We start from the raw sequence: 42,931 nt of genomic DNA, 5'->3' as shown, positions 1-42,931 counted from the left end.
GGCCTCCCCGGGCGCGGGCGGCATCCTCCTCAAAAAACCCGGCCCGCCCCCCCCCCGCCCGGGCCCGGGCGCCCGCCCCCACGGCCGGGTACGGCCGGGATCACACGTTCGGGGGCACCCCATCGATGGGTCGTCCCAGCACTCCGGGGCGCTGCTGCCGGGGCAACGGACCGCCCGGCGGGCGGTAGTCGACGCCGAGGGCGTCGAGCCGGGCGTAATGCGTGGCCATTCGGCGCTCGAAGGCGGCGAAGTCCCGCTCGGAGGAGGCGGGCAGCGGCGACCAGGCGACCTCCGCGAACGCCGCGAGGCGCGGGAAGACCTGGTAGTCGACGCGGGCCCGGTTCTGCATCACCTCGGTCCAGACATTGGCCTGGGTGCCCAGGATGTGACGGGCCGCCTCCTCGGAGAGGCCCGCCGGTACGGGCTCGAAGCGGTAGACGTCCTCCAGGGTGCGGACGAAGCCGATGGGCATCGGCTCGTCGGGGCCGCCGTCCTGACGGTGGTCCAGGTACACGTGCTGCTCCGGGCACATGACGACGTCGTGGCCGGCCTCGGCGGCGGCGATGCCTCCGCCGTAGCCCCGCCAGGACGACACGGCGGCGCCCGCCGGGAGGCCGCCCTCCAGGATCTCGTCCCAGCCGATCAGCCGGCGTCCGCGCGCGGTGAGCCAGGTGTCGAAGTGCCGGATGATCCAGGACTGCAGCTCGTCCTCGTTGGCCAGGCCGAATTCGTCGATCCGGGCCTGGGCGACCGGCGACTCCTTCCACTGGTCCTTGCGGCACTCGTCGCCGCCGATGTGGATGAACGGCGAGGTGGCGGCGGGGAAGAGGTCCAGCACCTCTTCGAGGACGCCCTCGAAGAAGCGCAGGGTGTTGTCGGTGGGGGCGAGTACGTTCGCGTTGATGCCCCAGGTGTCCCAGACGGACAGGGCGGTGGTGTCGACGACGTCCGCGTTGCCCAGTTCGGGGTACGCGGCGATGGCGGCCTGCGAGTGGCCGGGGATGTCGATCTCGGGGACGACCCGGATGTGCCGCTCGGCGGCGTACGCGACGATCTCGCGGATGTCGTCCTGCGTGTAGTACCCGCCGTGCGGGGTCTCGTCCCACAGCTCGGAGGCCCGGTGGCCGTGCTTGGTGCGGGAGCGCCAGGAGCCGATCTCGGTGAGCCGGGGGAAGCGCTTGATCTCGATGCGCCAGCCCTGGTCGTCGGTGAGGTGGAAGTGGAAGACGTTCAGTTTGTGCGCGGCGAGGAGGTCGAGATAGCGCAGCACGTCGTCCTTGGGCAGGAAGTGCCGTGCCACGTCGAGCATCATGCCTCGCCAGGGGAAGCGGGGGGCGTCCTCGATGTCCGCGAAGGGGATCGCGCGCTGTGTGCCGGGGCTGACGGGTGCGCGGCGGAATGCCTCGGGGCCCAGGAGCTGACGGAGGGTCTGCGCGCCCCAGAAGACTCCGGCGGGGCTGCCTCCGGTGATCTCGACGCCGGTGCCGGCCTTGGTGCTCAGCCGGTAGCCCTCCGGTTCCAGTGCCGGATCCATGCCCAGCCGGACGGTGTCGGTGGCGTGTTCGCCGCCCGGGGCGAGCGGCAGTCCGAAGGCGGCGCCGAGCGTGGTGCGCAGCCAGCGTTCGGTGTTCTCGGTGCCGGGCGCCGCCGTGATGGTGGTGGACGGGCCGAACAGGAAGCCGCAGCGCCCTTCACCGGCGGCGCGCACGGGTGCCGGGATCAGGTCGGGTGCCGGGATCGGGTCGGAGGTCGGGCCGGAGATCGGGCCGGGGGTCGGGGCCGTGTCCATGTCCATGGCGTCAGTCCTTTACCGCTCCGCCGAGTCCCGAGACCAGGCGGCGCTGTACGAGTACGAAGAAGACCAGTACGGGAATGGTCATCACCGTCGAGGCTGCCATGATCCCTCCCCAGTCGTTCTCATCGGGTTTGAAGAAGACCAGCAGCGCCATGGGGAGCGTCGACTGGGAGGTGTCGCTGATGATGAACGACTTCGCGAACAGGAAGTCGTTCCAGGTGGAGATGAACGAGAAGACGCTGGTCGCCACCAGGCCGGGGAAGACCAGCGGGAAGAGGATCTGCCACAGAAATCGGGTGCGGCTCGCGCCGTCGATGTAGGCGGCCTCCTCCAGTGCCTCCGGGACGGCCTTGACGAAGCCGCGCAGCATCCAGATCGCGAACGGCAGCGAGAAGGCCAGGTGCGGCAGGATCAGCGAGCCGAGCGTGTTCAGCTGGCCGAAGTCCCGCATCAGGAAGAACAGCGGGATGGTCAGGGCCTCGACCGGCACCATCTGCGCGACCAGGAACATGATCAGCAGCGTGGTCCGGAAGCGGAACCTGAACCGGGTCACGGCCGTCGCCGCCAGGAAGGCGATCAGCGCGGAGGCGATGACGACCGTGCCGGCGACGAGCAGGCTGTTGAGGAAGTACCGCCCGAAGTCGTTCTGTTCGAAGACCCGGCGGAACGAGTCCAGGGACGGCGACAGCGTCCACGGGCGGGGGTCGGTGGACTGGATCTCGCCTGCCGGTTTGAGCGCGGAGAGCACCATCCAGTAGAGCGGGAAGGCGACCGCGGCGGCGATCAGCAGGGCCGCGGCCTCGGCGGCCGGCCGGCCGGGCCTGCGGACGCGCAGCATGTTCCGTGCGCTCACAGTTCCTCCCCCTGGCGCCGCACCAGGCGCAGATAGACGAGCGTGACGGCCAGCAGGATCACCAGCATCACGACGCCGATCGCCGAGCCGAGGCTGTACTGCGAGGACGCGAACGCCTTCTGGTACGCGTACACGTTGAGCACCAGGTTCTGGCCGGCGATGCCGCCGCCGCTCGTCATGACGTAGATCTGGGTGAAGACCTTGAAGTCCCAGATGACCGACTGGATGGTGACGACGACGAGGATCGGCCGCAGCATCGGGGCCATGACCGACCGCCAGATCCGCCACTGCGAGGCGCCGTCCAGCGCTGCCGCCTCCAGCACCTCGGTGGGGATCGCCCGGATGCCGGCGTACACGGTCACCATCACGAATGGGAACGAGCACCACAGGACTTCCAGCAGCACGAGGGCGAATGCGCTGTAGCGCCCGTACGTCCAGGAGAAGTCGCCGAGCCCCAGCACCCGGTTGACCGGGCCGAAGTCCGGGTCGAAGAGGAATACCCAGACGGTGGACCCGGTGATCGCCGGGGTCGCCCAGGCACCGAGCGCGGCCATCATCAGGGCGAGCCGCGGCAGGGCCCGGATCCGGGTCAGCAGGACGGCGAGCGCGCAGCCCACGAGCAGGGTGGCCAGTACGCAGGTGGCGGCGAAGACCACGGTCGCCAGCAGTACCTGCCAGAACTGGCCGTCGCCGAAGAGGGTCGCGTAGTTCCCGAACCCCTGGAAGGTGGTCGGTTCACCGCCGCTGACCTGGGCCTGGGTGTACTCCAGGAAGGAGATCAGGCCGAGTTGGTAGATGGGGTAGACGAGCAGCCCGCCGAGCAGGACGAGTGCGGGCAGCAGGTAGAGCCAGGGGGTCCAGCCGGAGCGGCGCGCGGGCGAGGCCGGGCGGCGCCGGAGCGGGCGCGGGGCCGCGCCGCCCGCTCCGGACGTGCCGGGCGCTTTGTACGCCGTGGTGTTCGCGGTCATGGTCAGCCCGCGTCGGCGAACGCGGCGTCCATCTTCTTCGCCGCGTCGTCCGCGGCCCCGGCGACGTCCTTACGGCCGCTGACGATCTCCTGGAACATCGTCGGCAGGATCAGCGAGGAGTCGATCTGGCCCCAGCCCGGCGAGGCCGGGACGAACTTGGCGCCCGCGCCGAGGGTCTTGACGAACGGTTCGACGAACGGCTCCTTCTTCGCGGCCGCGTCCCGTACGTCGGTGTACGTCGGCAGGAAGCCCATCGCGTCGAACATCCTGGTCTGGGTCTGCTTGCCGGTCAGGGACTTCATCAGGTCCACGGCGAGGGTGCGGTGCGGGCTGCTCTTCAGTACGCCGATGTTGTTCCCGCCCGCGAACGCGGGGGCGACGGAGCCCTCGGCGACGCCGGGCAGCGGCACCACCGCGTACTTGCCCTTCACCGAGCCCGCCTCGACGGCCGTGTGGCTGAAGTCGCCGCCGATCGCCATGGCGGCCTTGCCGGCGGCGAAGGCGGTGACGGTCGCGTTGCCGCCCATGGCCGCGCACTTGGCGGCCGGGCAGTTGTCGTCGCCGAACAGCGAGGTGTATGCCTCGATGCCCTTGCGGGCCTTGTCGCTGTTGATGGCCGCCTTGTACGTGCCGCCGTTCTCGTCGGCGAGTTCGCCGCCGGCCGCCCAGATGAACGGCATCGCACCGTAGGTGTACGCGCCGCCGACCGCGAGCCCGTACAGGTCCGGCTTCTTCCTGTGGATCTTCTTGGCGGTGGAGATCAGCTCGGCCTGGGTCTTGGGAGCCTCGATCCCCAGCTCCTCGAAGACGTCCGTGCGGTAGTACAGCGCCCGTACGCCGACGAAGAGCGGGGCTCCGTAGACCTTGCCGCCGACCGTCACGGACTGCTCGGCGGTCGGGTCGGTGTCCTTGGCCTCGTCCCAGGCGGCGAACTCGGCGCTCACGTCGGCGAGTCCGCCGTCCTTGACGTATCCGGCGGTGTCGGTGTTGCCGTACTCGATGAGGTCCGGGGCGCTCTTGGGGTCGTTGAACGCCGCCTTGATGCGCTGGGCACGGGTGTCGACCGGTATGTACTCGACCTCGACCTCCGCACCCTTGTGGGCCTTCTCGAAGTCGGCGACCGCCGCGTCGACGACCTGTTCCTTGGGTTTGTTGCCGACCTCCTGGAAGAGCCAGACACGCAGCGTGCCGGTCTTCTCGTCCCCCTCGGCTCCGGTGTCGGAGGTCTGCGGCGCACAGGCGGTGGCGGTGAGACCCGCCAGCACAAGCGCCGCGGCCGGGGCGGCAATTCGGGCAGACAGCTTCATCCGGGAACCCCTACCGGTTGGCGTTGCGACATACGCAACGGGCGTTTCGTTGTGCACAACTGGCAGGAGAGTAGGTGCGCACGCAGACGCCGACAAGTGGTCTCTACCACTCTGTGACCCGGCGAAGCAGCCCGTGCAACGCGAAGGGCCCCCGGGGCGCGCGTTGAGCGCGCCCCGGGGGCCCGAAGCAATGTCGCCGGACGGCTCCGGACTACTTCTTGTCCTTGCCGCCCTTGCCCTTGTCCTTGTCGCCACCGGCGCCCATGGACTCGTAGATCTCCTTGCACATGGGACAGACCGGGTACTTCTTGGGGTCGCGCCCCGGCACCCAGACCTTCCCGCACAGTGCGACCACGGGGGTGCCCTCCAGGGCACTCGCCATGATCTTGTCCTTCTGGACGTAATGGGCGTAGCGCTCGTGGTCGCCGTCGCCGTTCGACACCTGCGGCGTCGGTTCCACGAGGGTTCCGGTACCTGCCCCGCGCTCGGGCTCAAGAGTGCTCATAACCGCCAAGGGTACCGACCGCCCGGAGCTTCAGTTCAGCGAAGGGTCGTCCGGATACGTGGCGATCATCGCCAGTTCGCTGCGCTGACGGCGCAGGACCGCGCGCCAGAGGTGCTCCGGGCGCGGTGAGGAGACGTCCCCGGGTTCGGACTCGACCACGTACCAGGCGCCCTCGGTCAGTTCGGTCTCCAGCTGTCCGGGGCCCCAGCCCGCGTACCCGGCGAAGATCCGCAGCGAGCCGAGCGCCGCGGCCAGCAGCTCCGGCGGCGCCTCCAGGTCCACCAGGCCGATCGCCCCGTACACCCGGCGCCAGCCGAGCGGACCCTCGTCGCCGGGGATCACGGCCACGCCGAGCGCCGAGTCGAGCGAGACCGGACCGCCCTGGAACACCACGTCCGGCTCACCGGTCAGGCCGGCCCAGGGCGTGAGGATGTCACCGACGCCGACCGGGGTCGGGCGGTTGAGGACCACGCCGAGTGAGCCCTCCTCGTCGTGGTCGAGGAGGAGCACCACCGCGCGGTCGAAATTCGGGTCCGCGAGCGCGGGTGTGGCCACGAGCAGTCGCCCTGTGAGCGAGGACACCTCGGTCATGGCAGAAATGATCCCGCATCTTCGGCCGCCGCGGGGACCAAGTGGGCCGCCCGGTCACCGGCCGGGCCGGAGCGCAGCTCAGGGCGCACGGATGCACGGGGAGCGCGCAATCCGGAGGGTCTTGCGGACGGTAACCCTCCGCAAGACCCGGGGAGCAGAGCGTGTTGTGGCGGATTCATGACGTTCGTACACCCCCGGTTCTCTTACGGAATGGGGGTGGTCGGCCATTACTCTTTCGTTTGGCCCCCTGCCCGACCACTCCGGAACGCGAGATTCATGACCGGCACAGACGATGTCCTGCTTGTCCACGGCGGAACCCCGCTGGAGGGCGAGATCCGCGTCAGAGGCGCCAAGAACCTGGTACCGAAGGCGATGGTCGCCGCGCTGCTCGGCAGCGGGCCCAGCCGGCTGCGCAATGTGCCCGACATCCGCGACGTGCGGGTGGTCCGAGGGCTCCTCCAGCTGCACGGCGTGACGGTCCGGCCCGGTGACGAACCGGGTGAGCTGCTCCTGGACCCGACCCATGTGGAGAGCGCCAACGTCGCCGACATCGACGCCCACGCGGGCTCCTCGCGCATCCCGATCCTGTTCTGCGGCCCCCTGCTGCACCGGCTCGGCCACGCGTTCATCCCGGGGCTCGGCGGCTGCGACATCGGCGGCCGGCCGATCGACTTCCACTTCGACGTGCTGCGGCAGTTCGGCGCGACCATCGAGAAGCGGGCGGACGGGCAGTACCTGGAGGCCCCGCAGCGGCTGCGCGGCACGAAGATCCGGCTGCCGTACCCGTCGGTGGGCTCCACCGAGCAGGTGCTGCTGACGGCCGTGCTGGCCGAGGGCGTCACCGAGCTGTCCAACGCGGCCGTGGAGCCGGAGATCGAGGACCTCATCTGCGTACTGCAGAAGATGGGCGCGATCATCTCGATGGACACCGACCGGACGATCCGGATCACCGGTGTCGACCGGCTGGACGGTTACACCCACCGGGCCATCCCGGACCGCCTGGAGGCGGCCTCCTGGGCGTCCGCGGCGCTGGCCACCGAGGGCAACATCTACGTAAGGGGCGCACAGCAGCGCTCGATGATGACGTTCCTCAACACCTTCCGCCGGGTCGGCGGCGCCTTCGAGATCGACGACGAGGGCATCCGCTTCTGGCACCCGGGCGGCGCGCTGAACGCCATCGCCCTGGAGACGGACGTGCACCCCGGCTTCCAGACCGACTGGCAGCAGCCGCTGGTGGTGGCCCTGACGCAGGCCACGGGTCTGTCCATCGTCCACGAGACGGTGTACGAGTCCCGGCTCGGCTTCACCTCGGCGCTCAACCAGATGGGCGCGCACATCCAGCTCTACCGCGAGTGCCTGGGCGGCTCCGACTGCCGCTTCGGCCAGCGCAACTTCCTGCACTCGGCGGTCGTGTCCGGGCCGACCCGGCTGCAGGGCGCGGACCTGGTCATCCCGGACCTGCGCGGCGGGTTCTCCTACCTGATCGCCGCGCTGGCGGCGCAGGGCACCTCGCGGGTGCACGGCATCGACCTGATCAACCGCGGCTACGAGAACTTCATGGAGAAGCTGGAGAAGCTGGGCGCGAAGGTGGAGCTGCCTGGCGGGGCGCTGGTCTGAGACCTGGCGCCGCAACGGCTGCTGACGGGGGTTCGGGGCGCTGCCCCGGGCCCCCGTTCCCCGTTTCCGGCCCCTTTTCCCCCGTCGGCCGGGGCCCGGGGGCTCGATACCGGGCCGCAGAGGCACAGAACGGGGCCTCTCGGGCCGGTACACCGAAGGGCGGTCACCCTGGTGGGGTGACCGCCCTTCGTCGCGCCTGTGGGGCTTACTTGCCCTTGGCGGCTTCCTTGAGCTTGGAGCCCGCGGAGACCTTCACGCTGTAGCCGGCCGGGATGTTGATCGGGTCGCCGGTCTGCGGGTTACGAGCGGTGCGAGCGGCACGGTGGGTGCGCTCGAAGGTCAGGAAGCCGGGGATGGTGACCTTCTCGTCGCCCTTGGCGACGATCTCACCGACGGTCTCGGCGAGGGCGGCCAGAACGGCGTCGGCGTCCTTGCGAGTCACCTCGGCGCGGTCGGCCAGGGCGGCCACCAGCTCACTGCGGTTCATGTTGTTACTCCCGTGTTCTTCTTGCCTGTGAGGCGTGAGATCGAAGCCGATGCTGCCAGGGCCCTCGGACAGTCCCCGGACCCGGGTCTGTCGTCAGACCCTCGCGCCCGATTACGCATCCTGCCCCCACCTGCGGCGGTAACGCCAATCCGGCACCCTCCGGAGTCACACGAAAAGCGCCACTGCCTCTTCGTGGTGACGTTCCGTCGACTCCCCGAAAGCGTTCCGCAGCGAATGCGGGGCTTGGCGGGACGTGCCGCCCGCCCACCCTAAAGGGGCGTTTGGGGCGTCGCGACCCGCGACGCGCCGTAGGCCGGGCCGACGTGAGCCGGACCGGCGTGGGGCGCCACGTGCGGCGCCGGCCTCGGCGGGGGCCGCGCCGGGCCGTACCGGGGGATCCGGGTCAGCCGAGGTCGCCCGAGGCCGGGCCGGTACCGGCGGCCGCCCTCGCGGCGTGCCGGACGGCGCCGGCGACCGCGCCCGCGACCCGGTCGTTGAAGACCGACGGGATGATGTAGTTCGCGTTCAGCTCGTCCTCGGCGACCACGTCGGCGAGGGCGCCCGCCGCGGCGAGCATCATCTCCGTGTTGACGGTGCGGGACTGGGCGTCCAGCAGACCGCGGAAGACACCCGGGAAGACCAGCACGTTGTTGATCTGGTTCGGGAAGTCGGAGCGCCCGGTGGCGACAACTGCCGCCGTCTGGCGAGCGATTGCCGGGTCGACCTCGGGGTCCGGGTTCGCGAGCGCGAACACGATCGCGCCCTCGGCCATGGCCGCGACGTCGTCGCCGTCCAGCACGTTCGGGGCGGAGACGCCGATGAAGACGTCGGCGCCCACGACCGCCTGCTTGAGGGTGCCGGTGACGGACTCCGGGTTGGTGTTGTCGGCGATCCAGCGCAGCGGCGAGTCGGCGTCGGCGGAGACGAGGTCCTCGCGGCCGGCGTGCACCACGCCGTGGATGTCGGCGACGACGGCGTGCTTGACGCCCGCGGCGATGAGGAGCTTCAGGATGGCCGTACCGGCCGCTCCGGCGCCGGACATGACGACGCGTACGTCCCCGATGCCCTTGCCCACCACGCGAAGCGCGTTGGTCAGCGCGGCCAGCACGACGATCGCGGTGCCGTGCTGGTCGTCGTGGAAGACCGGGATGTCCAGGGCCTCGCGCAGCCGCGCCTCGATCTCGAAGCAGCGGGGGGCGGAGATGTCCTCCAGGTTGATGCCCGCGAAGCCGGGGGCGATCGCCTTGACGATCTCGACGATGGCGTCGCTGTCCTGGGTGTCCAGGCAGATCGGCCAGGCGTCGATGTCGGCGAACCGCTTGAAGAGGGCCGCCTTGCCCTCCATGACCGGCATGGCGGCCATCGGGCCGATGTTGCCGAGGCCGAGCACGGCGGAGCCGTCCGTCACGACCGCAACGGTGTTGCGCTTGATGGTGAGGCGGCGGGCGTCCTCGGGGTTCTCGGCGATCGCCATGCAGACCCGGGCCACGCCCGGGGTGTAGATCATCGAGAGGTCGTCACGGTTGCGGATGGGATGCTTGGACGCCATCTCGATCTTGCCGCCGAGGTGCATCAGGAACGTACGGTCGGAGACCTTGCCGAGGACGACGCCCTCGATGCCGCGCAGGCCCTCGACGATCTCGTCGGCGTGCGAGGTGGAGGTGGCCGCGATGGTGACGTCGATCCGCAGCTTCTCGTGACCGGAGGCGGTCACGTCGAGGCCGGTGACCGAACCGCCGGAGGACTCCACGGCCGTGGTGAGCTGGGAGACCGCTGTGCCGCTCGCGGGCACCTCCAGCCTGACCGTCATCGAGTACGAGACGCTGGGCGCCGTTGCCATGGCCGAGTCCTTCGCTTTCCTTAGCTTCTTTGCCGCGCGACCGGGGCGCTCGCCTCGGACACGCTTCCCGATCGTCGCACCTACTGGCCGGTAGCCGGTAATGACTGCCACTCTTCGGAAAGTAGTTTCCACCATACGAGATATGACGGTCTCGGCGGAAGCCCCCGGCCGGTCCCGGCCGGATCCGCCTCCGGTCGCCCGGCTCCGGTCGGCCGAGCGCGATCGTCCGGCCCCGGAAACAAGAACAGACCCGCGCCACCGGAAGGTGACGCGGGTCTGTCTTTTGGGTCAAGCGGCACCGACCCGCCATGCTCGCCTCGCGGCAAGTGGTCGCTCGTAGCGACGAAGGTTGGGCCCGGGGGCTTGGATCGAGCCGGTGCCGACACCAGGCTAACAAAGACCCCGAAGAAGTGATTCCCCACAGCACAGGTTGACCCGAAAAACAGGCGATCAGTCCCTCAGCAGATCCGGGACGCCGTCCTCGTCCGGCAGGTCCCGCTCCCCCGAGACCACCGTGAGCTGCTGCGTCGCACGCGTCAACGCCACGTACAGCACCCGCAGGCCCGCCGGGGACTCGTCCGCGATCTCCGCGGGCGAGACGACCACCGTGGCGTCGTACTCCAGGCCCTTCGCCTCCAGGCTGCCCAGGGCCACCACTCGCTCGCCCAGTTCGGCGAGCCAGGCGCGGGCCTGTGCCCGGCGGTTCATCGCGACGACCACGCCCACCGTGCCGTCGACCTCGCCGAGCAGCCGCCGCGCCTCCTCGCGGACCGAGGCGGCCAGATCACCGTCCCGTACCGTCTCGAAGCGCGGCTTCACCCCGGTGGAGCGGACCGCGGACGGGGACTCCATCCCGGGCATCGCCAGCGCCAGGACCTTGGAGGCCAGCTCGGCGATCTCCGCCGGGTTGCGGTAGTTGACCGTGAGGGTGAAGCGGCGGCGCGGCCGGTTGCCGAGCGCCTCGTCGCGCGCCCGGGCGGCCTCGTCCGGGTCGGACCAGGAGGACTGCGCCGGGTCGCCGACGATCGTCCAGGTGGCGTGCCTGCCGCGGCGGCCGACCATCCGCCACTGCATGGGCGTCAGGTCCTGTGCCTCGTCGACGATGACGTGCGCGTACTCCGTACGCTCCGCCGCCAGCCGCTCGGCGCGCTCGCGCTGGGTCTCCTCACGCTGCGGCATCAGCTCCTCCAGCCCGGAGAGCTGGTCCAGCGGGTCGAGCTCGCGCTTCTTCTTCGGCCGGTGCGGTGTGCCCAGCAGCGTGTGGAGCTCGTCGAGGATGGCCACGTCGTGCACGGACAGCGGCCCGTTCCCCGCGCTGTCGAGCCGCTTCAGGGAGCGGGCGAAACGGCGCACCTCGCCCTGGTTGAGGACCCGGCGGGCCCAGCGGCCGAGCCGCTTCTCGTCGGCCATCGCGGCGAGCACCCCGCGCGGGGTCAGCTCGGGCCACCAGGCGTTCAGGAAGTCGAGGAAGTCCGTCTCGGTGGAGACGTCCTCGTCGAAGGAGGAGCGCAGTTCGGCGGCGAGTTCGGGGTCGGTGTAGCGGCCCCGGCCCGAGGACTTGTTCCACAGGGCGTCCAGCAGCAGCCTGCGGGCGCGCGGGCGCAGCAGGTTGACCGGTGCGGTGCCGCCGAGCACGGACTGCCGGATGCGGTGGAGTTCGTCGGCGTTCAGCTCGACGCGGGCGCCGAACGCGACGACCCGCAGCCGGGTGGGGGTCGCCGGGGCGGCGTCGGTCTCCGCGTCCCCGTCGCCGAAGGACAGCTGGCCGTCCCGGTCCGCCGCCCTGCGGGACGTGCCGGGCTGCTCCAGAGCGCCCCGGGACGCCTTGCGCAGCACCTGGAGCATCCGCGAGGAACCCTTGATCCGGGCGACGGCGGGCTCGTCGTAGGTGGTGGCGCCCTCGACGCCGGCCGCCTCGTCGGAGAGCGAGCCGACGGCGCGGATCGCGACCTGCCCCTCCTCGCCCAGCGAGGGCAGCACGCCTTCGGTGTACGCGACCAGGAGCGGGGTCGGCGATACGACGAGGATGCCGCCCGCGTAACGCCGCCGGTCCTGGTAGAGGAGGTACGCGGCGCGGTGCAGGGCGACGGCCGTCTTGCCGGTGCCGGGACCGCCCGAGACCTCGGTGACCGAGGCGGCGGGGGCCCGGATCACCAGGTCCTGTTCGGCCTGGATGGAGGAGACGATGTCCCGCATGGTGTGGCTGCGGGCCTGTCCGAGCGCCGCCATCAGGGCGCCGTCACCGATCACCGGCAGCTTGGCGCCGTCCAGGTACGCGGTCAGCTCCGGACGCATCAGGTCGTCCTCGACCCCGAGGACCTTGCGGCCCTTGGAGCGGATGACCCGGCGGCGTACGACCCTGCCGGGCTCCTTGGGCGTCGACCGGTAGAACGGTGCGGCGGCCGGCGCGCGCCAGTCGATGACCAGCGGCGCGTAGTCGGAGTCGAGGACCCCGATCCGGCCGATGTGGAGCGTCTCCGCGATCTCGGCCGAACTGTCGTCGCGTACCGCGTCCTCGGCCGGTTCGACGGAGGTGTACGCGCCGTCCGGGCCGCGTACACCGTCCTTGCCGAGCAGCAGGTCGATCCTTCCGAAGAGGAAGTCCTCGAACTCGCTGTTCAGCCGGTTGAGGTGGATTCCGGCCCGGAACACCTGGGCGTCGCGCTCGGCGAGCGCCCCCGGAGTGCCGACCTGGCCGCGCTTGACGGCGTCATTCATGAGAAATTCCGCCTCGTGGATCTTCTCTTCAAGGCGGTGATAAACACGGTCGAGATGTTCCTGCTCGACACCGATTTCCCGGTCCCGCAACGAATCGACAGCGGCATCCTGCGCGGCCACCGAGGCCCCCTTCTGACGTGCATTGGGCAGCCGTCAACCTTATGCGAAGGGTGACCCGCCGCGCACCTGCCGCGCGTCTCGAAATGGTCTGCCGGGGATCTCGGTCAGGCATCGACCTCGACCAGCCGCCTGCCGTCGAACGTGCGCACCTCGAAATGGTCGATCTCGCCCCGCCCCATGGCCGCGCCGCCGGAGACATAGAGCGGGTGGTTCGCGCCCGGGTACGGGGAGTCCTCGATGCCGTATCCCCACTCCGGTACGGACCAGGAGGTGACGATCTCCTCCTCGCCGGTCCTCGACACCGCGATGAGGCGGCATTTCTGCGGGCCCGTCACGTTTCTGAGCTCCAGCACGGCGCTGGTGCCCCAGGGCCTCTGCGCCATGCCGACCGTGGCGGAGACGCGGCTGCGGGGGTCGGTGGCCCGCACCTTGTCCGGCATGCGGCGGAAGGCGGCGCCCTCGGCCGAGCCGTCGGAGCCGGTGGGGTCGGCGGAGCCGGTGGGATCGGTGGGGTACGGCCGGGCCGCCCGCGTCGTCGGGCCGTCGTCGCCGCCCGCCAGGACCGCGACCACCGGGCCGCCGATGATCAGCGCGACCGCTGCCGCCACCAGAACCGTGGAGCGGCGCCTGCGCCGGGCCCGCCCGGCGCTCACCTCGTCGACCAGCCGTTCCAGCACTCGGGGGCCGGGCTGCCCCGGTACGTACCGGGGCACGGGGGCGCCCGGGGACTCGGCGACCCGCGCGAGCACGGGTTCCAGGCCGGCGAGCTCGTCGATCCGGTCGGCACACAGGCCGCAGCCGGCCAGGTGCGCCTCGAAGGCGGACACCTCGGCGTCGTCGAGAACACCGAGGAGGTACGCACCGGCGGCGTCGTGCCCGGTCGGGTCGGCGGGGACGCGGGGGCCGGAAGGGGTGGAGGGGTTGCGGGGGCCGACCGGGCTGCGAGGGGCGGAGGGTGGGCCGGAGGGGATGCGTGGGCCGGTCGGCCTGAGTCCGAAGGGCTCCCACTCGTGGTCGTCGTTCATGCCGTGATCCCCCTCTCCTCCAGTGCGAGCTTCATCGAGCGGAGCGCGTAGAAGACCCGTGACCGTACCGTCCCGCTCGGAATGCCCAGCACCTCGGCCGCCTCGTTGACCGTGCGGCCCTTGAAGTAGGTCTCGACCAGGGCCTCCCGGTGCGCGGTGGTCAGATCGTCGAGCGCCTCGGACAGCGTCATCAGCCACAGCGCCTTCTCCATCTCGTCCTCCGCGGGCACTGCCTCCAGCGGCGACGGATCGACCTCGGGCGGCCGGGCCCGCCTGCTGCGGTGACCGTCGATGACGATGCGCCGGGCGACCGTCACCAGCCAGGGCCGGACCGATCCGGTCGCGCCGCCCAGCCGCCCGGCGTTCTTCCAGGCGCGGATGAGCGTCTCCTGCACCACGTCCTCGGCGCGCTGCCGGTCACCGGCGACCAGGCGGAGCACGTACGCGAACAGGGGCCCGGCATGCTCGCGGTAGAGCGCCCGCATCAGCTCCTCGTCCGGGGCGGCGGAAGGCGACGGGGAGGAGAGCGAGGGAGCGGACATGGAGGAGGGCGTGGCGGGGTCCGGGGGCGGAGCAGGCGACGGCGGCTGCTCGCCGCGATGTCGAGCCCTGTGCGGACGATCACCGGCCACGGCCGCATCCTTGCGCACCCGAACCTCCCGGTCGAGACCCTGTGGAGCTCCTAGGTCATCGAATACGGGGCCGGACCGCGATCCGTTCAAACCGACCGCAGGGTTCTTTCCGGCCGGCCGCAGGAATCCTGCGGACCGGCCGCGGGAGCCCTCTTCCCGCCCCGGGCCCGGCACCCTGCGCCCGCCGTCCTCCGGCCCTGTGTCATCCGCCCTGCGCCCGCCGTCCTCCGGCCCTGTGTCCCCCGCCCTGTGCCCTGCGCCCGCCGTCCTCCGGCCCTGTGTCCCCCGCCCTGCGCCCGCCGTCCTCCGTCCCTGCGCCCTCGCTACGGAACAGCCGCGTCCGGCACTGCCACGCCCGCCGCCCGGCGCCGGTGCCGGGCCACCCGCTCGCGGTTCCCGCAGACCTCGCCGGAGCACCAGCGGCGCCGGCGGCCGCGCGAGGTGTCCAGGTAGAGGCGGCGGCAGTTGTCGGCCTCGCAGCGGCGCAGCCCGGCCCGCGCCACGGGGTCGGTGAGGAGTTCCACGGCGTCGCGGGCGACGGCGGCCAGCAGTGCCCCGCACTCGGGATCGGCGCTCAGCGCCCTTACCAGCTTGCCGCCGCTGCCGCGCACGGCCCGCAGGCCCGGTGGCGCCTCGGCGGCGAGCGCGTTGACCCGTTCCAGGGCGCTCCCGGCGCCACGGCCGCCGAGTTCGGCCGTCAGCAGCCGTTCGACGCCGGTCCGCAACTGCCGGAAGCGCGCCACCCAGCTCTCGTCCACGGCGTCGAGGTGGGTTCCGTTCGGTACGAGTCCGGCGGCGAGCAGCCAGTCGGCCAGCCGCTCGGCGCAGTCGAGCAGTTCACACGCGCCGGTGGTTCCGACACCGGTGGCCACCAGGTCCAGACAGGGCCGACCTGAGTCGAACCGCCAGTCGCACGAGCTCTTGCCGGCCGCCATGCGCATGTCACCGCCTCGGGGTCACCGGTGGGGTCTCCCCCAGGGTGCCCCTCGCGGCGCCGGCCCGGAACCCCTGCCGCCCCACGGGTCGTCGCGCGGGGGCCGTACGGTGTCCGGATGAACGACGATCCCGAGACCACCACCCTCTCGGCCGGCCCGCTCCTGCTCCGGCGATGGCTGGCCGAGGACGTCCCGGCGCTGATCGAGGCGTACCGCGATCCCGCGATGCGCACCATGCTGCGGTCCCAGGTCACGGACGAGGCGACGGCGGAGCAGTGGCTGCGGGTGCGGCACGAGGGGTGGGCGTCCGGCGGTTACTTCAGCTTCGCGGTGGTGGACCGCGATCGCGGGAGTGAACCGGTCGGCAATGTGGCGCTCAAGTTCCCCGCACCGGGCTCCGACAACGCGGAGGTCGGCTACTGGACGGCCGCCCCCGCCCGCGGCCGCGGGATCGCACCACTGGCGCTAGGGGCCCTCGGCGACTGGGCGTTCGAGACGTTCGCCCAGGACGCGCTGACGCGGCTCGACCTGCTGCACCAGGTGGGCAACGAGGCGTCCTGCCGGGTCGCGGAGAAGAGCGGGTACGGCTTCGCGGAGGTGCTTCCGGCGCGGTCGCCGTGGCCGCTGGACGGGCACCGGCACGCGCGGCTGCGCCCCGGGGAGCTCTGACGGCCGACCGCCTCCGGCCGGTCGCTCAGCCCGCGGGCGGACCGTCGTGCAGGATCCGCTGGAACAGGCGGTGGTCGCGCCATTCGCCGTTGATGTGGAGGTAGCGCGGGGCCATCCCGAACTGCTCGAAGCCGCACTTGGCGAGCACCCGCTGCGAGGCGATGTTGTCCAGCACCGTCCCCGCCTCGACCCGGTGCAGGCGCAGCTCGTCCCTGGCCAGCTCGCAGATCCGCGCCACGGCGGCCGTGGCCCGACCGCGGCCCGCGTGCTCGACGTCGACCCAGTAACCGAGCGTCCCGCTGCGGAACGGCCCGAGCACGATGCCGTTCAGGTTGAACGCGCCGATCGCGCGGTCCTCCTCGTCGGCGAGCACCCAGGACATCACCCGTCCCGCGTCGCGGTCCGCGAGCAGCGCGGCCAGCCGCTCCCGCTGCCCCTGCTCGGTGTAGAAGGAGTCGGGCCGCACGGGCTCCCAGGGCTGCATGTACGCGCGGCTGCGGGTCAGTGCGACGGCCAGGGAGGCGGCGTCGCCCGGGGTGACGGGACGGAGTCGTACCTCCGCATCGAGCCGGTGAATGTCATGGGTCATCCCTGCACGCTATCCCGGCACCATTCCGACCCCACGCCAGCCTCGCGCCAGCCATGCGCCCCATTCACGCCCCCTCGCGCCCCCTTACTCCTGGGCGTGCTCCCGGTCCGCCGAAGCCGCCAGCCGGTCAAAGGTACGGATCAGCTCCGCGCGTCTGTCCTCCTTGTACGCCGGCCCGGGCTCCAGTCCGTCGATGGTCCGCTCCCACACGTCCATGAACGTCTTCTTCCACTTCTCGACCACCGCGGGCTCCGGCACGCCCGCGCCGACGTACCCCTGCTCCGCTATCAGGCACAGCAGCTCGACGTTGCACGGCACGGCGACGCCGTCGTAATCGTCGGGCTCCAGACCGGCCGGGTCGCCGGCCATCGCGTCCTCGATCTCCGAGACGAGCCGTCCGGTGATGCCCGACAGATGATCCGCGGCCGTGTCACTGTCGAAATTCCCGCTGCCCCAGGTACCCACAGGGCCCCCTCCCACTGGTCTTTCCTGCCTGCGTCCGTTGTAACAAACGGCACTGACAACGGACCCCGCCGGAGAAACCGGCACCGCGGTCAAGGCTGTGCCGGACCGCCATCCGCCCCGCTGACCGCCCCGCCGTCCGCCGCCGCCACCGGGTCCAACGCCAGCCGGTAGCCGCGCTTGACGACCGTCTGGATGAGGCGGGGCGCGCCCAGTGCCGTACGCAGCCGCGCCATGGCCGTCTCCACCGCGTGCTCGTCCGTGCCGCCACCGGGCAGCGCCCGCAACAGATCGGCGCGGGCCACCACCCAGCCCGGCCGGCGGGCCAGGACGTGCAGCAGCGCCATCCCGGCGGGCGGCACCGGGCGCGGCTCGCCGTCGACGATCACGGCATGGCCCCGGATCTCGACCCGGTGCCCGGCGACCGGCAACGCCGGGGCCCTGGCGGGGAGTTCCTCGCAGATCAGCTGGACGAGCGGGGCGATCCGGAACCGTTCCGGCTGGACGGTGCCGATGCCCCGGGCCTGCAACGGCAGGGCGGTGACCGGTCCGACGCAGGCCACGAGGACGTCTTCGCGCAGCGCGCTCAGGAGTTCCGGGAGCAGCCCGCGTTTCTCGGCCCGGCCGAGCAGTGAGACGGCGGCCGGGGCGCTGGTGAAGGTGAGGGCGTCCAGGCCGCGGGCGAGTGTGGTGTCGAGCAACCGGTCGAGCGGGGCGATGTCCTCGGGGTCCGTCCAGCGATAGACGGGTACGGCGATGACCTCGGCGCCGCCGGCGCGCAGCGACTCGATGAAGCCGGGGAGGGGTTCGCCGTGCAGTTGGAGGGCGATGCGGCGGCCCGCCACGCCCTCGTCCAGGAGCCGTTCCAGGACCTCGGCCATGGACTCGGAGGCGGGTGACCACGTCTCGGTCAGCCCGGCGGCCCGGACGGCGCCCTTGACCTTGGGTCCGCGGGCCAGCAGTTCGGCGCCGCCCAGGGTCGTCAGCAGCCGCTCGCCCAGGCCCCGGTCCGCGGCGGCCTCGATCCAGCCGCGGAAGCCGACCGCGGTGGTGGCGACGACCACATCGGGGGCGGACTCGACGACCGAGCGGGTGGCGGCGAGGAGTTCGCCGTCGTCGGCGAGCGCCACGATCCGCAGGGCGGGTGCGTGCAGGACCGTGGCGCCGCGTCGTTCCAGCAGCGCGCCGAACTCCTCCGCGCGCCGTGCGGCGGTGACCCCGACGGTGAAGCCCGTGAGGGGCCCGTGCTGTTCGTCCTGGTGCATGTGGTCTTCCCGGCTCTCGTCCCGCTGCTGCCCGATGATGCCGAGGGGCGAGCCTGCCAATGATGCGTGACAGGGCTGGTTCACCCGTATTTCCCGCCTGTTACGTCACCCGACACCGGGCGGCCATACCGGCGCCCGACCCGGCGAAGGTATACCCCGGGCACACCGCCCCCGCTCAGCCGGACTCCAGCATCAGGGCCGCGTCGGGCCCGGGAAGCCAGCTGTCGCCCGGGCGCACCATCCAGCCCTCCTCGGCGCCCAGCCGGGCCGCCGCTTCGCGCAGGGCGTCCAGGCCGGGATGGCGCAGCCCCTTGCGCCAGACCAGCAGGAGCGGCGAGAGCGGCACGGGCCGTACCAGCGGGCGCACCACGGTGCCGGGCATCGGAGGGAAGTCGACCACGGCGAGCACCGGGTTCCGGTCCTTGGCCATGACCCGCTGGAATTCGGCCACGCCTATCGCGAGCGGGACGGGCGGCGCCAGTTCGATGCCCCACTCGGCGAAGAGCAGCCGGGCGAAGTCCGTCCACTCCTTCGTGCGCGGGTTCCCGTCGCCCGCGTAGACGGTCTCCCCGGCCAGGTCGCCGAGCGCGACGGTCTCGCGCGCGGCGAGCGGGTGGCCGTCGGGGAGCAGCACGGCCATCGGCTCGTACCGCACCGGCTGCATGCCCAGCCGGGCCCGTACCGCGGGGTCGAGTCCGGCGGCGCGGCCGAAGGAGACATCGAGCCGCCCGGCGAGGATCTCGTCCGCCGCCCAGGTCAGGCCGCTCTCGAAGCGGGCCATCAGCTCGCACGCCGGGGCCAGTTCGCGGGCGCGGGCGAGCACCCGGGCGGCCGCCATGCCGTCGGTGTTGAGGTCGACGAAGAGCGGCCGGGCCGCCGGGTCGGCGAAGGCCGCGGTGAGCTCGGCGTGCGCGTCCAGCACCCGTCGCGCGTACGGCAGCAGCCGCTCGCCGTCGGCGGTGAGGGCGACCTGCCGGGTGGTCCGTACGAACAGCTCCGCGCCCAGCTCGCGCTCCAGCCGGCGGATGTCGCGGCTCAGCGCCTGCTGGGCGATGTAGAGCCGGGCGGCGGCGCGGGTGAAGTGCAGCTCCTCGGCGACCGCGACGAAGGCCCGGAGCAGCCGGGGGTCGGTGTGGGTACCGGCGGAACGCGTCCAGGCACTGGGATCGTCTTCGGAGGAGGCCACACCAGAATTTACAACACAGATGCGTCAATCGGTACGGAGTAGGTGTTGGACCCCGGACACCGTGCGCCCCGACGCTTGATCCATGCCGTACGAGAGAACCCCCGCCGACCGCCCCATACTCGCCGTCTCCGGTGACCGGCTGGTCATCGCCCCGCGCACCGCGCCCGCCCGGCGGGCGTCCACCAACCCGTACCGCAGGCTGCTCGCCACCCCGGGCGCCCGCGCCTTCACCGCGGGCAATCTCATCGCCCGGCTGCCGATGGGGATGTTCAGCGTCAGCGCGGTCATCATGATCGCCGGTTCGCGCGACTCGTACGCCCTGGCCGGGGCCGTCACCGCGACCGGCCTCGCCGCCACGGCGGTGGTCGCCCCCTGGACGGCCCGGCTCGTCGACCGGTACGGGCAGGCCAGGATCGCGGTGCCCGCCACCGCGATCGCCGCGCTCGGCTCGCTCGCCCTGCTGCTCTGCGTGCACTACGACGCCCCGGCCTGGACCCTCTTCGCCTCCTACGCCGCCACCGCCACCACCCCCAACACGGGCGGGATGTCCCGGGCCCGCTGGGCCCATCTGCACCGGGGCGACCCGGCCGCCCTGCACACCGCGAACTCCTTCGAACAGGCCGCCGACGAACTCTGCTTCATGCTCGGCCCGGCGCTGGCCGCACTGCTGTGCGCGGCGCTCTTCCCGGAGGCCGGAACACTTGTCGGGGCGGTCCTGCTGATGACCGGCGTACTGATCTTCGCCGCCCAGCGCGCCACCGAACCCCCCGTGTCCCCCCGCACCCATGCGGGCACCCCGCTCCGCACCCCGGGCATGCCCGCGCTGCTCGCCGCCTTCCTCGCCACCGGCGCGGTCTTCGGCTCGATGGAGGTCGTCACGATCGCCCACGCCGGGGGCGCGATCCTGGCACTCCAGGCGGCCGGCTCATGCGCGGCCGGGCTGCTGTACGGATCGCTGCGCCCGGCCGCGGACATCCGGCGCCGGCTGCTCGGCTGCCTGGCCGGAATGACGGCCCTGATGTCCCTCCCGCTCCTCGCCGCCTCCTCGACCGATTCCTTGCTCGCGCTCGCCGGCGCACTCCTGCTGGCCGGCGCGGCGACGGCCCCGACCATGGTGACCGGGATGACCCTGGTGCAACGCCTCACCCCAGAGGGCCAGTTGAACGAGGGCATGACGCTGGCGGTGACCGCACTGCTGGGCGGAATCGCGGCGGGCTCGGCGACCGGCGGCTGGATGGTCGAGCACACGGGACAGGTGACGGGGTACGCCGTACCGGTCTGCGCGGCGGCCCTGGCGCTGGCCGTCGCGGCGGCCGGGGTCCGGGTTCCCCGGGGACGGTGACCGGCGTGCGCGGGAGTCGGCCCCTGGTGGTGGATCACCGCGAGCGCCATGCGGTCGACCCTCAGACGACGTCGAATTCGTTGCCCTCGGGGTCCTGCATGGCGGCGGCGTAGAGCCCCATGTCCGGCTCGTCCTTGATCCGCAGCACGGTGGCACCGGCTTTGCCCAGCCGTTCCACCGCGGCCTTGACCCGATGTGTGCGGACGTCCAGCGGGACGTCACGGCCCCCACCGACCTTCAGGTCGAAGTGCCACCGGTTCTTGGCGGCCTTCGGCTCCGGAACCTGCTGGAACCACACCCTCGGTCCACGTCCCGCGGGATCGACGATCGACTCCGGGACATCCCCGGCACCGGCCGGCAACTCCGCCTCGGGCACCCCCATCGCCGCCCAGTGGGCACGCCACGTGGCATGGCCGCCCGGCGGGGGCTCAGGCACGTAGCCCAGGGCCCCGGCCCAGAAAGTCACCATTGCCTGCGGATCGGAGCAGTCGATCGTCAGCTGCACTGTCATCTCCATGCCCGGAGCATCCCAGACAGGTCTGACAGGCGATCCGCTTTCCTAGATCCGCGAGTTGCGCAGCGACTGCCACACGGCACCGGTCAGCGCCCGCGTCGCCCGGGGCACCGACAGACTCTCCTGCTCGCGGTACAGCGCCCAGTTGTACTGGACGAGCGACAGCTTGTTGGAGGACAGCGAACCTGCCTGGTGGGCCCTGTACACCGCCAGCGGCTCAAGGAGGCCCCGGGCGGCAGCACCGTCACGCATGATCGACAGCCACAGGGCGTAGTCCTGCCTCTTCCGCATCTCCGGCATCAGCCGCGTGCCAAGGGCGTTGCGGTCGTACATGGCGGTCAGTGCGCCGATGTAGTCCCGGACCAGCATCGCGCGGTAGTCCACATGCTCTCTCGCCCGGACCACACGCCCATTCGGGATGAAATCGGTGCTTTCGCCCTCGTAACCGGCGTCCATCTTGTAGTAGGAGGTGAACGTCAGAGGCGCATCACCTGCCGCGGCGAAATCGAGTTGCCGCTCGGTCTTCTCCGGAAGCCACATGTCGTCGCTGTCGAGAAAGGCGACGTAGTCCCCCCGGGCCCGCTCGATGGCAAGGTTGCGTGCCCGACCGGCACCGCCCTGTTCGGGCGCCGACTCCGGCAGGACGCGATCGTCCTGCCGGGCGAACTCCATGAGCAGGTCCATGGAGCCGTCGGACGACTTGTCGTCGGTGATCAGCAGCTCCAGGTCGCTGTGGGTCTGCGTGAGCACCGACCGGACCGCTGCACCGAGCGTGGCCGCCGAGTTGTACACGGGCATCACGACAGACACCAGGGGCACAGCGCTTCTCCTTACTCAGCCATGAACGTCGGTCCATTCAAGCACTGCGATCGAGCAGGAGCCGCCACGCATGCCGTTGTCGCTGGTCAGGGCCCTGTGGGGCGGCCGTCGGCCATCCGGCCCGCCGAGGCACCCGTCCGCCGGGCTTGAAAATGCCTCTGCCCTGCGAATGTCTTCGCAGGGCAGAGGCTCACATGGGAATTGTGGAGATGGCGGGAATCGAACCCGCGTCCAACGGTGCAGAATCAGGGCTTCTCCGTGTGCAGTTCGCTGCGCTTTTCTCAGCCCCGGAGATCACGCGAACAAGTCTCCGACGGGCTCAGCCACTGTTTGATTTCCTTCCAGGCCCCGTGACCGGGTCTAGAAGTTTAGATCCCTTGATGATGCCAGGATCCGGGTCGGGATCACCCCCGGGCTGACACTTCGCAAGTCGCTACTTAGGCAGCGAGGGCGAAGGAATCGCGCTTGGTGTTGGCGATTATTGGTTGCGACATATGGTTTACGAGATCATTGCCGCTTCCTCGACACGCTTCCCCTGCTTCGACATCCGCTGTCGAAACCGATCATCCCCATGTTTTGTTTTCAATGCGTGCACCCGCTGTGGAGTGCAGTGCCATCGTACGTGACCAACGCGCGACGATGCCAGCCTATTCCTGCCGCCGCCCGGCGGAGCCGGGCCGGGCACGGTCCTACGCGCTCCGCTGGCGCCTGCGCGCCGCCGAGATCGCGCGGTTGGTCTCCCTCGTGTCCTGCTTCTCGCGGAGGGTCTGGCGCTTGTCGTACTCCTTCTTGCCCTTGGCGAGCGCGATCTCGACCTTGACCCGGCCGTCCTTGAAGTAGAGCGCGAGCGGCACGATCGTGTGGCCGGTCTCGCCCGACTTCGAATCCAGCTTGTCGATCTCGGCGCGGTGCATCAGCAGCTTGCGCTTCCGCTTCGCCGAGTGGTTGGTCCAGGTCCCCTGCACGTACTCGGGGACATGGATGTTGTGCAGCCATGCCTCGCCGCGGTCGATCTGGACGAAGCCGTCCACCAGGGAGGCCCGGCCCAGCCGCAGCGACTTGACCTCGGTGCCCATGAGTACGAGGCCGCACTCGTAGGTGTCGAGGATGTGGTAGTCGTGCCGCGCCTTCTTGTTCTGCGCGATGAGCTTGCGCCCCGTGTCCTTTTCCTTAGCCATAGTGCGGCCATTTTCGCACTACGACCCACCCCCGAGGCCACTCAATACTGTCTCGGCCCGCTGCTCGGCCCGGGAGCCGACCGCGAGGTCCGGGGTGATGCCGCGTTCGTCGACGCTGCGCCCCGCCGGGGTGCGGTAGTGGCCGACGGTCAGCTCGGCCACCGAGCCGCCCGGGAGCTTGCTCGGCATCTGGACCGAGCCCTTGCCGAAGGTCCGTGAGCCGACGGTGACGGCGCGGCCCCGGTCCTGGAGGGCACCAGTGAGGAGTTCGGCGGCGCTCATCGTGCCGCCGTCGACCAGGACGACGAGGGGGCGGTCGGTGTCGCCGCCCGGCTCCGCGTACAGGGCGCGCTGCTCGCCGTGCACGTCGTACGTGGCGACCAGGCCGCCGTCCAGGAAGGCGGAGGCGGCGGTGACGGCCTCGGTGACCAGGCCGCCGGAGTTGCCCCGGAGGTCGAGCAGCACTCCGGCGTCCGACGGGGCGCCCCGGACCGCGTCCCGGACCTTGGTGCCGGAGCCCCTGGTGAACGAGTCGACCTCGATCATGACGGCCGCGGCGGAGTCGGGGCGCTCCGGTCCGATCCGCCGCACGGTCACGGCCTCGGTGGAGAGCCTGGCCCGGCGCAGCGTCTCGGTCCGCCGGGCCTCGCCGCGCCCGATGCCCAGAACGACGGTGGAGCCCTCGGCGGCCTCCGTACGGTCCCCGCGCAGCAGGGCGACGACCTCGGCGACGGGGCGCTTGTCGACCCGGTGGCCGTCGATCGTACGGAGCAGGTCGCCGGGCTCGATGCCGGCCCGGTCGGCGGGGCTGCCGGGCTGCACCCGGGCCACCTCGACCTGCCCGTCGGCGGAGCGCTTCGCGGAGATCCCGACGCCGGTGTACGAGCCGTCCAGGGCCTGCTCGAACTCCTCGTACTGCCGCTCGTCGTACACCGCGCCCCAGCGGTCGCCGCTGCGACTGACGACCTCCTCGGCCGCCTCCTTGCCGGACTTGCCGTCGGCCACGGCCCGCGCGGCGGCGTCCGCCACCTCGTCGCGGTCGACGGTGGAGGCCACGGAACGGGTCGCGAAGGACTCGGACTTCCCGCTGCCGCGCGGCAGCGAGCCGGTGACCGCGGCGGTGGCCAGTACACCGGCGAAAACCAATGTCAGAGCCGCCCCGCGGCGCACGCCGCGGGGCCCGAAACACTGAGTGGGGCCCGACATGGCGCCGAGTCTAGGACAACGCCCCCTGGGCGCACGGCCGGTTGGCCGCGCGCCCAGGGGGCGCTTGTCACACCTTGAGGTACTTGCGGAGCGCGAAGAGCGCGGCAACGGCGGGCATCAGCAGGCCGATTGCCAGGACCAGGGGCAGCTTGGTGAAGACCGCGTCCCAGCCGATGAAGTCGATCAGATTCAGCTTGCTCTGGAGCGCCAGGCCGCCGTCGATCAGGAAGTACCGGCCCGCCAGCAGCATCACGCAGGCCAGGACACCACCGATGAGGCCGGCGAACGCGGCCTCCATGATGAACGGCATCTGGATGTAGAAGCCGGAGGCCCCGACGAGCCGCATGATGCCGGTCTCGCGCCGTCGGCTGAACGCGGACACCCGGACGGTGTTCACGATCAGCATCAGCGCGATGACCAGCATCAGCGCCATCACGAAGAGGGCGGCCACATTCATGCCGTTCATCAGCTGGAAGAGGTTGTCCAGGATGCTTCTCTGGTCCTGGACGGACTGCACCCCGTCACGGCCGGCGAAGGCGGTGGCGACGACCTTGTACTTCTTCGGGTCGTGGAGCTTGACCCGGAACGACTCCTGCATCTGGTCCGGCGTGATGTTGCTCGCCATGGGCGAGTCGCCGAACTGGTCCTGGTAGTGCTTGTACGCCTGGTCGGCGGACTCGTACGTGACCGTGTCGACGACGTCCATCTTGTGGAGGTCGCCCTCGATCTGCTTCTTCTGCTCCGCCGTGACGGCGCCCTTGGCGCACTTGGGCGTCGAGGTCACATCGCTCTTGCTGCAGAGGAAGATCGAGACGTTGACCTTGTCGTACCAGTAGTCCTTCATCGTGCTGACCTGCTCGCGCATGAGCAGCGCGCCGCCGAACAGGGCGAGCGAGAGGGCGACGGAGACGACGACGGCGAAGGTCATCGTGAGGTTGCGACGGAGGCCGACGCCGATCTCCGACAGGACGAACTGGGCGCGCATGGCGTCCTTTCAGTGCTCGATGCTCAGTGCTGGTAGCCGTAGACGCCGCGGGCCTGGTCACGTACGAGACGGCCCTGCTCCAGCTCGATGACGCGCTTGCGCATCTGGTCGACGATGTTCTGATCGTGGGTCGCCATGATCACGGTGGTGCCGGTCCGGTTGATCCGGTCCAGCAGCTTCATGATGCCGACGGAGGTCTGCGGGTCGAGGTTGCCGGTCGGCTCGTCCGCGATCAGCAGCATGGGGCGGTTCACGAACGCCCGCGCGATCGCCACGCGCTGCTGCTCACCACCGGAGAGCTCACCGGGCATCCGGTCCTCCTTGCCACCGAGGCCGACCAGGTCGAGAACCTGGGGCACCGCCTTGCGGATCTCGCCGCGCGGCTTTCCGATGACCTCCTGGGCGAACGCCACGTTCTCCGCAACGGTCTTGTTGGGCAGGAGCCTGAAGTCCTGGAACACGGTGCCCAGCTGGCGCCGCATGTGCGGCACCTTCCAGTTGGACAGGCGCGCGAGGTCCTTGCCCAGGACGTGGACCATGCCCTGGCTGGCGCGCTCCTCACGGAGGATGAGTCGCATGAAGGTGGACTTGCCGGAGCCGGATGAGCCCACCAGGAAGACGAACTCGCCCTTCTCGATATCGAGAGACACATCCCGTAGAGCGGGACGGCTCTGCTTCGGGTAGGTCTTGGAGACGTTGTCGAATCGGATCACGGATGCACCACGGTCGGCCGGGAGTAGGTGTGCGTGACCATACGCGACCCGGACTGAGGCGTGCAGGCGCGCGTCCGAGGATGGGCGATTTATGGCGGAACGGTACCGGCCGGAAGCGGGTCCGAAGTGCGACGGAACGGGTGATGTCCGGCGGGCCGCGCCGAAATCCGCGCGAGCTGGCACAGTGGTAGGGGGAACGGTTGCGTTTCCATGAGCGTTGTGCGGAGAAAGCGCATGCGGCTCCGCCGCGCGGGAGGAGGAAAGCGCATGACCTATGACCGACTGGTGTGCGCGAACTGCGCGGCGCCCGTCAACGAGGGCCGTTGCCCCGTGTGCCGGGCGAGCCGTGCGCGGCTTCAGCAGGAACAGGAGCAGGGAATGTTCGCCGGACTGAACCCGGTGATGCTCGTGGCCCTGCTGGTGGTGCTGCTGGGCGCCCTGGCGCTGCTGGCGCACCAGGGCGTGTAGCCGCGCGCTCCGCCCGGTCGCCCACAGGCGTCGGGACGTGTACGTGGAGGGGCCCGGGATGCCGATCGGCGTCCCGGGCCCCTCTGTGATCTCTCTGTTACCGTGGGTGACCCTTAGGCGACCGTGCGGCCGTTCATCAGGCGCGGCATGACCCGGAAGCCGATGCCTCCGGCGATCATCGTCGCGGCGCCGACCAGCAGGAACGTGGTCTCGGCGGCACCGGTCTCGGCGAGCTCGTCCTTGCCCTTGCCCTGCTCGACCGGCTGGTTGCCGGCGGAGTCGGGAGTGGTGTTGTCCGCGCAGTTCGCGCCGTCGAGGTCGACGGTGCAGGTGTTGGCGTCGTCGCCGCCGGTGGCGGAGCCGGTGGTGCCGCCGTTACCGGTGGTGCCGCCGTTGTCCGTGCCACCGTTGCCGGAGGTACCGGAGGATCCGTTACCGCCGTTGCCGTTGCCGCCGGACTGGTGGCCGCCGTTGCCGTTGCCACCGTTGTTGCCGTTGCCACCGTTGTTGCCGTTGCCACCGTTGTTGCCGTTGCCGCCGTTGTCCTGGCCACCGTTGTCGGTGCCGGCGTCGGTACCGGCGTCGGTACCGGCGTCCGTGCCCGCGTCGGTGCCCGCGTCCGTACCGGCGTCCGTACCCGCATCGGTGCCGGCGTCGGTGCCCGCGTCCGTACCGGCGTCCGTACCCGCATCGGTGCCGGCGTCGGTGCCCGCGTCGGTACCGGCGTCCGTACCCGCGTCGGTGCCCGCGTCCGTACCCGCGTCAGTACCGGCGTCCGTACCCGCGTCGACGCCGCCCAGGTCGCCGCCGCCGTCGGAGTCACCCTCGGGAGACTTGATGTCGGCGTCGACACCCAGGCCGCTCTCGTCGGCCTCCGCCTTCGCGGAGATGCCGCCGAGGTCGACACCGATACCGACCGCCGAAGCCGCACCGGCGGCGGTGAGCGAGGCGCCCGCGGCGATGACCGCACCTGCGGCGATCCGCGCGACGCGAACCCGCGTCTTCTTCGTCATGTGCTGCTACCCCCAGTAGCTGTTCTCGTCAGTGGAGCAGCCATATGCGGGCCCCGGCTCTGCGGGGTTCGCTCCGAACAGCGCCACATGGAGCCGTGGTCATGCCGCCCGCCCCCGTTCACACCCGTCCCGGACATACGCATGCTGCCCTAGCACCCTGTCCACAGTTAAGGACTACGTCAAGGCCGTTCCGTGCAATATGAACAGATTTGATGGGAGTTGGTCTCCATTCGGAATCACGACTGTGACGGACTCACCACGGCACCTACGCAACCCGGAGACCCAACTCCCCTTCGGGAACAGGCCCGTGCGGCCGAGAAAAACGGCGGTGCCGGAGACCCCGTGGGGTTTCCGGCACCGCCGTGAATGCTCGCTCTTCCTACTTCTCCCGCTGCTTGCGCCAGCGGATGCCCGCCTCCAGGAAGCCGTCGATCTCGCCGTTGAAGACCGCTTCCGGGTTGCCCATCTCGAACTCCGTACGCAGGTCCTTGACCATCTGGTACGGGTGCAGGACGTACGACCGCATCTGGTTGCCCCAGGAGTTGCCGCCGTCGCCCTTGAGGGCGTCCATCTTGGCCTGCTCCTCCTGGCGTCGGCGTTCGAGGAGCTTCGCCTGGAGGACGTTCATCGCGGATGCCTTGTTCTGGATCTGCGAGCGCTCGTTCTGGCAGGAGACCACGATGCCGGTCGGGAGGTGGGTCAGACGGACCGCGGAGTCCGTGGTGTTGACGCCCTGACCACCGGGGCCCGACGAGCGGTACACGTCCACGCGCAGCTCGGACTCGTCGATCTCGATGTGGTCGGTCTGCTCGACCACCGGCAGCACCTCGACGCCCGCGAAGGACGTCTGGCGGCGGCCCTGGTTGTCGAAGGGCGAGATCCGGACGAGCCGGTGGGTGCCCTGCTCGACGGAGAGCGTGCCGTAGGCGTACGGCACCTGCACGGCGAAGGTGGTCGACTTGATGCCGGCCTCCTCCGCGTACGACGTCTCGTAGACCTCGGTCTTGTAGCCGTGCCGCTCGGCCCAGCGGACGTACATGCGCTGGAGCTTCTCGGCGAAGTCGGCCGCGTCCACGCCACCGGCCTCGGCACGGATGTTGACCAGGGCCTCACGGGAGTCGTACTCGCCGGAGAGGAGCGTACGGACCTCCATCTCGTCCAGCGCCTTGCGGACCGACTCCAGCTCGGACTCGGCCTCGGCCAGGGCGTCGGCGTCGCCCTCGTCCTGGGCGAGCTCGAAGAGGACTTCGAGATCATCGATCCGGCCGCGGAGGGCCTCGGTCTTGCGGACCTCGGCCTGGAGGTGCGAAAGCTTGCTGGTGATCTTCTGCGCCGCCTCGGGGTCGTCCCAGAGGGAAGGCGCGGCCGCCTGCTCCTCGAGCGCGGCGATGTCCGCCCTCAGCGCATCCAGGTCCAGGACGGCCTCGATCGACCCCATGGTCGAGGAGAGGGACTTCAGCTCTTCGGAAATATCGACGACTGCCACGGGTCCAGCGTAACGGCTGTCGGCACGGACGTTCCTCGGACCACATGATCAGGACCCCGCGACCGGGTGCCGGGCGCATTCCCGGGCCGCCGGGAACCGCCCCGCGAAGCCCTCGGGTCAGGGCGTGCCCGGTGCCGAGGTCCCCGTCTCCGGGGCGGGGGCGTCCGCGTCGTCGTCGCTCAGCGCCAGCCAGCCGCCCACGCCCAGCGCGGCGAGCAGCACCAGGGCCGCGGCACCCAGGGTGAGACGGCGCTTGCGGACGGCGGCGGACTTGTTGCGGGCGGAGCCGGGGCGGGGTGTGCCCGGGGAGCGGGGAGCCCTGGCGGTGCCGCGGGGGCCGCCGGAGAGTTCGTCGGGGGCCGGGACGCGCATGCTCGTGTGGGTGTCGCGGTTGGCGTCGGCGGACGAGCCGGGGACCAGCGGGACCGCACCGCGGCGGCGGGGTTCCTCGGGGGCGGGGGCGTACTGCTGCTCGTCGTAGCCCTGGGGTTCCGGCTCGGTGTCCGGTTCGTCCACGTCGAGCGGCGGGATGCCGGCCAGGTGCGGGAGCTGCTCGCGCAGCCGGGCCGCGAGCTCGGAGGCGCGCAGCCGGGAGGCGGGGGCCTTGGCCAGGCACTGGACCAGGAGCTGCCAGAGTTCGTCGGGGATGCCGGGGAGCGGTACGACTGTCTCCGTGACGTGCCGGCGCAGTACGGCGCCGGGGTGTCCGCCGCCGAAGGGCGTGAAGCCGGCGAGCAGTTCGTACAGGACCGTCGCGAGGGCGTAGATGTCGACGGCGGCGCGCGGCGGCAGCCCCTCGACTATCTCGGGTGCCAGGTAGTCCGGCGTGCCGATGATCTTGGTGGCCTTGGTGCGGCGGGGGGTGTCGATCAGCTTGGCCACACCGAAGTCGGTGAGCAACGCCGGGTGCGAGCCGCCGGGGCCGAGCGGGCCCTCCATGTCGAGCAGGATGTTCTCCGGCTTGACATCGCGGTGGACCACACCGGCGGCGTGTGCGGCGGCGAGGCCGTCGGCGACGTCCGCGATGATCGCCACGGCGGCCTCGGGCGCGAGGCGGCGTTCGCGGTCCAGGCGGGTGCGCAGGTCGGTGCCGCGTACCAGGTCCATGACCAGCGCCAGGTCGTTGCCGTCCACCACGAGGTCGCGGACGGCGACGACGTGCGGATGGTCGAGTCCGAGCAGGGCGGTGCGCTCCTGGACGAAGCGGCCCACGAGTTCCTGGTCGGACGCGAGGTCCTCGCGGAGCAGCTTGATGGCCACCGGCCCCTCGGGCCCCTCGCCGAGCCAGACCGTGCCGGCGCTGCCGCGCCCCAGGATCTGGTGTGCGGTGTACCGGCTGCCGATATTCCGTGCCAAGACTGCTCCCTCAGCGGCTGGCGATGGACCGTCGCTCATGACCCCCGGTCGACAAAGTTACGCGTCGATCAGGGGGTTGAGTGCCCGGGATGGCGCCAACCTTCACTTCTGCGGGCGATATGCGGTGGAAACTGGCCCGCGGAAGTCGATATAGCTACAGAGTTGATGGTGTTACGGCCGCTCAGGAGCCGCTGTTGCCGCCATCGCTGCCGCCGCCCAGTGCCGAGATCCAGTCGGTGACGGTGGAGATCGCGTCGCCGATCGCCTTCCAGTAGCTCTTGCCCTGGCCGATCCAGTCCTGCAGCGGGGTCAGTTCCCAGATCAGCCAACCCGCGACGAACAGCAGGACCAGGGTGAACAGGCAGCCCTTGAGGCAGCCCAGGCCGGGAATCCTCATCGGGTTGGCGCTGCGCTGCCTCGGCTCGCGGGGCTGACGCGGGGCCGGCGGCTGGGGTGCCGGCTGCTGCGGGGGCGCGTACTGCTGCCGCTGGGGCTGCTGTTGGGGCTGCGGCTGGTACTGCTGCTGCCGGTGCTGGGGGTACTGCTGCTGCGGCTGCTGGTACTGCTGGGGCGGCTGCTGGTGCTGGGGCGGCTGTTGCCGTCGCTGGGGCGGCTGTTGCTGGGGCTGCGGGCGCTGGGGGCGGCGGCGCAGCGGGTCCTGGGCCGGGTCGAGGTACTGGACCTGGGTCTGCTCGTTGCGGTCGCGGGCCGCCTGGAGCTGGGACTGCCAGGGGTGCGGCCCGTCGGGCTCCGGAGGGCCGTCCGGGCGCGGCGGCACGGGCGGCAGGACCGAGGTCGGGTCGGCGTGGCCGCCCTGGCCGGGGGCGTGCTGCATGACGCTGGTGGCGGCGTTCGGGTCGAACGAGCCGGCGTTGCTCGGCAGCACCTGCGTCGGGTCGGCCGCGCCGGGGGTCTCCGGAACGGCGGCGGGCGCCGGATCGGGGGCGAGCAGGGCACCCACGCCGTCGGCCGCGGCGATCTGGGCGGAGCTGGCGTGCACGCCGATGCCGGCCGCGACGGTGCGCAGGCCGCGGGCCAGGTTCTCGGCGCTGGGCCGCCGGTCGGGGTCCTTGCTCAGGCAGCGCTCTATCACCGTCCACAGCGGGGCCGGGACGGTGGAGGGGCGTCGGGGCTCCTCGCTGAGGTGGCGGTGCAGGACTTCGAGGGCGGTGCCGCCGGCGAACGGCGGACGCCCGGTGACCAGCTCGTAGAGCAGGATGCCCGCGCCGTAGATGTCGACGGCGGAGGTCTGCGGGCGGCCCTCGGCGGACTCGGGTGCCACGTAGGCGGGGGTGCCGACGAACTCGTGGGTGCGGGTGAGCCCCGGGGAGTCGGCCAGGCGCGCGATGCCGAAGTCGGTGAGCATCGGCCGCATCCGGCCGTCGCGCTCGTCGAGCAGGACGTTGGCGGGCTTCAGGTCGCGGTGTACGACGCCGTCGGCGTGGCTGGCGGCGAGCGCGTCCGCGATCTGCGCGGTGAGCAGCGCGGCGGCGACCGGGGTGAGCGGGCCGTTCTCGCGGAGGTAGCGGTGCAGGTCGGGGCCGTCGATCAGGTCCATGACGAGGGCGAGGAGGTCGCCCTCGACGACCAGGTCGCGGGTGCGCACGATGTTCTCGTGGGTGAGCCGCAGCAGCACGGAGCGCTCGCGCAGGAACCGCATCACGACGTCGGCGTCGTTGGCGAGCTCCTCCTTCAGGACCTTGATCGCCACGGTCTCGCCGGGCTCGCCGGCGACGGCCGCCTCGGCGCCCGCGGTCTCCCGCTGGCGGGCACGCCAGACGGTGCCCGTGGCGCCGCGTCCCAGCGGCTCCTCCAGGAGGTACTTGCTGCCTACCGGCCGCACGTCATGCGCTCCCTGCAGATCGTGGTGCTTACGGTGTTCCCGGATCCGCCGGGCGTTCCGGCCCAACTCTAGGGCCTGTCGTCAAACTGCCGTGGTCGCCCGGAAGGCGGCCGGGGCCGCCCGGCGGCAGACTCCCGCCCGCCGCGGCCGGTGCCGCCCCGAGGCGGCACCGGCCGGTTGCGGAACAAGACGCTCACATCGGGCGGATGGTTGCCGCACACGTGTACGACGAACCGTCCCGGAGGCTCCTGCGGAGCGGTTCCGTCGTCGCGGGCAGCGTTCCAAGCAGGCACTTATGGGCGCACAGCCGACGTTTCAAGATCACTTAGCGGTGACCGCCGGGCGTGTTGTCAGTGGCAGGTGCGAGGATGCCTCCAGCACGGACTGTGGGGTCGGGAGCCCCGCGACCCGTGACGAACCTGTACCGGACGACGCGTCCGTGTCGGGTGGGGGGAATCACAGGGCGTTTCCCCTGCCCGGCGCCCCGCGCAGAAGGGACCGCTGACGGCGATGCAGATCCGGCTGACCGTCCTCGCGCCGCGCAGCGGCCAGACCCCGGCGCGCGCGTGCGACGTGCTGGTCACCGCCCCGTCGGGGACGGCGCTCGCCACCGTGGCGTCCAACCTGGCCGCGGCGGTCCTGGGGCCCGACGGCTCGCTCGGCAGCGGCGCGGTGGTGCTGTTCGCCGGGCGCGAGCGGCTCGACGCGCAGCGGTGCGCGCTGGGTGAGCCACCGCTGGTGGACGGGGCGGTGCTCTCGCTCCAGGTCCCGGGCGAGGACGAGGCGGTGGACGAGGTCGTTCCGGCGCGGCTGCACGTGGTCGCGGGGCCGGACGCGGGCGGGGTCCATCTGCTGCACGGCGGCAAGATCCGGATCGGCCGCTCCGCCGACGCGGACGTGCCGCTCGACGACCCCGATGTGTCCCGGCTGCACTGTGCGGTGACGGTCTCCGCCGACGGCCTGGTATCGGTGGCGGACCTCGGCTCCACCAACGGCACCCTGCTCGACGGCGCGGAGGTCCGCGACCGCCCGGTCCGGCTGAAGCCCGGCGCGCTGCTGCGGCTCGGCGAGTCCACGCTCCGGCTGGCCCCGGGCGCACCCGGGCCCGCGCTGGCCACGGCGCCGGACGGCGAGGGCCATCTGCGGGTGTCCGGCACGATGGCCACGGCCGGCGCCGACGGGCGTACCGCCGAGGAGCACGGTTCCGGCCACGGGTACGCCCCGGCGCCCTCCCCCGGCTCCGGGCCCGCCCCCCACCAGGGGTCCGGTCACGCGTACGACGACGGTGACGAAGGGCGTACCGGCACGGCGCGGCCCGCACCGGGCGACGAGCCGCCCCGGCGGGGCGGGATAGGCGCCTGGGCCCGCAGACTCGCGGGCAACAAGGGCGAGCCCGTCCACGAGGCGACACCCGACGGGGCGGGCGCGGCCGAGCCGGTGTTCCCGGCCGACCGGGCGGCGCCCTCGGGGCCCGCCGCGCAGAGCGTCTGGCCCGACCCGGCCGCCGTGCTGCTGACCGCGCTCGGCCCCGGCCCCCGGCTGTGGGAGCGGGGCACCACCCACCCCGAGGCGCTCGTGGTGCGGCTGGGCACGACCGACCGGGCGGAGCTGCCCGCCGTGCCGGTGACGGTGGGGCTGCGGGAGGCCGGTTCGCTCGGGCTCGCCGGGCCGCGGACCAGACTGGCCGGGCTCGCCCGTTCGACGGTGGCCCAGCTCGCCGCGCTGCACAGCCCCGCCGATCTGGAGATCGTGCTGATCAGCACGGACCGCGCCCGGAGCGCGGAGGAGCGCAGGCGCGAGTGGGCCTGGCTCGGCTGGCTGCCTCATCTGCGGCCGATGCACGGCCAGGAGTGCCGGCTGCTCCTGGCGTACGACCGCGAGCAGGCCACCGCCCGTACGACCGAGCTGGTGCGCCGCCTGGACGACGGGCCGCTCGGGCCCGGCTGGGCGAGCCAGGACCGCGCCACGGTCTCCGAGGCCGCGCAGCGGTACACCGGGCCGTACACCGTGGTGATCGTCGACGGCGACCCCGGCTCGGCGGCGCTGCGCGAGAACACCGCCCGGCTGGCGGCCGCCGGTGCCGCGGCGGGCATCCATCTGATCTGTCTGGCCGAGACCCCGGCCGCCACCCCCACCTCACCGGTCGCGGCGACGTACGAGGCCGCCTGCCACGCCTCGATCGCGTTCCGCGAGTGCGGGGCGGTGGCCATGCTGAGCGGCGATGTGGCGACGGCCCTGCGGCTGCTGCGGACGGCGGACGGCCGGGCCGCGGGCCGGGGCACGGTCGCCGCGGTGGACGCGGTGTCGGCGCACTGGGCCGAGCGGTTCGGCCGGGCGCTGGCCCCGTTGCGTACGGAAGGTGCCGCCACCGCCCACGGCCGGCCGGCGGCGGCGCTCCCGGCGACCGCCCGGCTGCTGGACGAGCTGGGCCTGGCCCGCGCCACCCCGGCCTCCCTGATGGCCCGCTGGGCCTCCACCGCGGACGACCAGCCCGGTGCGACGGTGCGCGGTTCGGGCCGCTGGACGGGCGGGCCGGCGGGCGGCGGCACGGACAGCGGCGATACGGACAGCCCCGGCTCGGGCCGTACGGAGTATCCACGCGGCTCCGCTCCCCGGGTCGGCGCGCAGCGGCTGGGCGGCGCGCCCGGCCCCGACGGCACGGGCGGATACGCCCCCGGCTCGGGCCGCACCCCGTACCCCGGCAGTGAGAACGCCACCCATATCGGCACCACGGCCCACCCCTTCGGCCCCGACGACGCCCGCGGCTCCGGCCGCACCCCGTACCCGGACTCCGGCCGCACCCCGTACCCGGACTCCGGCCGCACCCCTTGTCCCGGCGGTTCCGTGCCCCGGGTCGGCGGACAGCGTTACGGCGGCGCGCCCGGGGACACCCCCAGCTCGCGGACCGTCCCCGGGACCGGGACCGGCTCCCGGGGCGGTGACATCCAGGGGGCCGACAGTCCGCGTTCCGCCGGATCCGGGCGCGGCTCGAACCGGGTCAGCGGGCCGCGCGGCAGCGACACCCCCCGGATCGCCGCGCGAGGCGCCGAGAGCGCCGCCACGGCCGGGCGCCCCGCCGCAAAGGCCACCGCGGGCGCCGAGCCGGACACCGGCACGCCCGCCCCCGCCGAAGGCACCGCCGCCGTCGGGCGGCCCGTGGTGGTGCTCGGGGCCGGGCCCCGGGGCGCGGTCAGCGTGGATCTGGCGGAGGAGGGCCCGCACCTCCTCATCGAGGGGCCGGCCGGCAGCGGGCGCACGGAGTTGCTGCGCGCCGTCGCCGCCTCGCTCGCCGCGGCCGCCCGGCCCGACCTGCTGGGCATCCTGCTGGTCGACGGCGCGGGCGGCGACCGCGGCGAGGGCCTCGGCCCCTGCACCGAACTCCCGCACGCGTTCATGCACCTGGCGGCCTCCGATCCGGTCCGGATGCGGGAGTTCGCGCAGGCGCTGGGCGGTGAGCTGAAGCGTCGCGCCGAGCTGCTCGGCCCGTACGACTTCGACGAGTGGCATCACCGGCACGAGGTGGCCCGGCGGATGGTCGGCCAGCGCCCGCCGGCCGGCGCGGAACAGCGCGGCGACGTGGACGCCCCGATGAGCGGGACGCTCCGGCTGCGCCCCGCCGCCCCCTCCTCGGCCCCCGGGCCTTCCCCGCTGCCCCGGCTCGTCGTCCTGGTCGACGACTTCGACGCGCTGGTCGCCCCGGCGCTCGGCAGCCCCGGCCGCCCCGCCGCCGGTTCGGTGGTGCGGGCCCTGGAGGCCGTGGCCCGGGAGGGCGGCCGGCTGGGCGTCCACCTGGTCGCGGCATCCGCCCGCCCGGAGCGCACGGAGGACACGGACCTGGCCCACGGGGCCCGGCTGCGCATCGTGCTGGACGCGCCGGTGGTCCCGCCGTCGCCGGAGGAACCGGCGCCCGGCCGGGGCAGGCTCGGGCATCCGGACGGGCGGGTGACGCCGTTCCAGGGCGGCCGGGTGACCGGGCGCATCCCGCGTACCGCCACGCTGCGGCCCACCGTCGTGCCGCTGGAGTGGGAGCGGATGGGCGATCCGCCGACCCGCCGCCCGGTCCGCGAGCTGGGCAACGGACCGACGGACCTGGCGCTGCTGGCCAGTGCGCTGGAGCGGGCGGCCCGTTCGGTGAACGCCGAGCCGATAGCCCCGCTCGGGCCCGTCCACAGCTGACGGAGACCGGGTCCGGACATCCACTGACATCACGTCACGAGCCCATCACGATCAAGGAGTTGACACGAGAAGCGGTATTGCGGCGTCCGAGGGCCGGGCGTAGGACTGTGCGCACACAACGATGTGAGAGACGGGGAAGCAATGCGCACAACCCTTCGGATCAGCAGGGCCGCCGCGGTGTTCACCGCCGTCGGCGCACTGGCCCTCACCGGCTGCAGTGACGACGGCGGCGGGAAGGACGAGCAGGACAGGAACTCGGGTAGCGGCAAGCAGAGTTCGTCGGTCACCCTGCCCAAGCTGGACGGCGAGAAGCTGTCGGTCGCGGCCGTCTGGACCGGCGCCGAACAGGCCAACTTCGTCAAGGTCCTCAAGGAGTTCGAGAACCGCACGGGCGCGAAGGTCACCTTCGTCCCGGCACAGGACCCGATCGTCAACTTCCTCGGTACGAAGATCGCGGGAGGTCAGCCGCCGGACGTCGCGATGATCCCGCAGGTCGGCGCGATCCAGCAGGCCGCGCAGAAGAAGTGGGCGAAGCCGGTCGGCCCGGAGGCCAAGGCCCAGCTGGCCAAGAACTACGCGAAGGTCTGGCAGGACCTGGGCGCGGTGGACGGCACCCAGTACGGGGTGTACTTCAAGGCCGCCAACAAGTCCCTGATCTGGTACAACGCCAAGGCGTTCGAGAACGCGGGCGCGGCCGAGCCGAAGACCTGGAAGGACTTCCTGAAGACCGCCGAGACGGTCTCCGCCTCGGGTGTCACCCCGGTCTCGGTCGGTGGCGCGGACGGCTGGACCCTCACCGACTGGTTCGAGAACATCTATCTCTCCCAGGCAGGTCCGGAGAAGTACGACCAGCTGGCCCAGCACAAGATCAAGTGGACGGACCCGTCCGTCAAGGCGGCGCTGACCACGCTCGCGGAGCTCTTCGGCAAGCCGTCGCTGATCGCGGGCGGTGCCGACGGCGCATTGCAGACGGAGTTCCCGGCCTCGGTCACCCAGACCTTCACCGGCGGTGACCAGCCCAAGGCCGCGATGGTCTTCGAGGGCGACTTCGTGGGTGTCAACATCGCGCAGACGAAGGCGAAGATCGGTACCGACGCCAAGGTGTTCCCGTTCCCGGCGGTCGGCGCCGAGTCCCCCGTCGTGACCGGTGGCGACGCCGCGGTGGCGCTGAAGGACGGCAAGGGTGCCCAGGCGCTGCTGACCTGGCTGGCCTCGACCGACGCCGCGCAGATCATGGCCGAGCAGGGCGGGTTCATCTCGCCGAACAAGGGCCTGGACGCCGCCGCGTACCCCAACGAGGTGCAGCGCACGATGGCGAAGGCGCTGGTCGCGGCCGGTGACTCCGTCCGGTTCGACATGTCCGACCAGGCGCCGCAGTCGTTCGGCGGGACGCCCGGCAAGGGTGAGTGGAAGACCCTCCAGGACTTCCTGAAGAATCCGAAGGACATCGCGGGGACTCAAGCGAAGCTGGAGTCCGACGCGGCCAAGGCGTACAAGAGCTGACGGGATGACGACAGCCGCAGCGGGGGGCACCGACGCGGTGCCCCCCGCCGACAAGCAATCGTCCCCGGAGCCGTCGGTGCCCACGCCCAGGAAGTCGTCCGGTCCGTCGGCCGGCGGACCGGGACGCGGCAGGAGTGTGACCGGCACCCGCCGGTTCTTCGCGGCGCTCTTCCTGGCACCCGCGCTGGTGCTGCTGGGCGCGCTCGTGGTCTATCCGATCGTGTACTCCGTCTACCGGTCGTTCTTCGACCAGGCGGGTACGGGCTTCGCCGGACTCGACAACTACAAGGCGCTGTTCACGGACGACACCATCCGTACGGCGGTCAAGAACAACGCGATCTGGGTGGTGCTCGCGCCCACGGTCTCCACGGCCCTCGGGCTGATCTTCGCGGTGCTGACCGAGCGGATCCGCTGGGGCACGGCGTTCAAGCTGGTGGTCTTCATGCCGATGGCGATCTCCATGCTCGCCGCCGGCATCATCTTCCGGCTGGTGTACGACGCCGCCCCGGAGCGCGGGGTCGCCAACGCCGTATGGGTGGGTGTGCACGACACGTTCAACGAGTCGGCGGGCTATCCGAAGGCGCACCCGCTGCCCGTCCACCCGCTCAAGGCGGGCGGCGGCGGCTCGTTCGTCACCAAGGTGCCGGTACGGGCCGGGCAGCCGGTGCAGCTGCCGCTGGTCGGTGTGATCCCGGCGAACATGCCGAAGGACGCGAAGCCCGCGAAGGCCGCCGCGGCCGGGGACGGGAAGATCACCGGCACCGCGTGGCTGGACTTCACCAAGGGCGGTGGCGGCCGGCCCAACGTCATCGACACCAAGGAGCTGGGGCTCAAGGGCCTCAAGGTCGAGGCGGTCAAGGACGGCAAGGTCGTCGCGTCGGCGACGGCGGGGGCGGACGGTACGTTCACCCTGCCCGCGTCGGCGGACGGTGCCGGACTCCGGCTCCCCGCCTCGAACTTCAAGGAGCCGTACAACGGGGTCGAGTGGCTCGGTCCGACGCTCGTCACCCCCGGGATCATCGGTTCCTACGTCTGGATGTGGGCCGGGTTCGCGATGGTGCTGATCGCGGCGGGGCTCGCGGGGCTGCCCCGTGAGCTCCTCGAAGCGGCCCGGGTGGACGGCGCGAACGAGTGGCAGGTGTTCCGCCGGATCACGGTGCCGATGCTCGCGCCCGTCCTCGTGGTGGTGCTGGTCACGCTGATGATCAACGTGCTGAAGATCTTCGACCTGGTCTTCATCATCGCGCCGGGTTCCTCGCAGGACGACGCGAACGTGCTGGCGCTCCAGCTCTACCGCTCCTCGTTCGGCACGGACGCGGACCTCGGGATCGGCAGCGCCATCGCCGTACTCCTGTTGCTGCTGGTACTCCCGGTGATGTACGTCAACATCCGCCGGATCCGGAAGGAGGGGCGCCGATGACGACAGCGTCGACCACGGCCACGAGCACACCGGCCGACAGCGCTCCGGTGAAGGCCGAGCGGTCCCTCGGCGCACGGCTCGCCGCCCGCGCCGGCGGCGGTGCGATGCGGATCTTCCTCGTACTGGTGGGCCTGTTCTGGCTGATGCCGACGATCGGTCTGCTGCTGTCCTCGCTGCGCGGCGCGGACGACATCGCGGCGACCGGCTGGTGGAAGGTGTTCACGGCCCCGTCCGAGCTGACCTTCGACAACTACTCCCGGCTGCTCGACAATCCGACGATCACCCACTCCCTCCTCAGCACGGTCCTGATCACCGTTCCGGCGACCCTGCTGGTCGTCGTGATCGGCTCGCTGGCCGGCTACGCCTTCGCCTGGATGGAGTTCCCCGGCCGCGACTGGTGGTTCCTGGTGGTCGTGGGGCTGTTGGTGGTCCCGGTGCAGGTCGCCCTGGTCCCGGTCTCCAAGCTGTTCGGTGCGGTCGGGATCTTCGAGACGACCTTCGGTGTGATCATCTTCCACACGGCCTTCGGTCTGCCCTTCGCGATCTTCCTGCTGCGGAACTTCTTCGCGGAGATCCCGAGGGAGCTGCTGGAGGCGGCCCGGCTCGACGGGGCGGGCGAGATCCGTCTCTTCACCCGGGTCGTGATGCCGCTGGGCGGTCCGGCGATCGCCTCGCTCGGCATCTTCCAGTTCCTCTGGGTGTGGAACGACATGCTGGTGGCGCTGATCTTCGCCGATTCCGACTCCCCGCCGATCACGGTGGCCCTGCAGCAGCAGGTACGCCAGTTCGGCAACAACATCGATGTGCTGGCGCCCGGCGCCTTCGTGTCGATGGTGATTCCGCTGGTGGTCTTCTTCGCCTTCCAACGCCAGTTCGTCTCCGGCGTGATGGCGGGGGCGGTGAAGTGACGGCGCGCTGAGCCGGCGGCGTACGCGATGGAGCAATACGCGCCGCTGCACGTCGATGCGCACTGCTGTGCGTCAACACGGGGCGGGGCTGCCCACCATGGCAGCCCCGCCCCACCTGCCTCTTCACGGATTTGCCGCGTTTTGACGTAACCGGGTCACTCCATCGTGCGTTTGCGGACCACCCGCCCGCGCAGCGAACGACCCATGGATGTGTTGTGCCCCGGTTCAGTGTCATCGTGCCCGCGTACCGGGTTCAGGCATATCTGCACGAGAGCCTGGACTCGGTGCTCACCCAGTCCTTCGAGGACTTCGAGATCATCGCGGTGGACGACTGCTCACCGGACGCCTGCGGCGCCCTCATCGACGAGTTCGCCGCCCGCGACCGCCGGGTGCGGGCCCTGCACCTGCCGGAGAACGTGGGCCTGGGCCGGGCCCGCAACGCCGGGATCGCGCAGGCCACCGGCGACTACCTGATCTTCCTGGACGGCGACGACACCCTGTCCCCCGGCGCCCTGCGGGCGATCGCCGACCGCATCGGGGCGACCGGGGAGCCCGACGTACTGGTCTACGACTACGCCCGTACGTACTGGACGGGCGAGAGCGTGCGCAACAGCCTGGCCGGGCTGCTCGCCGAGACCGGGCCGCCCTCCTTCACGCTCGCCGACCGGCCCGGTCTGCTGAAGGTGCTGATGGTCGTCTGGAACAAGGCGTACCGCCGCGCGTTCGTCCGGGCCGAGGGGTTCACCTTCCCGCCCGGCTACTACGAGGACACGCCCTGGACCTACCCGGTGCTGATGGCGGCCGGCTCGATCGCGGTCCTCGACCGGGTGTGCGTGGGCTACCGGCAGCGGCGCCGGGGCAACATCCTGTCCACCACCAGCAGCCGGCACTTCGACGTGTTCGAGCAGTACGACCGGGTCTTCGCGTTCCTCGACGCCCGCCCCGGACTCGCCCGCTGGCGACCGGTGATCTTCCGCCGGATGCTCGACCACTACTCCACGCTGTTCACCACCCGCGGCCGGCTGCCGCGCGGCGGACACGCCGAATTCCTGCGCCGGGCCCGCGACCACTGCGTCCGCCACCGGACCCCGGGCGCCCCCGCCCCGCTCCGCGCCCGGCTGCGCCACGGCCTGATCCGGCTGGGCGCGCACCGTACGTACCGCGCGCTGTGGAACGCCCAGGCGCTCTGCGGCCGGCTGCGCCGGATCGCCGCGGCGGGCCGCCGGGCGGTGCGGGCCGTGGCGCTCCAGGTCTACTACCGCGTCCAGTTGAGGCTGCCCGTCCAGCGGGACCGGGCGGTGTTCGCCGCGTACTGGCACCGCGGCTACGCCTGCAATCCGGCGGCGATCGAGGCGAAGGCCCGGGAGCTGGTCCCCGGACTGCGGACCGCCTGGATCTGCCGCCCCGAGGACGCCCACACCGTGCCGACCGCGACCCGCAGGATCGCCCCCGGGACGTACGGCTACTGGCGGGCGCTGGCCCGCTCCCGATATCTGGTGAACAACGTCAACTTCGACCGGCGGCTGGTCAAGCGGCGCGGCCAGGTGCTGCTCCAGACCCACCACGGCACCCCGCTCAAGACCATGGGCCTCGATCTCCGGGACCGCCCGGCGGCGGCCCGGGGCATGGACTTCGGCGGGCTCCTCGCCAACGTCGACAAGTGGGACTTCTCCCTCTCCTCGAACCGGCACTCCACCCTCGTGTGGGAGCGGGCCTACCCCTCGGCCTCCGAGAACTGCGAGACGCTGGAGTACGGGTACCCGCGCAACGATGTCTACCAGCGGGCCACCGCCGCCGACGTGGCGCGGCTGCGCGAGGTGATCGGCGTCCCGGAGGGCCGGGTGGCCCTGCTGTACGCGCCCACCCACCGCGACTACCGCCGCGACCGGTGCCCCGGTCTCGATCTGGCACGCGTGCTGCGGGTCCTGGGTCCGGGCTACGTGATCCTGGCCCGCGCCCACTACTCGTACCCGGCCCCGGCCGAACGCGAGCCGCACCCGCAGGTCATCGACGTGAGCGGTCATCCCTCCGTCGAATCGCTGGCGCTCGCCTCGGACGCGCTGATCACGGACTACTCCTCGCTGATGTTCGACTACGCCAATCTGGACCGGCCCGTCGTCATCCACTGCGGCGACCGCGAGGCGTACGAGGCAACCCGCGGCACCTACTTCGATCTGCGCTCCTGCCCGCCCGGCGCGATCGCGCACAGCGAGGAGGAGCTGCTCGACATCTTCGCGACCGGCCACTGGCGCGGCGTCCGCTCCGCCCAGCTGCGGGCCGCGTTCCGGGCGCGTTTCTGCCCGTACGACGACGGGCACGCGGCGGAGCGGGTGGTGCGCCGGGTCTTCCTCGGCGACACCGCCGTGCAGCCGCCCGCGATCCCGCCTGACCGGCGGTTCCCGGTGCCGGCGGCGGGGAATCCGCCGCGCTTCCCGGT

36 protein-coding genes and 1 other RNA gene (1 of these 37 running past the window's edge) are annotated in these 42,931 nt (G+C 71.7%); 10 read left to right on the top strand and 27 right to left on the bottom strand.

The features are described from left to right. Nucleotides 1-100 precede the first annotated feature (100 nt). The 6 genes from ACFVH0_RS25730 to ACFVH0_RS25705 form a co-directional block, all read right to left on the bottom strand. The gene (locus ACFVH0_RS25730; RefSeq protein WP_385823778.1) at nt 101-1,789 is read right to left on the bottom strand and encodes a beta-N-acetylhexosaminidase; all 1,689 of its coding nucleotides are present in this window, start codon (nt 1,787-1,789) and stop codon (nt 101-103) included. A 10-nt stretch (nt 1,790-1,799) separates the two neighbouring features. Next, a complete protein-coding gene (locus tag ACFVH0_RS25725; protein ID WP_385823770.1) occupies nt 1,800-2,648 on the bottom strand; it encodes a carbohydrate ABC transporter permease in 849 nt (282 codons plus the stop codon). Continuing rightward, nucleotides 2,645-3,616, bottom strand: a complete 972-nt coding sequence (locus tag ACFVH0_RS25720) for a carbohydrate ABC transporter permease (RefSeq protein WP_385823768.1) — start codon at nt 3,614-3,616, stop codon at nt 2,645-2,647. The genes ACFVH0_RS25725 and ACFVH0_RS25720 overlap by 4 nt, the downstream gene beginning before the upstream one ends. Before the next feature lie 2 nt (nt 3,617-3,618). Next, the gene (locus tag ACFVH0_RS25715; protein ID WP_385823766.1) at nt 3,619-4,923 is read right to left on the bottom strand and encodes an extracellular solute-binding protein; all 1,305 of its coding nucleotides are present in this window, start codon (nt 4,921-4,923) and stop codon (nt 3,619-3,621) included. A gap of 211 nt (nt 4,924-5,134) precedes the next feature. Continuing rightward, nucleotides 5,135-5,428: a DUF3039 domain-containing protein gene (locus tag ACFVH0_RS25710; protein WP_072484142.1), complete on the bottom strand. Its 294-nt coding sequence runs from the start codon at nt 5,426-5,428 to the stop codon at nt 5,135-5,137. Nucleotides 5,429-5,458: 30 nt separating this feature from the next. Then, nucleotides 5,459-6,019 carry a YqgE/AlgH family protein gene (locus ACFVH0_RS25705; protein WP_326765863.1) on the bottom strand — a complete coding sequence of 187 codons (561 nt, stop codon included), beginning with the start codon at nt 6,017-6,019 and terminating at the stop codon, nt 5,459-5,461. A 276-nt stretch (nt 6,020-6,295) separates the two neighbouring features. On the opposite strand from ACFVH0_RS25705, the gene murA reads away from it, so the two are divergent. Beyond that, nucleotides 6,296-7,636 carry a UDP-N-acetylglucosamine 1-carboxyvinyltransferase gene (gene murA, locus ACFVH0_RS25700; RefSeq protein WP_072484144.1) on the top strand — a complete coding sequence of 447 codons (1,341 nt, stop codon included), beginning with the start codon at nt 6,296-6,298 and terminating at the stop codon, nt 7,634-7,636. A gap of 205 nt (nt 7,637-7,841) precedes the next feature. On the opposite strand, the gene ACFVH0_RS25695 is transcribed toward murA, so the two are convergent. The 3 genes from ACFVH0_RS25695 to ACFVH0_RS25685 all read right to left on the bottom strand — a co-directional run bounded on the left by ACFVH0_RS25695 (nt 7,842) and on the right by ACFVH0_RS25685 (nt 12,771). Next, entirely contained in the window at nt 7,842-8,123 is a 282-nt protein-coding gene (locus ACFVH0_RS25695; RefSeq protein ID WP_003968811.1) for an HU family DNA-binding protein, read from the bottom strand. A gap of 403 nt (nt 8,124-8,526) precedes the next feature. After that, the gene (locus ACFVH0_RS25690) at nt 8,527-9,963 is read right to left on the bottom strand and encodes an NAD-dependent malic enzyme (RefSeq protein ID WP_385823764.1); all 1,437 of its coding nucleotides are present in this window, start codon (nt 9,961-9,963) and stop codon (nt 8,527-8,529) included. 450 nt (nt 9,964-10,413) lie between these two features. Beyond that, a complete protein-coding gene (locus ACFVH0_RS25685) occupies nt 10,414-12,771 on the bottom strand; it encodes a HelD family protein (protein ID WP_385823776.1) in 2,358 nt (785 codons plus the stop codon). Here ACFVH0_RS25685 and ACFVH0_RS25680 point away from each other — a divergent pair. Continuing rightward, a complete protein-coding gene (locus ACFVH0_RS25680) occupies nt 12,697-12,855 on the top strand; it encodes a hypothetical protein (protein ID WP_385823780.1) in 159 nt (52 codons plus the stop codon). The two genes, ACFVH0_RS25685 and ACFVH0_RS25680, sit on opposite strands and share 75 nt — an antisense overlap. A gap of 50 nt (nt 12,856-12,905) precedes the next feature. Here the strand turns inward: ACFVH0_RS25680 and ACFVH0_RS25675 are convergent, their stop codons facing one another. From ACFVH0_RS25675 to ACFVH0_RS25665, 3 genes are all read right to left on the bottom strand, one after another. Continuing rightward, nucleotides 12,906-13,826 carry an anti-sigma factor family protein gene (locus ACFVH0_RS25675; protein WP_385823762.1) on the bottom strand — a complete coding sequence of 307 codons (921 nt, stop codon included), beginning with the start codon at nt 13,824-13,826 and terminating at the stop codon, nt 12,906-12,908. Then, nucleotides 13,823-14,476, bottom strand: coding sequence for a sigma-70 family RNA polymerase sigma factor (locus tag ACFVH0_RS25670; RefSeq protein WP_385823760.1), 654 nt, complete (start codon nt 14,474-14,476; stop codon nt 13,823-13,825). The genes ACFVH0_RS25675 and ACFVH0_RS25670 overlap by 4 nt, the downstream gene beginning before the upstream one ends. A gap of 305 nt (nt 14,477-14,781) precedes the next feature. Beyond that, on the bottom strand, nt 14,782-15,393 hold the full coding sequence (locus ACFVH0_RS25665; protein ID WP_385823774.1) for a CGNR zinc finger domain-containing protein: 612 nt from the start codon (nt 15,391-15,393) through the stop codon (nt 14,782-14,784). Between the two features lie 117 nt (nt 15,394-15,510). Between ACFVH0_RS25665 and ACFVH0_RS25660 the strand changes: the two genes are divergently transcribed. After that, nucleotides 15,511-16,062: a GNAT family N-acetyltransferase gene (locus ACFVH0_RS25660; protein WP_385823758.1), complete on the top strand. Its 552-nt coding sequence runs from the start codon at nt 15,511-15,513 to the stop codon at nt 16,060-16,062. A gap of 25 nt (nt 16,063-16,087) precedes the next feature. Here ACFVH0_RS25660 and ACFVH0_RS25655 read toward each other — a convergent pair whose 3' ends face one another. The 4 genes from ACFVH0_RS25655 to ACFVH0_RS25640 form a co-directional block, all read right to left on the bottom strand. Continuing rightward, nucleotides 16,088-16,651, bottom strand: coding sequence for a GNAT family N-acetyltransferase (locus ACFVH0_RS25655; RefSeq protein ID WP_385823756.1), 564 nt, complete (start codon nt 16,649-16,651; stop codon nt 16,088-16,090). 84 nt (nt 16,652-16,735) lie between these two features. Then, entirely contained in the window at nt 16,736-17,116 is a 381-nt protein-coding gene (locus ACFVH0_RS25650; protein ID WP_385823754.1) for a DUF4259 domain-containing protein, read from the bottom strand. A gap of 89 nt (nt 17,117-17,205) precedes the next feature. Further along, on the bottom strand, nt 17,206-18,378 hold the full coding sequence (locus ACFVH0_RS25645) for a uroporphyrinogen-III synthase (RefSeq protein ID WP_385823752.1): 1,173 nt from the start codon (nt 18,376-18,378) through the stop codon (nt 17,206-17,208). 175 nt (nt 18,379-18,553) lie between these two features. Beyond that, nucleotides 18,554-19,564 (bottom strand): LysR family transcriptional regulator, encoded by a 1,011-nt coding sequence (locus ACFVH0_RS25640; RefSeq protein ID WP_385823750.1) that lies wholly within the window; start codon nt 19,562-19,564, stop codon nt 18,554-18,556. Nucleotides 19,565-19,646: 82 nt separating this feature from the next. On the opposite strand from ACFVH0_RS25640, the gene ACFVH0_RS25635 reads away from it, so the two are divergent. Next, the gene (locus ACFVH0_RS25635; RefSeq protein ID WP_385823748.1) at nt 19,647-20,906 is read left to right on the top strand and encodes an MFS transporter; all 1,260 of its coding nucleotides are present in this window, start codon (nt 19,647-19,649) and stop codon (nt 20,904-20,906) included. 61 nt (nt 20,907-20,967) lie between these two features. On the opposite strand, the gene ACFVH0_RS25630 is transcribed toward ACFVH0_RS25635, so the two are convergent. From ACFVH0_RS25630 to ftsE, 7 genes are all read right to left on the bottom strand, one after another. Further along, nucleotides 20,968-21,423: a VOC family protein gene (locus ACFVH0_RS25630; protein ID WP_385823746.1), complete on the bottom strand. Its 456-nt coding sequence runs from the start codon at nt 21,421-21,423 to the stop codon at nt 20,968-20,970. A gap of 42 nt (nt 21,424-21,465) precedes the next feature. Further along, nucleotides 21,466-22,239 carry a glycosyltransferase family A protein gene (locus ACFVH0_RS25625; protein ID WP_259934997.1) on the bottom strand — a complete coding sequence of 258 codons (774 nt, stop codon included), beginning with the start codon at nt 22,237-22,239 and terminating at the stop codon, nt 21,466-21,468. A gap of 201 nt (nt 22,240-22,440) precedes the next feature. Continuing rightward, nucleotides 22,441-22,810, bottom strand: a transfer-messenger RNA (tmRNA) gene (ssrA, locus tag ACFVH0_RS25620). A 118-nt stretch (nt 22,811-22,928) separates the two neighbouring features. Continuing rightward, nucleotides 22,929-23,417, bottom strand: coding sequence for an SsrA-binding protein SmpB (gene smpB / locus ACFVH0_RS25615; protein ID WP_385823743.1), 489 nt, complete (start codon nt 23,415-23,417; stop codon nt 22,929-22,931). Nucleotides 23,418-23,435: 18 nt separating this feature from the next. Further along, nucleotides 23,436-24,623 (bottom strand): S41 family peptidase, encoded by a 1,188-nt coding sequence (locus tag ACFVH0_RS25610; RefSeq protein WP_385823741.1) that lies wholly within the window; start codon nt 24,621-24,623, stop codon nt 23,436-23,438. 67 nt (nt 24,624-24,690) lie between these two features. Further along, on the bottom strand, nt 24,691-25,608 hold the full coding sequence (gene ftsX / locus ACFVH0_RS25605) for a permease-like cell division protein FtsX (RefSeq protein ID WP_124723234.1): 918 nt from the start codon (nt 25,606-25,608) through the stop codon (nt 24,691-24,693). Between the two features lie 23 nt (nt 25,609-25,631). Next, complete coding sequence (gene ftsE / locus ACFVH0_RS25600) at nt 25,632-26,321, bottom strand: cell division ATP-binding protein FtsE (protein WP_124723233.1); 690 nt, start codon at nt 26,319-26,321, stop codon at nt 25,632-25,634. 267 nt (nt 26,322-26,588) lie between these two features. Here ftsE and ACFVH0_RS25595 point away from each other — a divergent pair, with 267 nt between their 5' ends. After that, nucleotides 26,589-26,789 (top strand): hypothetical protein, encoded by a 201-nt coding sequence (locus ACFVH0_RS25595; protein ID WP_093540602.1) that lies wholly within the window; start codon nt 26,589-26,591, stop codon nt 26,787-26,789. Nucleotides 26,790-26,902: 113 nt separating this feature from the next. Here the strand turns inward: ACFVH0_RS25595 and ACFVH0_RS25590 are convergent, their stop codons facing one another. From ACFVH0_RS25590 to ACFVH0_RS25575, 4 genes are all read right to left on the bottom strand, one after another. Then, on the bottom strand, nt 26,903-27,802 hold the full coding sequence (locus ACFVH0_RS25590; RefSeq protein WP_385823739.1) for a hypothetical protein: 900 nt from the start codon (nt 27,800-27,802) through the stop codon (nt 26,903-26,905). A 379-nt stretch (nt 27,803-28,181) separates the two neighbouring features. Continuing rightward, nucleotides 28,182-29,288 (bottom strand): peptide chain release factor 2, encoded by a 1,107-nt coding sequence (prfB, locus tag ACFVH0_RS25585; RefSeq protein WP_326765877.1) that lies wholly within the window; start codon nt 29,286-29,288, stop codon nt 28,182-28,184. A 117-nt stretch (nt 29,289-29,405) separates the two neighbouring features. Beyond that, nucleotides 29,406-30,644 carry a serine/threonine-protein kinase gene (locus tag ACFVH0_RS25580; protein WP_385823737.1) on the bottom strand — a complete coding sequence of 413 codons (1,239 nt, stop codon included), beginning with the start codon at nt 30,642-30,644 and terminating at the stop codon, nt 29,406-29,408. A 181-nt stretch (nt 30,645-30,825) separates the two neighbouring features. After that, nucleotides 30,826-32,487, bottom strand: coding sequence for a serine/threonine-protein kinase (locus ACFVH0_RS25575; protein ID WP_385823735.1), 1,662 nt, complete (start codon nt 32,485-32,487; stop codon nt 30,826-30,828). 510 nt (nt 32,488-32,997) lie between these two features. Between ACFVH0_RS25575 and ACFVH0_RS25570 the strand changes: the two genes are divergently transcribed. The 5 genes from ACFVH0_RS25570 to ACFVH0_RS25550 form a co-directional block, all read left to right on the top strand. Next, nucleotides 32,998-36,663, top strand: coding sequence for an FHA domain-containing protein (locus ACFVH0_RS25570; RefSeq protein ID WP_385823733.1), 3,666 nt, complete (start codon nt 32,998-33,000; stop codon nt 36,661-36,663). 141 nt (nt 36,664-36,804) lie between these two features. Next, nucleotides 36,805-38,166, top strand: coding sequence for an ABC transporter substrate-binding protein (locus tag ACFVH0_RS25565; RefSeq protein WP_385823731.1), 1,362 nt, complete (start codon nt 36,805-36,807; stop codon nt 38,164-38,166). Nucleotides 38,167-38,170: 4 nt separating this feature from the next. Continuing rightward, a complete protein-coding gene (locus ACFVH0_RS25560) occupies nt 38,171-39,586 on the top strand; it encodes a carbohydrate ABC transporter permease (protein WP_385823728.1) in 1,416 nt (471 codons plus the stop codon). Continuing rightward, entirely contained in the window at nt 39,583-40,494 is a 912-nt protein-coding gene (locus ACFVH0_RS25555) for a carbohydrate ABC transporter permease (RefSeq protein ID WP_385823726.1), read from the top strand. Before ACFVH0_RS25560 ends, ACFVH0_RS25555 begins: the two co-directional genes overlap by 4 nt. Nucleotides 40,495-40,709: 215 nt before the next feature. Beyond that, nucleotides 40,710-42,931, top strand: the 5' portion of a protein-coding gene (locus ACFVH0_RS25550) for a CDP-glycerol glycerophosphotransferase family protein (protein WP_385823724.1). 28 nt of this gene lie beyond the right edge of the window; the window shows 2,222 of its 2,250 coding nt (coding positions 1-2,222); the start codon lies at nt 40,710-40,712; its stop codon lies off the right edge, out of view.

It is taken from the genome of Streptomyces sp. NPDC127117, assembly GCF_042677325.1.
In the GTDB taxonomy this organism is placed as follows: domain Bacteria; phylum Actinomycetota; class Actinomycetes; order Streptomycetales; family Streptomycetaceae; genus Streptomyces.
The sequence above is the reverse complement of the archived record's forward strand: the minus strand, read 5'-3'. Positions and strand labels throughout refer to the sequence as shown.

Bases quoted from the DNA above. Each gene is read 5' to 3' on its own strand.
- ACFVH0_RS25705 (WP_326765863.1), bottom strand. From the start codon at position 6,019: ATGACCGAGGTGTCCTCGCTCACAGGGCGACTGCTCGTGGCCACACCC.
- ACFVH0_RS25570 (WP_385823733.1), top strand. From the start codon at position 32,998: ATGCAGATCCGGCTGACCGTCCTCGCGCCGCGCAGCGGCCAGACCCCG.
- ACFVH0_RS25560 (WP_385823728.1), top strand. From the start codon at position 38,171: ATGACGACAGCCGCAGCGGGGGGCACCGACGCGGTGCCCCCCGCCGAC.
- ACFVH0_RS25715 (WP_385823766.1), bottom strand. From the start codon at position 4,923: ATGAAGCTGTCTGCCCGAATTGCCGCCCCGGCCGCGGCGCTTGTGCTG.
- ACFVH0_RS25610 (WP_385823741.1), bottom strand. From the start codon at position 24,623: ATGTCGGGCCCCACTCAGTGTTTCGGGCCCCGCGGCGTGCGCCGCGGG.
- ftsX (WP_124723234.1), bottom strand. From the start codon at position 25,608: ATGCGCGCCCAGTTCGTCCTGTCGGAGATCGGCGTCGGCCTCCGTCGC.
- ACFVH0_RS25730 (WP_385823778.1), bottom strand. From the start codon at position 1,789: ATGGACACGGCCCCGACCCCCGGCCCGATCTCCGGCCCGACCTCCGAC.
- ACFVH0_RS25665 (WP_385823774.1), bottom strand. From the start codon at position 15,393: ATGGCGGCCGGCAAGAGCTCGTGCGACTGGCGGTTCGACTCAGGTCGG.
- smpB (WP_385823743.1), bottom strand. From the start codon at position 23,417: ATGGCTAAGGAAAAGGACACGGGGCGCAAGCTCATCGCGCAGAACAAG.
- ACFVH0_RS25690 (WP_385823764.1), bottom strand. From the start codon at position 9,963: ATGGCAACGGCGCCCAGCGTCTCGTACTCGATGACGGTCAGGCTGGAG.
- murA (WP_072484144.1), top strand. From the start codon at position 6,296: ATGACCGGCACAGACGATGTCCTGCTTGTCCACGGCGGAACCCCGCTG.
- ACFVH0_RS25675 (WP_385823762.1), bottom strand. From the start codon at position 13,826: ATGAACGACGACCACGAGTGGGAGCCCTTCGGACTCAGGCCGACCGGC.
- ACFVH0_RS25555 (WP_385823726.1), top strand. From the start codon at position 39,583: ATGACGACAGCGTCGACCACGGCCACGAGCACACCGGCCGACAGCGCT.
- ACFVH0_RS25595 (WP_093540602.1), top strand. From the start codon at position 26,589: ATGACCTATGACCGACTGGTGTGCGCGAACTGCGCGGCGCCCGTCAAC.
- ACFVH0_RS25710 (WP_072484142.1), bottom strand. From the start codon at position 5,428: ATGAGCACTCTTGAGCCCGAGCGCGGGGCAGGTACCGGAACCCTCGTG.
- ACFVH0_RS25590 (WP_385823739.1), bottom strand. From the start codon at position 27,802: ATGACGAAGAAGACGCGGGTTCGCGTCGCGCGGATCGCCGCAGGTGCG.
- ACFVH0_RS25635 (WP_385823748.1), top strand. From the start codon at position 19,647: ATGCCGTACGAGAGAACCCCCGCCGACCGCCCCATACTCGCCGTCTCC.
- ACFVH0_RS25655 (WP_385823756.1), bottom strand. From the start codon at position 16,651: ATGACCCATGACATTCACCGGCTCGATGCGGAGGTACGACTCCGTCCC.
- ACFVH0_RS25630 (WP_385823746.1), bottom strand. From the start codon at position 21,423: ATGGAGATGACAGTGCAGCTGACGATCGACTGCTCCGATCCGCAGGCA.
- ACFVH0_RS25645 (WP_385823752.1), bottom strand. From the start codon at position 18,378: ATGCACCAGGACGAACAGCACGGGCCCCTCACGGGCTTCACCGTCGGG.
- ACFVH0_RS25695 (WP_003968811.1), bottom strand. From the start codon at position 8,123: ATGAACCGCAGTGAGCTGGTGGCCGCCCTGGCCGACCGCGCCGAGGTG.
- ACFVH0_RS25565 (WP_385823731.1), top strand. From the start codon at position 36,805: ATGCGCACAACCCTTCGGATCAGCAGGGCCGCCGCGGTGTTCACCGCC.
- ACFVH0_RS25660 (WP_385823758.1), top strand. From the start codon at position 15,511: ATGAACGACGATCCCGAGACCACCACCCTCTCGGCCGGCCCGCTCCTG.
- ACFVH0_RS25720 (WP_385823768.1), bottom strand. From the start codon at position 3,616: ATGACCGCGAACACCACGGCGTACAAAGCGCCCGGCACGTCCGGAGCG.